We start from the raw sequence: 57671 nt of genomic DNA, 5'->3' as shown, positions 1-57671 counted from the left end.
GGTATGGCAGCACCGGGGTTGCAGGGCAAGACAGCTCGCTGATCGCTGGCTACGGCAGCAGTTTGACCAGTGGCGTTCGCAGCTTTTTGACCGCCGGTTACGGCAGCACGCTGATCAGTGGACTGCACAGTGTCCTGACTGCCGGGTATGGCAGCAGCCTGACCTCCGGAATGCGCAGCAGCTTGACGGCCGGATATGGCAGCAACCAGATTGCCAGCCACAAGAGTTCCCTGATCGCGGGCCATGAAAGCACGCAGATTGCCGGGCATAAAAGCATGTTGATCGCCGGCAAGGGCAGCTCGCAAACAGCGGGTTCTCGCAGCACGTTGATCGCCGGTGCCAACAGCATCCAGATGGCGGGCGATCGCAGCAAGCTGACTGCCGGTGCCGACAGCACCCAGACAGCCGGCGACCGCAGCAAACTCCTCGCCGGCAGCAACAGTTACCTGACGGCTGGCGATCGCAGCAAACTCACCGCCGGTGACGATTGTGTGCTGATGGCAGGAGATCGCAGCAAGCTGACCGCCGGCAAAAACTGCGTGTTGACCGCTGGTGCCGACAGCCGACTCATCGGCAGCCTCGGCTCAACGCTTTCAGGCGGGGAGAATTCAACCCTGGTTTTCCGCTCCTGGGATGGCAAGCGCTACACCAACGTGGTCGTCAAGACCGGGATCGACGGAGTAGAGGCTGACGTTCCGTATCAGATTGACGAGGACAGCAATGTACTGGTCAGGGCTGAGGACAACGATGAAGGCGGGGTCGAGGCTTCGCGGATTCCAACATAAATCCTGCTAGGTTGCGGGCGTGAAGATGTCAGGCCTTTGGGTGATAAAGGGCCCGCTTTAGGCGGGCCATGACTTTTCGTACATATACTGGCTGGCAGCAGGACGTTCAGTGCACCACTGACGGCTGGGTAGCGACCGAGACGGTGAAGATCACCACGAACAGCCCGACGAGTACCCAGAACACCACCACGACTGTCAGCATGACGGCCCTCAAGGTTCGGTAAAGCCAGCGCAACCAATGGCCTTCCGGTTTTGCTTCTGCGCGGGTTCTGAGCACGCCTTTCAAATAGAAGCCGATGAGGGCTAGCAGCGTGCCGTCAATCAACAGCGCAGGTAGGCCGGCTTCTGGGAAAATGCTGTCCCATCGATAGAAAGACGACCGGCTCAAGAACACTACATAACAAGTGAGGCCACCGTAGGGGATGGCTCTCCACCATTTACCGGCCAGTGCTCCAACCATCAGGCACATGACTACCATAAACGGGTTGAGGAGAATATCGACCATCCATTCCATGACGTTGGGGAAGTAGCCCGGTGAATGGATGCTCCGCCAGATGTGTTCCAACATTGTTCAGATTCCTGCCTTCCTTGGAGTAAGTGCTGCTGCCGTGATTCGGTGTCCCTGCACGGTATCGGCATCTTGTCAGTTTACACACGCGACAAATGAAACAGCCCTGAATATTCAGGGCTGTTTTTTAGTTATTCGCTAACGCCTTAGCCGTCCTTGCTGTAGCCGCTGCCGGCCTCTGTCAGATTCGAATAGAAGATGCAGCCGATCAGTCTCGCGAACAGGCCTAACGTGTCCGCCAGATCCGGGTCGTCGAAAATGACGGCCCTCGAGTCCAGTGCACACAACGCGCCCCAAAGTTGTCCGTCAGGAAGAAAAATAGGCGCCCCTGCGTAGCTTTCAATCAAATATTGCTTCACCACAGGACGTGTCGAAAACCTGCCGTCGCGACTTATTTGTGGCACGAAGAGCACTTGCGGGTCTCTGCGAAACTCACTGCAAAGTGTGGTCTCGAGTTCCAAGGTGTCGCCGGTGTTGATCCCAAGCTCGATCGGATCGTAGGCGGAACAGACTATCCAGTCCGTCTCGGTGAATTTTGCGATCGCCGCGAACCGCGTTCCGGTCATGCGTGTGACGAGCTGCAGAATATTGGTTGTAGCTTCAATTTCAGCGATAGAGGAACGTTCCTCTGCGCTTAGCAACGCTCTATGAATGGTCTCACTGAGAGGCATGCATTGTTCTCCGGTAATGAATGATCGAGCTGGCGACTGCTAAACGCGCTTGAAACTGCCCATTTTGATTCTAAACATAACGGAGTCGTTCACTTGAAAGGTTCCTGATGGCTGCCATAGCGAAGGTTCATTGGTGTCAGGCTTGAGGCGCCGTTATCGGCGGCGTAGCCTTGATCACACAATTTGTTGAATCTCGCATTGAATGCAGGGTGAGGAAGTGGAAGGCGTAGTGTTGAACGAAAAGATGCGGCGTGAAGCTGATCGGCTTCTGGCGCAGATTGTCCGGGCAGACTCGATGATCATCGCGGTGAAGGCGGGGGCTCGCGCAGATGGCTTCGTGCTTGGGTTGGAAACCAGTGGGGTTTTGCGTGCCGGCGATGCTGAAAAGCTGTACGTCATTTTTGAAGCGGCGTTGGTAGAGCGTCTGAAAACGCTTTCACGCCCTTGAACGGCCCGTCAGCTTCAGCTTGAAGTGAAGGAGGCAGCGCCCGGATCAACGCACACATTTTAGAGTGCCAGAAACGACAAAGCCCTGAATAATCAGGGCTTTGTCGTACATAAGATGGCGGAGGCGATGGGATTCGAACTCATGGACCTGTTACAGTCGACGGTTTTCAAGACCGTTGCCTTAAACCACTCGGCCACACCTCCGTTGCGTTGCGGGCGCCATAATACCTGAATGAAACACACTGTCAAACTCTGTGCATGGCTTGTTACAGAGCGTCTGTTATGATCTTTGCGACTGAACGTTTCAAACCAACAGGAGTGTCGCCATGCGCGAACAGGATTACGCAGTTCACAACAGCGTGCAGGCTGAGCAGCTAGAGGTTAGCCGCGTCCTGCGCAACACTTACGGCTTACTGGCGCTCACCCTCGCATTCAGCGGTGTGATGGCTTTCGTGGCTCAGCAGATGCGCGTCGGCTACCCGAATATTTTCGTGGTGCTGATCGGCTTTTACGGGCTGTTCTTCCTTACCAACAAACTCCGTGATTCCGCTTGGGGCCTGGTGTCTGCATTTGCGCTGACCGGTTTCATGGGTTTCCTGCTTGGCCCGATCCTCAACCGTTACCTGGGCATGCAGGGCGGCGCTGAAGTGGTCAGCTCGGCATTTGCGATGACTGCGCTGGTGTTTGGTGGTCTGTCGGCCTACGTGCTGATCACCCGCAAGGACATGAGCTTCCTCGGTGGTTTCATCACCGCCGGTTTCTTCGTGTTGCTGGGTGCAACGCTGGCGGGCATGTTCTTCCAGATCAGCGGTTTGCAACTGGCGATCAGCGCCGGCTTCGTGCTGTTCTCGTCGGTCTGCATTCTGTTCCAGACCAGCGCGATCATCCACGGTGGCGAGCGCAACTACATCATGGCGACCATCAGCCTGTATGTATCGATCTACAACCTGTTCATCAGCTTGTTGCAGATCTTCGGCATCATGAGCCGCGACGACTGATCGCTGTTTTTGAATCAACAAAAAACCCGCTTCGGCGGGTTTTTTGTTGTCTGGGGAAAAGCGCAAACCGGATCAGTTGATGACAATGCTGCCATCGGCCTGTTGCTTGTAAATGGTGTAGGGCAGCAGAAATGTATCCAGCACACCCGAAACTGCCGCATCGACCACCAGGCCAAAGGAGGCGTTGTTGTAATTGAACGCGTCGACGTCATCCGGCTTTTCGGCGTGCAGCATGCAGAAGTCGTAGGTCACACCGCTGTAAATGCGCGGTACAGCGCCGCAGTAGCTTTTCTGGGTTTTCAGTTGATCCACGGAAGCCTTGTCACTGAGCGCAACGGTCTGCACCGTTCCGCACCCGGTAAGCATCAATGCCGCCAGCATCACTGCCTGAATTCTCATTACCGCCAATCCTTCGTCGGAAAAACTTCAATCTACGCCGAGCATGCCGAAAAAGCACTCACGCCATCGGTGGCAAGCGGCGTTTGACCGGGGTTTTCTTGACGATCGCGGTATTGGTTTCGGCCAGCGTATTGAGACGGTCGAGCAAAGTGTCCAACTGTTCCATCGAGCGCACGTGCAAGCGGGCGATGAAGCAGTCCTCGCCTGTCACCTTGTCGCACTCGGTGAACTCGGGGATCGCCATGATCTGCCGTTCAACCTCTTGCAATTGGCCTGGGAGTGGCCGCACCCGGACGATGGCCTGGAGTTGATAGCCGAAGCATTTGGGGTCGATCTCGACGGTATAGCCCTTGAGCACGCCGCGTTCCTCGAGGCGGCGCAAGCGTTCGGCCACACTAGGTGACGACAGGCCACTGATCTGCGCCAACGCCTTGAGCGAGCGGCGTGAATCCTCCATCAGGGCACTGATCAGCATCTGGTCGATGTCGTCGGTCATGGTGCAACTCCCACATTAGGCAATTACCGCTATCCACCCGCGATAAAAAAGGCAGAAACCGAGTTTAGCCTGCTTTTTGCGCTGGAGGCACGCGGTGTCGGCTTGGCATACTTTTGCCACGCTTTCGTCAAATGCCAACGGAGATTAATGATGGACACAACAACCCGTCGCGGCTCGTTGGAGATGACCGCCGCGATGCTGATTTCCGGAACCATCGGCTGGTTCGTGCTGGTGTCCGGGCAGCCGGTGCTGGACGTGGTGTTCTGGCGTTGCGTGTTCGGCGCCGGCACCTTGTTGTTGATTTGCGCAGCGTTCGGCTTCTTGCGTCCGGGTATTCTGACCCGCACCACGTTCCTCCTCGCGGTACTCAGCGGTGTGGCGATTGTCGGCAACTGGGTGTTGTTGTTTGGCTCGTATTCCCGGGCCTCGATTGCCATCGGGACGGCGGTCTATAACGTGCAGCCGTTCATGCTGGTCGGCTTGGCGGCGTTGTTTCTCGGCGAGAAAATCACCCTGCAGAAACTGTTCTGGCTGGCGATTTCCTTTCTCGGCATGTTGGCGATCGTCAGCGCCCATGGCGGGCAGGGTGAGGGCGGTGGCGAGTATCTGCTGGGGATTGCGCTGGCATTGGGCGCGGCGTTGCTCTACGCGATAGCGGCGCTGATCATCAAGCGTTTGACCGGCACACCGCCGCATCTGATCGCCCTGATCCAGGTCTGCACCGGGGGGCTGCTGCTCGCGCCGTTCGCGCACTTCAACGGCCTGCCGCAAACCAGCGGAGCATGGGCCAGTCTGGTGACGCTGGGCATTGTCCACACGGGCCTGATGTATGTCCTGCTGTACGGTGCGATCCAGAAACTGCCAACGGCACTGACCGGCGCGCTGTCCTTCATCTACCCGATTGCGGCGATTTTCGTCGACTGGTTCGCCTTCGGCCATCGCCTGGAAACCCTGCAATGGCTCGGTGTAGCGGCAATTCTGCTGGCCGCCGCCGGCATGCAGCAGGGCTGGGGCCTGAAAACCCGGCGTCAGCTCAAATCGGTTTGATCAGATCCTTGAACAGGCCTTTTAGCTGCTGATTGCCGGCATCCACCAGATGATTGTCATCGAAGTACAACGGTACGCCGTCCCTGGACCCCATGCAGTTGCCGTTGGGGCACAGGTACGGCGTCGGGTCGATCACCGTCGCGTTGCAGCGGCTGGCGGCGGCTTCGATCGTCGCGATGGCGACGCGGTTGCGCTTCTCATATGTCTGTAATGGCAGGGAAATATCCGTGGTTTGCCGGAACAATCGCTGGTTCAGATTCAGGCCCTTGTAGACGCTGAAGGGCATTTCCGGGATCGGTTTGACGATATACACCGGATGGTTTTCAGCGATCGAGCACACCGTGTTGACGTACTCTTCGGTATAGGCGTCGGCAAACGAGGCCTGCCGCTCGGGAAAGGAAATCCGGTAGCTGTTTTCCCGACCCGAGTCCGCGTACAGCGCCGCGCGACTGAACAGCACCACAGGGATTCCGGAATATTCAGTTTTCAGTTGTTGCAGCTTTTCCCGATTGAAGCCCCGGCACTGGCTTTCGACGGTCTTGTCGTGCATGGCGAAGTGGGCCAGGGTCGGGCAACCGCCCCTGGCCCAGGACAGCGCCGCCTGCGGGTTTTCCATTTGCACCGCCGCTGCAGTCGATTGCGCATGACTGTCGCCATACAGAATCACCGAAACCTCGCCGGTACCCAGTTTGCAATCCGCCGCCCCGAATTCGTTCGGGTAGCACTCCTGCGGATACAGCTTGCTGGTGTATTCCGGCTGGCCGAGCTCGACCAGCGCCGGGCGCCAGTCGGGGTGGTCCTTGACCAGCGAAGACGTCACCGCCGACACGGCAACCACGCCCACTGTCAGCGACGCGAACTTGATCACCGTTCGTGTGGCGGTCGTACCGCTCTTCACCTTGGATTCAACCAGGTAGTAGGACAGGGCGCCCATTGCGAACGACGCGATCATTGCGCCGATCACGTGCGGCCAACTGTTCAACAGTCCGCACAGGTACAGCAGCACCACCAGCGGCCAATGCCACAGGTACACCGAGTAGGAAATGCTCCCGACAAATTGCAGCGCAGGATGGCTGCTGAACGCGGACCGGGTGTTGCCGTGAATCACCAGCATCGTCCCCAGTACCGGCACCAGTGCAAGGTAGCCCGGCCACACATCAGCTTCAGAGAAAAACAGCACGCTGATGCCAATCGCCAACAGTCCGAGCCCTTCACAAATCGCGCCGCCGCGCTGGCTGAGCCGCAGGGGAAACAGAAAGACCAGCCCGCCAGCGATCATTTCCCACGCACGGGTGGGCAACATGTAGAACGCAAACGTCGGGTTGAGGCGTGTCACAACGACGGACGCCGCGAGTGAAATCAGTGCCAGGGCGACCAGGGCCAAGCGGGTCTTGCCGGTACCGAAGAATCTGTGCAATCCCATGATCAACACGGGATAGAGCATGTAGAACTGCCACTCGACCGACAGCGACCAGGTGTGCAGCAGCCAGTTTTCATGCAGCGGCGCAGCGAAGTAATTGCCGCTTTGGGCGAAGCTGAAGTTCGAACTGAACAGCAGGCTGCTCTTGATCGTGCGGATGGTTTCGCGCAAATCGTCCAGCGGCAGATAGACGTAGCCAAAGACCAGCAACGCGACGCACAGGGTCAGCAAGGCAGGAATGATGCGTCGGGCGCGGGAGGCGTAGAAACCGAGGAGGGAAAAGTTCTGTTGTTGCACGCCATTGACGATGATGCCGGTCATCAGGAACCCGGAAATGACGAAGAACACGTCTACCCCGACGAATCCGCCCTCAAACCCTGGCACCTTGAAATGAAACAGCACGACCGCGAGCACAGCCAGCGCCCTGAGGGCGTTGATACTTTTCCTGAATTGCATTTATGCGTCCATGTCACATCCATTTTGCGGCGCATTGTAATGATGATGTCTGCTTTGTTACATGGATTTTTCCGCTGACTCAGATGTTCCAGCGCGGCGCGGTCATTGCCAGACGCTGACGCAACTCGCCGATGTTCGCCGCCAGTTGTCGGGTCAGCAAGCGGTAACCGTCCAGCGTGCTGTAGACCGGTGTGTCGAGGCTGGCGTCCGGTAGCTCCAGCGGGCGCGCCAGGCGTTGCGCCGCCCCGGACTTCAAGGCCCGGGCCATGCCGATCAGTTGCACGCGGATCACCCGGTGCTCGGCCCGCAGCGCCGATTGCAGGTGCGCCATGGCTTCAGGGTCGTTGGCATCGGGGCGGGTGTTGCCGAGAATTTCCAGGGTACTGACGCACATCCGCAGGTTGCGCTGAATCGCGTCCAGTTCGGTCATGGAAATCTTCACTTCCTTGGACACTGAAGGCATCAGCGAGCGCAGTTGCACCATAACCGTAGTCACCCGGCCCATCAGCTTCAGATGTTCATCGGCGCTGACCGGTTGGCCGCTGATGATTCGTCCGTACAACGTGGCGCAGTCGCGCAAGGCATCGGCCAGGTTGTAGCGCCACGAATACACCGCGTACAGCGGCAGGGCGAAGGAAAACGCCAGGGCCAGGGCGATGCCGATCAGGATGTCGACGCCGCGCCACAAGCCGTCGGTGATCGGGTTGTCGCCATGTCCGGCGACGATGAAGACGGTAATTGCCGAAAGCAGGGCGGTGTAACCGCCTTTGCCGATGGCGTGATAGGAGAAGAATCCGCAGACCACGGCCATCGCAAAGTAGGTCAGCCACGGCATGCCGAGCCATGCCTGTTGGGCCACCAGCAGCAGACCGACGCCGGCACCGATCAGGGTGCCGGTGGCGCGTTCGGCGGCTTTCTTGCCGATGTTGCCGTGGTGTTGCAGACCGCCGATCACCACCAGCATGGTCACCGAAGCCCACTCGCCGTGGGGCAGGTTGATGCCGGTGGTCAGCAGAATGGTCGCCAGCAGCCCCAGTGCTACCCGCACCGCGTGAATCACTCGGGCGTGCTGGTAGCGGCGGTAGGGGTCCAGCAACGGACGCAGGATTCGCCGCAGCAGCGGTGGCAGTCGGTGGGTGCTGAAGGTGCTCAGTGCAAAGTCCTCGTCAGAAGATGTAGTCGGTGGTCAGGAAGCTCGAATCGCGGCCGCGAATGATTTCGCTGATCAGATCCTTGTTGCTGTCCTGGAACTTGGTCGCCACCAGTGTGCGGATTGAAAACACCCGCAGCGCATCGTGTACCGACAGCGTGCCTTCGGCGGAGTTCTTGCGCCCGTTGAACGGGTAGGTGTCCGGGCCGCGCTGGCACTGGGCATTGAGGTTGATTCGCCCGACCTGGTTGGCGAAAGTGTCGACCAGTCGGCCAATTGCCACCGGGTTGGTGCCGAACAGGCTTAGTTGCTGGCCGAAATCCGACTCCAGCACGTAATCGATCACGGTATCGAGATGACGATACGGAACGATTGGCACCACCGGGCCGAATTGTTCTTCGTTGTACACGCGCATCTGCGGCGTCACCGGGTACAGCACGGCTGGGTAAAAGAACGACTCACGACTCTCGCCGCCGTTCGGGTTGACCACTTGTGCACCCTTGCTCTGCGCATCGGCCACCAGACCGTGCAGGTAGTCGACCTTGCCCGACTCCGGCAGCGGCGTCAGTGCCACGCCGCTGTCCCACGGCATGCCCGGCTTGAGCGTGGCGAGTTTGGCGTTGAATTTTTCGATGAAGGCGTCGACCACGTCCTCGTGCACAAACAGGATCTTCAGCGCGGTGCAGCGCTGGCCGTTGAACGACAGCGAACCGGTGACCGCTTCGCTGACTGCGTTGTCCAGATCGACTTCCGGCAAGACGATGCCGGGGTTCTTCGCATCCAGACCCAGCGCGGCGCGCAAACGGTGCGGTTTCGGGTGCAGTTTCTTCAGGTCGCTGGCGGCCTTGTTGGTGCCGATGAAGGCGAAGATGTCGATCTTGCCGCTGGCCATCAGCGCGCTGACCGTCTCGCGGCCGCTGCCGTAGATCACGTTGATCACGCCAGTCGGGAAACTGTCGCGGAACGCCTCGAGCAGGGGGCGGATCAGCAGCACGCCGAGCTTGGCCGGTTTGAACACCACGGTGTTGCCCATGATCAGCGCCGGAATCAGCGTGGTGAAGGTTTCGTTCAGCGGATAGTTGTAAGGGCCCATGCACAGTGCGGCGCCGAGCGGCACGCGGCGGATCTGGCCGAGGGTGTCCTGCTCCAGTTCGAAACGGCTGGAGCGGCGGTCGAGTTCCTTCAGCGCGTTGATGGTGTCGACGATGTAGTCGCAGGTGCGGTCGAACTCTTTTTCCGAGTCCTTGAGGTTCTTGCCGATCTCCCACATCAGCAGCTTGACCACGGCTTCGCGCTGCTGGCGCATACGCCCGAGGAACGCTTCGACGTGCTGGATCCGTTCGGCCACGCGCATGGTCGGCCACTGGCCCTGACCGCGATCGTAGGCGCGCACGGCGGCGTCGAGGGCGGTGAGGGCGGTGTCGGCGTCGAGCAGTGGCGTGCTGCCGAGGATCACTTGTTCATCGCCGCTTTCGCCATGGATATAGACCGGGCTACGCACTTGTGCGAGCGGGCCGTCCCAACGCCGCAGTTCGCCATCGACGAGGTATTCGCGTTGCTCGACCTGACCGTCGAGGCGGTATTTTTCCGGGATGTCGCTGACAGAAGGGAACAGATTGCCAAGGATGTTTGCTGTGGTCATGTCGCTACCCCGTGTTGATGTCCGTATACAGATCAAAAAGTCTTTACAGGTTATACGCCTGAATGCGCCGACATTTAAACCCGCCAATGTCACGCGAATGTCACGCAGAGAGGCGGAACAGAGCTCTGACTGGTTTATGAAATCCAATGTGGGAGCGGGCTTGCTCGCGAATGCGTCCTTTCAACTGACATCCTCATGGCTGACACACCGCATTCGCGAGCAAGCCCGCTCCCACAGTTGAATCGTATGGTTTGAACATTTTCTGCTGGCCCCCGAAGTTCCCCTCACTGTCCCGCAATGCCCTCAACCCGCGGGCGCCGCTGCCTTAAGGTGGGCTCACAACAATAAACGGCATCCCACGCGAGGATCGTTATGCGGGCATTGCGATTGACCTTTTTGCTGGCGCTGGCGATTGCGCTGCCTGGCTGCGGCGATGACGACAAGCCTCCAGCCACCCATCGCGTTGCGAGCAACGCCACCCCCTCCGACCCGGCACTGGCGCAGATCTACGCCAACAGCTGCCAGCTGTGTCACGCCAATCCGGCCGCCAACGCACCATTGACCGGCGACCGTAAAGCCTGGGAACCGCGTATCCAGCAGGGCGCCGACACGCTGCTCGACCACGCCATCAACGGCTACAACGGTATGCCGCCGATGGGCCAGTGCGTCGAGTGTTCGGAAGAACAATTCCTGCAACTGATCGGCTTCATGGCCGACCAGCCCCTCCCACAATAAGGGTGCGCGCATGAGCATGGATCTGACACGCCGGCAGTTGTTGCAGCGGGCAAGCATCGTCGGCGCATTCAGTGCGCTGGCGGCCAATCCCGCGCTGGGGCAATTGATGCGCGCACCGCGACTGATTCCCTGGCGCAACTGGTCGGGCGGGCAGAGTTGCCTGCCGGCGGCGCGATTGGCGCCGAAGAATCTCGATGAACTGAGCGCTGCGATTCGCCAGGCCCAGGGCAAAATCCGCCCGGTCGGTTCGGCGCATTCGTTCAGTGCGCTGGTGCCTACCGACGGCACGCTGCTGTCGCTGAGCTATTTCACCGGGCTGCTCGATCACGACCCGAAAACCCTGCAGGCCGAATTCGCTGCCGGCACGCCGATGTCGCGCATGGGCGTGCCGCTGAAGGACGTCGGCCAGGCGCTGCAAAACATGGCCGACATCGACTATCAGACCCTCGCCGGGGCGATTTCCACCTCGACCCACGGCACCGGCAAAACTTTTCAGTCCTATTCCGCCCACGTCTGCGGCATGCAATTGGTGACGGCCAATGGTGAGGTGCTGGACTGTGACAGCCAGCGCCATCCCGAGGTGTTCAACGCTGCGCGGGTGTCCCTCGGTGCACTGGGCGTGGCGACGAAAATCCGCCTGCAAAATCGCCCGGCCTATCGCCTGCGCGAACGCCAGTGGATCGCCAGGACCGAAGAGCTGCTGGAAGACCTCGACAAAAACACCCGCGAAAATCAGCACTGGGAAATGCTCGTGGTCACCCATTCCGATTACGCCTTGTCTATCGCCCTCAACGAAACCAGCGACCCGGCCACCCCGCCGATCCCGCCCGAAGAGGAGGGCGGCAACGAGTTCGTGACCCTGATCGAGAAGATCGACAAATATGGCAGCGATTTCCCTGAGCTGCGCAGCACGCTGCTCAACAGCCTGCGGCATCTGGCGAATTTCGATGATCGGGTCGGTGACTCGTTCGACATCTACGCCAATGTGCGCACCGTGCGTTTCAACGAGATGGAATACTCGGTGCCTGCCGAACACGGCCCGGCGTGCCTGCGCGATATTCTCAAACTGATTCGCGACAAAGACCTGCGCACCTGGTTTCCCATCGAGTATCGCTACGTGAAAGCCGACGATATTCCGCTGAGCATGTTCGAGGGCCGCGACAGCTGTTCGATTTCGGTGCACCAGCACTATCAGATGGATCACCACAACTTTTTCGCGGCGGTCGAGCCGATTTTCTGGAAGTACAACGGCCGCCCGCACTGGGGCAAGTTGCACACGCTCAACGCCCGCACGTTGCAGCCGCTGTATCCGCGCTGGCGCGAGTTTGTCGAGGTGCGTCAGGCGCTGGATCCGAGCGGACGCTTTCTCAATGCGCATCTGTCGTCAATTCTGGGGGTGAGCTGATGGCGGTCAATCGACGCAATTTCATGCTGGGCACGTTGGGTGTCGGCGCTTTACTGGTGGGCGTGGGCGCCTGGCTGCGACCGGGTGATCGAGGTGCGCCGTACAGTGAATATTTCCGCGCGCTGAATAATGAACTGAAAGACAAAGGCCCGATGCGCCCGGTGCTGTTGATCGATCTGGATCGCCTCGATCACAACATCGACGTGGTGATGCAGTCGGCCAAACGCGGCGGCAAGCAATTGCGTCTGGTGGAAAAGTCCCTGCCGTCGCCGGGGCTGTTGAGCTACATCGCGCAACGGGCCGGGACGCAAAAACTCATGTCGTTTCACCAGCCGTTTCTCAATCACGATGCGGTCAAGTTTCCGCAGTCCGACATTCTGCTCGGCAAGCCGTTGCCGGTGCGTTCAGCCGAGCTGTTTTATCAAAACCACAAAGGCTCGTTCGATCCTTCCAGGCAACTGCAATGGCTGCTCGACGGGCCTGAGCGCTTGCAGCAATACCTCGCGTTGGCGCAGGGGCTGGGCACGCGGATGCGCATCAACATCGAACTGGATGTCGGCCTGCATCGCGGCGGGGTCAGTGATGTGAATGTGTTGGGGCAGATGCTCACGCTGATCAGCGCCAATCCGCAGCATCTGCAGTTCGCCGGGTTCATGGGTTACGACCCGTTCGTGGGCATGGGCGTACCGGGGATTCTCGGTTCGCCCGAGGAACTGTTCGCCAAGGTCATGGTGATTTATCAGCGCTGCGTGGATTTCACCCGCCAGCAGTATCCGACGTTGTGGAATGACAACCTGTGCCTGAACACCGCCGGCAGCCCGAGTTACCGCATCCATGAAAACGAGCGGCTGAGCACCGAGGTTTCGGTGGGCACGGCGATGCTCAAACCGACGCACTACGACCTGCCGTCGCTGGTCGATCACGTGCCGGCGACCTACATCGCCACGCCTGTGTTGAAGAGTACGGGGGCGGTGAACATTCCGGCGCTGGATGACAAGTCGCGGCTGTTCTCCTGGTGGGACACCAACCAGCGCCAGACCTTTTTCATTTACGGCGGCAACTGGATGGCCGAGTTCGAATCGCCGCCGGGGTTACAGAGCAATGGTGTGTACGGACGCAGCTCGAATCAGGAGATGGTCAACGGCTCCAACGCCGTGGGCCTGACCATCGAAGATCAAGTGTTCCTGCGCCCGACCCAGACTGAAGCCGTCCTCCTGCAATTCGGTGATCTGCTGGCGGTGCGTGGCGGCAAGATTGTCGACACCTGGCCGGTCTACACCTGACCCGAAAACACCTCAGATCCCCCTGTGGGAGCGGGCTTGCTCGCGAAGGCGTCCTGTCAGCTGACACCCCCATGGCTGATACACCGCATTCGCGAGCAAGCCCGCTCCCACAGTTTGATTTATGTGCCGCTCACACCCTCTGTAATGAAGCTTTTATGACAAAAGTTCGGTAGCACATAGCCAGTCCGGTCATGCCTATGTAACGCGCTTGAGGGGCCCAACGGGGCGCTTTTCACAAGCCGAGGCGGGACGCCGGGAGTGAGGCAATGGGGACTATGGAACGCTACTCGAAAGTGGGCATGCAGGAACTCGATCAGCGCCTGTCGAAGATCGTCGAAGCGGCGCGCAAGAAGCCGGTTTCGGTGTATCGCTACGGTGCGCCGTGGGTCTGGATCGTGTCGCAGGATGACTGGCAGGGTGCCTTGAAAGAGGTCTCCAGCTACATTCCGCCAGGCCATTCGCTGGTATTGCTGCGCCCGCAGATCGACGACTTGCTCGATGCCCATCAAGACCTGCTGCACGAACTCAATGCCGAGCCCGGCATGCTCATCCCCGCGCAAACCGTCATGCACATTCTGCTCCTGCAACTGCTGTATTCGGTGCCCAGCGAGCAGCAACTGTATGAACAGCTCAACTACAACCTGCTGTTCCGCTGGTTCGTCGGCCTTGGCCTGAACCAGAAAGTCTGGAGCTTCAACGTCCTCAGTCGCGACATCGCCACGCTCCTCAACAACCCGCGTGCGGTGCAGCTCATTCAGAAAATCATCGGCGAAGTGTTCTGCGGTGCCTTGCTGCAAATGCCCGAGTTCTCCTTGAACTTCGCGCTGTTGCATACCTGGCTCGGCAAGCACAGCGGTGCCGCGCACGTCAGCAATTAGCCGCGCCAGCCATTGGATGCAACACACAAGGCGTGCAACAGCGCCAACAGGTCATCGCGAATTCAGGGGGTAGTGTGGATCAGATTTTCACGTCACGGCTGGCGCTGTGGGGCTGGCTGCTGGTGACGGCCGGCGCGCAACCGGCATTCGCCGAAGAGGCTGCCGAAGCCGCTGCGCCGCAACGTCTGGTGGACGTCAACGAATACTTCGTGCGCGGCAACACCGTGCTCGACGCGCGGGCCATCGAAGAGGCGGTGTACCCGTTTCTCGGCCCGCAGAAAGCCATGAGCGACATCGAAGGCGCCCGCGATGCCTTGCAGAAGGCCTATCAGGAGCGCGGCTACCAATCGGTGTTCGTCGAACTGCCGGAGCAAGCGGTGGCGGATGGCATCGTCTATCTGCAAGTCAGCGAAACCAAGGTCGGCCGGGTGCGCGTGGTCGGCGCCAAACACTATTCGCCGCTGGACATCCGCGACAACGTCCCGGCCCTGAAAGAAGGCGAGGTGCCGGACTTCGCCAAGGTTCAGGGCGAACTGGCGCAGCTCAATAAAACCCCGGGCCGTCAGGTCATGCCGCTGGTGCGCGAAGGTCAACGCCCCGGCACCATGGACGTCGATTTGCAGGTCGAAGACCAGAACCCCTGGACCGGCAGCATCGGCCTCAACAACGACTACAGCGCCGACACCGAAAAGCTCCGCGCCGTGACCAGCCTCGGCTACAACAACCTGTGGCAGCTCGGCCACAGCATCAACCTGACATTCTTCACCGCGCCGCAAGACACCGACAACGCCAAGGTCTGGTCGGGCTCCTACACCGCGCCATTGACCGAGCGCTGGAGTGTGCAGTTCTCCGGTTATCAGTCCGACAGCAACGTCGCCACCATCGGCGGCAGCAATGTGCTGGGCAAGGGCCATTCCTACGGGGTGTCGGCGATCTACACGCTGCCGTCCAGTGGCAGTTGGTCGAACTCGCTGTCGGCCGGTATCGACTTCAAAGACTTCGACGAACGCCTGACCCTGTCCGGCGAGAGCGACAAGGTGCCGCTGAAATACGCGCCGTTCACCTTCGCCTACAACGGCTTCCGCTACACCGAAAAAAGTCAGCTTGGACTCGGCCTGAGCCTGGTCGCAGCCACACGTAGCATTTTCGGTTACGGCAGTTCCGACGAAGATTTCGACTACAAACGCTACCGGGCCAACCCGAGTTTCGCCGTGCTCAAGGGCGACAGCAATTTCACCTGGACTTTCGACAACGACTGGCAGAGCGCGAGCAAAGGCGCGTTCCAGCTGGCGTCGGGGCCACTGGTCTCCAACGAACAGTTTTCCGCTGGCGGCGCGACCTCGGTGCGCGGCTATCTGGCGGCCGAGCGCACGGGTGATGACGGCGTGTTGCTCAGTCAGGAACTGCGCACGCCGTCGCTGGCGAAATACGCCGGCAGCTGGATGCAGGAATGGCGCTTCTACGCCTTCGCCGAAGGCGCGCAACTGTACCTGCGCGACGAACTGCCGGACCAGGACGCCAGTTACGCCCTGGCCAGCGTCGGCCTCGGCACCCGCGCCAGCCTCAGCAAATGGCTGTCCGGCAGCCTCGACTGGGGCTACCCGCTACTCGAAGGGCCGAACACCTCGAAGCAGGAGTCGCGCCTGCACTTCAACCTTCAAGCCACTTTCTAAAGGAGCACGTTCATGCAGCGCCTCATTCTTTCGTTGTTGATCTGCCTGGGCTTTGTGCTCCCGGCCACGGCTCAGGCCTGGTGGCAGGACGACTGGCATTACCGCAAACAGATCGCCGTCGACACCACGCCGCAGGGCGCCGGGATCAATCAGGCGCTGGGCCGCACCGCGTTGCTGGTGCGCCTGCACACCGGCAATTTCACCTTCGATGGCGTCAAGGAAGACGGCGCGGATTTGCGCTTCGTCGCCGCCGATGACAAGACCGTGCTCAACCACCAGATCGAAAGCTTCGATGCGCTGATGGGCATGGCGCTGATCTGGGTCGATGTGCCGAATGTCGAGGGCGGCCAGCGTCAGGACATCTGGATGTACTACGGCAACCAGAAGGCCCCGGCGACTGGCAACGGCCAACTGACCTTCGATCCGAATTACACCGCGCTGTATCACTTCGACGGCGCTACCGGCACCCCGGCCAAGGACACCACCGCTTACGGCAACACCGCACAAAGCGCCACTGGCGCGGCGATTGACGGTGTGATCGGGCGCGCCTTGCAGTTCAGCGGTCAGCCGTTGCTGCTGCCGGCCAGTCCATCGTTGCAGCACAGCGCTGGCAGCGCGTTCACCTTCAGCGCCTGGCTGCGACTGGATCAGGCCAATGGCGAGCAACTGATTCTGGCCCGCCGTGAAGGCGCCAACAGTCTGCTGGTCGGGGTCAATCAGGGTGTGCCGTTTGTGGAGATCGACGGCCAGCGCGCCGTGGCCACTCAGCCGCTGAATCCGGGCCAATGGCAGCACGTCGCGCTGACCGCCGAAGGTTCGAAAGTCAGCCTGTACATTAATGGTCGTGAGAGTGCGACCCTCGCTCAGGCGATGCCGGCGTTCAATTCGGTGATGGCGATTGGCGGCGATCTGGCCGCAGGCCCGTACCAGCCATTCGTGGGCGCCATCGACGAACTGCGCCTGTCGAAAGTCGCGCGTCCGGCGCCGTTGCTGCTGGCTGATGCGACCTCCCAAGGTGCCGAGTCGAAACTGGTGGCCTACGGCGTCGATGAAGAACAGTCCGGTTTCGGCTTCGGCAGCCTCGGTTTCCTGCTGAACGCGGTGCCGGTCGACGCCTGGGTGATCATCGCCGTGCTGGTGCTGATGATGTTCCAGTCGTGGATCATCATGCTGCGCAAGAACCGCACCCTCAGCCGCGTGAGCAAGGCCAACGAGGATTTCCGCGAGCAATTCGCCAAGGTCGGCACCCGTCTGGAAATGTTCGCTGACGACGCGCAACTCGCTCAGCGTCTGCAGCATTCGCCGCTGTGGCGCCTGTACTCGGTGGCGGTCAAGGAAATCCGCACCCGCCGCGAGCAGGGCGCCGATACCTCCTCGGTGTCCGCCGCCACCATCGAAGCCATCCGTTGCTCGATGGACGGCGTGCGCACTCGCGAGAACCAGGCGCTCAGTTCGAAACTCTCGACCCTGTCCAACGCCATCGCCGGTGGCCCGTACATCGGCCTGCTCGGCACCGTGCTGGGGATCATGGTGGTGTTCCTCGGCACCGCGATGGCCGGCGACGTCAACATCAACGCCATCGCCCCGGGCATGGCCGCCGCATTGCTCGCCACCGCCATGGGCCTGTTCGTCGCGATCCCGGCGCTGTTTGGCTACAACCGCCTGATCACCCGCAACAAGGAAGTCAGCGCCGACATGCGCGTGTTCGTCGACGAGTTCATCACGCGTCTGGCGGAGATGCACGGCGAGAGCCAGTTCAGTGAGGCGTCGCATCAGCGCGGTCATCACGCCAATCACTCCGTACCGGCCTGAGGAGCACTGCCATGGCGTCTGTAAATGCCTCCCACGACGATGACGAAGATGCAGCGGTGGACAGCATCAACATCACCCCATTGGTCGACGTGCTGATGGTGGTGCTGGTGATGTTCATCCTCACCGCCACCGCGCAGGTCTCCGGGATCCAGATCAACCTGCCCAAGGCCAGCGCCTCGGTGTCGCTGTCGGAGGCCAAGACCAAGGCGATTTCGGTCAACGATGGCGGCCAGGTGTTCCTCGACGCCTACCCGGTGACCTTGGCCGAGCTGGAGGAACGCCTGCGCATCGAGAAGGCGCAGAGCCCGGACTTCCCGGTGATCGTGCGCGGCGACGCGACCGTGCAGTACCAGAAGGTCATCGAAGTGCTGGATCTGTTGCGCCGGCTCGAACTGTCTCAGGTCGGTCTGGTGACCGGCAAACCGACGCAGGGCTGAGTGATGACCGCACAACTTCCGATCGAGCCGCTGCCGGTGAAAAGGTCGCCGATGCGCTTTGTAAAGTGGGGCGCCGGGCTGCTGCTCGGCGCGCTCGCCGCGTGGTTCCTGTGGCAGTGGGCCAATGACATGAGCGGCATGCGCCGTGAAGCGCCGAAGGTGCCGACGATCATTCCGTTGCCGCCACCGCCGCCGCCACCTCCGGAAAAACCGCCGGAGCCGGAAACCCCGGTGGAAGAAAAGGTCGTCGAGCCTGAGCCAACGCCCGAGCCGCAGGAGGTCAAGCCCGAGGAAGAGGCGCCGCCATCACCGGCGGACGATCTGGCCAACCCGATGCAAATGGACGGCGATGCGCAGAGTGGCAATGACGCTTTCAACATCGGCGCCGGCAAGGGTGGCGGCATGGCCGGTGCGGGTGGCGGACGCCTGGGCACCGGCACCTACAGCCAGTTCCTCGCGTTCACGTTTCAGCGCTTGCTGCGCGAGAACCCCGACCTGCGCAACCTGGCGTTTTCGCTGCAGGCCGATGTGTGGCTGAGCAGCGTCGGCGAAATCACCCGGGTCGAGCTGGTCAAGTGCAGCGGCAATCCCGAGATCGACACCCAGGTACTGGCGGCGCTGCGTAACGCGCCGCACCTGAGCGAACGGCCACCGGCCTCCATGACTTTGCCTGTGCGCCTGTCCCTGCAAGGGCGGCGTCCGGGTTAACCCACTTATTCATTGCCAAGCATTCAAGCTTTGCCAAAAGGAGTTGTGTGCAGATGATTTCCAACGTGAATCGATTGTCCCTGGCGGTCGGCATGGTCATCGCGACCCTGGTCGGTCAGGCCGTGGCAGCGCCTGCGCCCTCGGAGAACGCCACGATCAATCTGATCCGCTTGCTGGTCGAGCAGGGCATTTTGAAACAGGACAAGGCCGACGCGCTGATCGCCCAGGCGCAGAACGAAGCCGCCCAGGCCAGGCAGGCAGCGGCATCGACTGCGGTGGCGGCAGGTCCGGTCGCAGCGCCGGGCGATGTGCGCGTGCAGTATGTGCCAGCGGCAGTGCGCGACCAGATCCGCGATCAGGTCAAGGCCGAGGTCATGGCCACCGCCAAGCAGGAAAACTGGGCGGCGCCCAACACCTTCCCGGACTGGGCTTCGCGTATCAGCTTCGATGGCGACATCCGCCTGCGCGACGAATCGCGCTACTACTCGGGCAGCAACAGCAACGAAATCGTCGACTTCGCCAAGCTCAACAACAACGGCCCGTACGACGTGAACCCCAACAGCAGCACCAGCCTGCCGCCGCTGCTCAACACCCGTGAAGACCGCACCAACCTGTTCCGCCTGCGTGCGCGTCTGGGCATGAAAGCGGTGATCTCGCCGGAGTGGACCGCCGGCATCCGTATCGGCACCGGTTCGGACAACAACCCGGTGTCGACCACGCAGAACCTCGGCGGCGGTTTTGCCAAGAAGGACATCTGGCTCGATCAGGGTTACCTGAACTGGAAACCCACCGATGAGCTGACCTTGACCGGCGGGCGCTTCGCCAACCCGTTCATGTCCACCGACATGCTCTATTCCAATGACCTGAACTTCGACGGTGTAGCGGCGATCTTCGACCACAAGCTCAATCGCGACTGGGGCGTGTTCGGCACCGTTGGCGCGTTCCCGGTGGATTACACCAACGACACCACCACCAGCAACGGTTTCGACAAGGAAGAAAGCGACAACAAGTGGCTGTACGGCGCGCAGATCGGCGCCAAGTGGGCGATCAACAGCAACAACCGCCTCAAGGGCGCTTTGGCCTACTACCGTTTCGACGACATTCAAGGGCAACGCTCCAGTCCTTGCGAGCCGTGGGCCGGCGCCCCAGGCTGCGACACCGATGGCACCCGTGCGGCGTTCATGCAGAAGGGCAACAGCGTGTTCCTGCTGCGCGACATCACGCCGAACCCGGCCAACCCGACCACCACGCCGCAGCCGCAATTCGTCGGCCTGGCGTCGGAGTTCAACCTGCTCGACCTCAACCTGGTGTGGGACGCCGACCTGCCGCAAGACTTCAAGTTGCGCAGCCAGGGCAACTACATCCACAACCTCGGTTACGACGAAGGCGACATGCGTAAACGCGCCGAGGGCCAGATTGTCAACAACCTCAACAGCAGCGGCGACATCGAAAGCGGCGCCAATGCGTGGATGGTGCAGTTCACCCTCGGCAATGCGCTGGTTCTGAAGAAGCAGGGCGACTGGAACCTCTTCGCCGGCTACAAGTACATCCAGCCGGATGCCTTGCCCGACGGCTTCAACGATTCCTCGTTCCACCTCGGCGGGACCAACGCCAAGGGCTACTTCCTCGGCGGCAATTACGGTCTGGCGAAGAACGTCTACGCCACTGGCCGCTGGCTGAGCACCGAGGCGGTGTACGGCGCGCCGTTCGACATCGACGTCTTGCAGCTTGAGATCAACACGCGCTTCTAAGGCGCCGGGAGTACGGTCATGCACGCACGAGTTTTACTGTTGGGGCTGAGTTTTTTCATGGCTCAAGGGGCCAGTGCCGAAGGTATGGAAGAGCGCTTGCGCACCCAGTTGCGCAGCACCACCCAGCAGTTGCAGGCCCTGCAGAGCCAACAGGCCCAGGCCAGCGCCGCGCAATTGGCGGCGCAGAACGAGGCCAAGGCTGCGCAGGCGCAGATCAAGCAATTGACCGCCGAACTGGCCAAGGCCAAAGGCGTGGCTGAGCAGTTGGCCGGCCAGCAGCAGAACCTGCACAGCCAGGCGCAGGCGCAAATCGCCGCCAGCAGCGAACAGGTCGGCAAGTTCAAGAAAGCCTACGACGAGTTGTTGGTCATGGCCCGTGCCAAAGAGGCAGAACGGTCTAAGCTTCAGGCGCAATTGGCTGAACGTGACACACAAGTGCAGCAATGTTCAGTCAAGAATCAGCAGATGTATGGCGTCGCCAAGCAGATCCTCAGCGCCTACGAAAACATCGATGTGGCCGAGGTGATGAAGATCCGCCAGCCCTTTGCGGGCAGTGCCCGGGTCAAGTTCGATGAGCTGGCCCAGGGGTTCGGTGACGAGCTGTACAAGACTCAATTCGACGCGCCGCAAGCCGCGCTCGCACACTGATTTACCAACAAGGAAGAAGTCATGACCCAATTGATCAGCCATGTGTCCCCACAATCCCTGACCGAAGTCCTGCAAGCGGCCGGTTATCGCGTCAACCAGACCGAACAGAACGGCATCGTGCAGTTGCTCAGCGCCAGTCAGGGCATCGGCTATGCCGTGCGTTTCGGCAACCCGGCGGTGGAGCAGGGCAGCTACGTCGATTTCACTTTCAGCTGTGCGCTGCGGGTGCAAGGTGAGTTGCCACAGGGCGTGGCCGAACAGTGGAACGCCACCCGGCGTTTTGCGCGGTTGTCGTTGCAGGGCGAGTTTCTGGTGATGGAGATGGACGTGGTGCTGGCGGCCGGTGTGAGCCACGATCACCTGCGCGGCAATCTGGAATTGTGGGATCGCCTGTTGCAGGAGTTCATCGTCTACCTGCGTGATTTCAGCCAGGCCGCACAAGCTTCGACGGCAAAAGTCGCTACCGCTGAGCAAGAGGAAGTCGCGCTGTGAAAAAGCCTGCCATGGTGATCGGCGCCGGGGCAGTGGCGCTGTTGGTGGTAGCCGTGGCGCTGGTGCTGCGACCGGGTGCTGACCCGGTTGCCGCCCAGCAATCGTCGCCGTTGGCGGCGGTTGCTGCGGGGCCGGCGGTGGCGCGGTTGGGTAATCAGCAAGTGACCCCGCAGGAGTTGCAGGCGCTGCTGGCGACCGTCCCGCCGGCGACTCGCGAGCAATTGCGCGGCAACCGTGAAGCGCTGGAGCGCTGGATTCGTGCGCGGTTGGCGGAAAAAGCCGTGCTGGAGCAGGCCGACGCTCAGGGCTGGGCGCAACGTCCGGACGTGGTGCGGCAAACCCGCGCGGCCAGCGAGCAGATCGTCTTTCGCGATTACCTGCGCTCGGTCAGTACAGTCCCGGCGGACTATCCGAGTACGGCCGAGTTGCAGCAGGCGTATGACGCCGGCAAGGCCAACTGGCAGACTCCGGCGCTGTATCGGGTCAGCCAGATTTTCCTCGCGGTGCCGGATGCCCAGAGTCTGGAAAACGTGCGCAAACAGGCGTCTGAGCTGAGCAAGAAAGCCCAAGGCGCCCCGGGGGATTTTGCCGCGCTGGCGACCCAGTATTCGCAGGATCGCCTGACCGCAGAACGGGGCGGCGATAGCGGGCTGCAACCGTTGCAGCAACTGGTGCCGGAGGTGCGGGGTGCGGTGGCGAAGTTGAAGGTTGGTGCGGTGTCCGAGCCGGTGCAGAGCGCGGCGGGTTTCCATGTGATCAAACTCACCGAACAGCAACCGGCACGTACCGCGACCCTCGACGAACTGCGCGATCAACTGACCCAGGCCTTGCGTGCGCAACGTCAGGAGCAGATTGCCCAGGCGTATCTGGACGGGATGCTCAATACCGCGACCTTGAGTATTGATGGGGCTGAGCTGAACAAGGTCCTGGAAGAGAAGCACTGATGGTGATTCACCGCAGATCCCGGGTGGGAGCGGGCTTGCTCGCGAAAGCGGTGGGTCATTCAACAAACAAGTTGGCTGGCATGGCCCCTTCGCGAGCAAGCCCGCTCCCACATTAGAACCGTGGCGTTTTCCAAAATACAAAGATCGACAGGGAGTCATCGATGTCATTCACCGAACCCGCAGGACGACAGGGTAGCCCCGACTATCGCTGGGCACAGGGCGAGCGCGAGCCATGGCTGGCGCAAGCTGCGACCATTGATGCCGACGTCGCGCAATACTTTCTGGTCAGTGCCCGCTGTGGCTGCTTCATGCAGGCGGCGCGCAGTCTCAACGTGCGTTCGACTCTGCTGCGCAAACAACTGGCGCAGCTCGAGCAGGAACTGCAGCACTCGCTATTCAGCTTTCAGGGCAGCGCCCTGAGCCTGACCCGCGAAGGTCAGCAGTTGCAGGCGCAACTGGTCGCGCTGGCTCACGAACGCAAACTGCCGGTGGTCGAGCAACCGTTGATCCGCCTGGCGGTTGCCGAATCGATCCTGCATGACATTCTCGGTCGCGACCTGATCGCGTTGCTGCGCCGCAATGCCAGCGTGCGCCTCGAGATCATTGCGCTGGACAGCGAGTTGGCCTTGCGCGCAGTCAGCGCCGACGTGGTGCTGTGGCTGGCTCACGGCGAGACCCCCAGCCCCGGCCCGACCTTCACCACCAGTCAGCCGCAGGCCCTGGCGCGGCTGGATTACCTGCCGCACATCGCCAAACGCTATTCCCGCGTCACCGCGCGCCCGGAGAGTGCCGAAGACCTCAGCGATTTCATGCTGGTGCAATGGCAACACGACCGGCAGATCGACAGTTTCCGGCCGTGGAATCACCTGGTCGAACAGCGTCTGGCGGGCGTGGTGCAGATGCAGTCTTATGAACTGATGCTGGAAATGATCCGTTGCAGCGCTTGCATTGGTTTGCTGCCGGCGTACATGAGTCGTTTCGACCGGGGGCTGGTGGCGTTGCCGGGGTTGTTTGATGAGCCGATGCAGCTACAGGCGTGGCTGGCGGTGAATGCTGAATCCCTGAACGTCGCCGAGGTGCAAACCCTGGTCGAGCTGATCCAGCACACCTTCGATGAGCGCCAGGAGTGGTTCCAGACCTGAGCCAATCCTTCCAACACCCCCAATCCCCTGTGGGAGCGGGCTTGCTCGCGAAGGCGTCAGCACATTCAATATTCGCGACACCTGGCACACCGCTTTCGCGAGCAAGCCCGCTCCCACAGTTTGAAACCTCGCCAAATTGATAACCGGCAGTTTAGAGTGATCAGCCACACATCGATCCAGGAAGGATCCGCCATGCCCGACCACAACCCCGCCATCACCCTCGAACGCTTCAACGAATCCCACATCGAGGCCGTTACCGCGCTGTACAACGATCCGGCCGTGACCCGGCAGGTGTTGCAGATGCCGTTTCAGTCCACCGATATCTGGCGTCAACGGCTGCTGGCGGAGAACGAGCGGATGGTCAAACTGGTGGCGCTGCACCAGGGCGCGGTGGTCGGTCATCTCGGGCTGGAAAACTATTCGCGGATTCGCCGCGCGCACGCCGGCAGCGTCGGCATGGCCGTCGCTGTGGCGTGGCAGGGCAAGGGTGTCGGGTCGAAACTGCTGGCGGCGGCGCTGGACATCGCCGACAACTGGATGAACCTGCACCGGGTCGAACTCTCGGTGTACGCCGACAACGAGGCGGCCATCGGCCTGTATCGCAAGTTCGGTTTCGAGAACGAAGGCCTGTTCCGTGACTACGCCGTGCGCGACGGGCAATGGGTCGACACCCTGAGCATGGCCCGTCTGCGTCGTCGATAAGCCAGAAAATTCTGTGGGAGCGTGGCTTGCCCGCGAAGAATTCACCGCGGTTTTTCAGGTATTACGCGTTATCGTTCTTCGCGGGCAAGCCACGCTCCCACAGGTTCTGTGGAGTCAATCGTCCAAGACGAACGCCACCGCCGACTGCGCATGCAGTTCGGTGGTGTCGAGCAGGGGCAGGGCGCTGTGTTCGGGTTTGAGCAGCAGGCCGATTTCCGTGCAGCCGAGGATGATCGCCTGGGCGCCGCGCGCGGTCAGCGCTTCGATCACTCGTTGATAGATCTGGCGCGACTCGTCGCTGATCACCCCGACGCACAGTTCGTCATAAATGATCCGGTGTACGTCCTTGCGCTCGTCGTCGTCCGGCACCAGTACCGTCAAACCCTGCGCAATCAGACGCTGCTTGAGAAAGTCCTGCTCCATGGTGAACGCCGTGCCGAGCAGGCCGACCGTGTGCGCGTCAATGTCCAATGCCGCCTGCGCCGCCGGTTCGGCAATGTGCAGGAACGGAATGCTGATCGCCGCCTGAATCTGCTCCGCGACCTTGTGCATGGTGTTGGTACACAGCACCACGCATTCGGCGCCGCCGGCCTCGAGCCTGCGTGCAGCATCCACCAGAATCGCCGCCGCAGCGTCCCAGCGCCCGGCGTGCTGGGCCTGTTCGACCGGGCCGAAGTCGACGCTGTACATCAGGATTTGCGCCGAGCGCAGCGGGCCGAGGCGGTCGCGGACCTGTTGATTGATGAGACGATAATATTCAGCGCTGGATTCCCAGCTCATGCCGCCGATCAGGCCGATGGTGCGCATTGAAATTCCTCGAACGATGGCCCGTAGCGAAAAGTCGGGCCCGGGCCGAGTGTCCATCGGTTCAGGGGCGTATGCCAGTACAAAGCAACTGTACCGTTGATCCTTTTGCCAAGTGTCACGGTGCCGCCGCCCGAGGTTTAACGTACGCCGGCGCCTCGATCTGTCACTATCGACTATCGCAGGCTCTCCCCGAGGAACGTACCGATGAACGACGTACAACAACTGGGCGAAATGCTTCGTCACTATGCCGAGAGTGAAGCACACAAGAAGCAACTGTTCGAAACGCAGTCCCAGGCGTGGGCCAGCCGGATCAGCGGACTGTTCGGCCAGATCCAGCAATGGCTGGAACCGGTGCAGGCACCGAACCTGCTGGAGGTGAGCCGCGAGGCTTACGTCGCGTTCGGGCCGAGCACACCGGTGGAAACCTCGACCTTCAAGACTGAAAAACTCAGCATCGTGATCGCCGGCAAACCGGTGGAATTCGTGCCGGACGTGATGGGCAGTGCCGGGCAGATTTCCCTGGCGGTGATGGGCCTGACGGCGGCGCGCTATGGCAGCATTTCGCTGGTGGGTTTGCCCAGTGGCGAGTGGCAATGGCGCAAGACCAATGGCCTGAAGGATCCGGACACCTTTGTGTTTGATGCGGACTTTCTGGCGCAGCAGCTGCAGAGCCTGATTCCGCGCGATCGCAGCTGATATCCAGGGCTTCAACCATTTTCCTCTGTGGGAGCGGGCTTGCTCGCGAAGGCGGCAGCCCATTCAACATTGATGGCGACTGATAGACCGCTTTCGCGAGCAAGCCCGCTCCCACAGTGGATTGAGGGTGATCCTACATCTCGAGGTTGACCCAGCCCGGTTTCGCCTCTTCCGGCGCCACCGCCTTCACGGTTTTCCCCGTCGCCAGCTCCACTCGCCGTGCCACCTCCGGATCATCGGCAAACGGCACCATGCTCGCATCGTCGAGGCTTTCCGCCGTCTGGTGGCGCAGGCAGTACTCCACCGCCAGCCACAGAAACACCACGCCCAGCACATTCAAGAAAATGTCGAACATCGTCGGCTCCCTGCCTCAGGCGATCTGTGCCTGGCTGCGCGCCAGCGACACGTCGGCGACCCGCACCGTACGCCAGACGTTGTAAGCCATCAGCAGCATGCCGCTGAGGAAGAACACCCCGCCGGCAAAGCGCACGATGAACCCCGGATGACTGGCCTGCAGTGCTTCGACGAAGGAGTAGGTCAGCGTGCCGTCCTCGTTGATCGCCCGCCACATCAGGCCCTGAGTGATGCCGTTGACCCACATCGAGGCGATGTACAACACCGTGCCGATGGTCGCCAGCCAGAAGTGCAGGTTGATCAGCGGCGTGCTGTACATCTGCTCGCGGCCAAAGACTTTCGGCACCATGTGATAAGTCGCGCCAAAGGTGATCATCGCCACCCAGCCCAAGGCCCCGGCGTGAACGTGGCCGATGGTCCAGTCGGTGTAGTGGGACAGGGCGTTGACGGTCTTGATCGCCATCATCGGGCCTTCGAAAGTCGACATGCCGTAAAACGCCAGCGACAGCACCAGAAACCGCAGGATCGGGTCAGTGCGCAACTTATGCCAGGCACCGGACAAGGTCATCATGCCGTTGATCATCCCGCCCCAGCTCGGCGCCAGCAGGATCAGCGACATCGCCATGCCGAGGGACTGCGCCCAGTCCGGCAGGGCGGTGTAGTGCAGATGGTGCGGGCCGGCCCAGATGTACAGGGTGATCAGCGCCCAGAAATGCACGATCGACAACCGGTACGAATACACCGGGCGGTTGACCTGTTTCGGCACGAAGTAATACATCATCCCGAGGAACCCGGTGGTCAGGAAGAAACCCACCGCGTTGTGCCCGTACCACCACTGCACCATGGCGTCGGTGGCCCCGGAATACACCGGATAGGATTTGAACCAGTCCACCGGGATCGACAGGTGATTGACCACGTGCAGCATGGCAATCACCAGAATGAACGCACCGAAGAACCAGTTGCCGACGTAGATGTGTTTGGTCTTGCGCTGCACCACCGTAGTGAAAAACACGATGGCATACGCGACCCAGACCACCGCCATCCACACCGCGCCGGAGAATTCGATCTCGGCGTATTCCTTGGTGGTGGTGTAGCCCATCGGCAGGGTGATCAGCATGATCACGATCACCGATTGCCAGCCCCAGAAAGTGAAGGCCGCGAGCTTGTCCGAATACAGCCGTACTTGGCAGGTGCGCTGCACCGCGTAGTAACTGGCGGCGAATTGCGCGCTGCCGGCAAAACCGAAAATCACCAGGCTGGTGTGCAATGGCCGCAAGCGGCCGAAGGTGGTCCAGGGCAGGTCGAGGTTCATGTCCGGCCACACCAGTTGCGAGGCGATCCATACCCCCATCGCCATGCCCACGACACCCCAGAAAACCGTCGCGATAACGAATTGGCGGACGACCTTGTAGTTATAAGCCTGTCCGATTGTTGCTGTGCTCATGGTCAGTTCTTCCACGGTTGCAAAGTCTTGCCAGGCCACCCGGTCTGGCACGAGCTGCACTGTAGGAACAGCACAGGAAACAAAACAGGCTCAGGAATATTTCATTTGTACGGATCAGATTGAAGTGCTGCCTGCGGCCATCTGCCGCGCCCTGATACGGTTTTTATCGTTTCAGGTGAATCTGTTGCGTGCTGCGCTGCTCGTCCATAGTCAGGGGAAAATCCTGTGGGAGCGGGCTTGCTCGCGAAAGCGGTGTGTCAGTCAACAAGTCAGTTGCCTGACACACCGCTTTCGCGAGCAAGCCCGCTCCCACAGTTTTGAATTTGTGTTCAAACCTGATGAGGTGGCTGCTGCATGTATCAATACGACGATTACGACCGCGCACTGGTGTTCGAGCGCGTTGCGCAGTTTCGCGATCAGGTCGAGCGCTTCATGGCCGGAGAGTTGAGCGAGGAAGAGTTCCTGCCGCTGCGCCTGCAAAACGGCCTGTACCTGCAAAAACACGCGTACATGCTGCGGGTAGCGATTCCCTACGGGACCCTGAGTGCCGAACAGATGCGCACGTTGGCGAGTATCGCCGCCGATTACGACCGCGGCTACGGCCACTTCACCACGCGGCAAAACCTGCAATTCAACTGGATCGAACTGGCGCAGGTACCGGACATCCTCGAGCGCCTGGCGCAGGTCAACATGCATGCGATCCAGACCTCCGGCAACTGCGTGCGCAACATCACCACCGAAGCCTTCGCCGGCGTCGCGGCGGACGAAATGATCGACCCGCGCCCACTGGCAGAAATCCTCCGCCAATGGTCGACGATCAACCCGGAATTCCTGTTTCTGCCACGCAAGTTCAAGATCGCCATCTGCTCGGCGAAGCAGGATCGTGCGGCGATCATGATGCATGACATCGGCCTGTATCTTTATCCGAGGCGCGACGGGCAGATGCTCCTGCGGGTGATCGTCGGTGGCGGGTTGGGGCGCACGCCGATCCTCGGTCTGCAGATCCGCGAAGGTTTGCCGTGGCAGCATCTGCTGTCCTACGTCGAGGCGGTACTGCGGGTCTACAACCGGCATGGCCGGCGCGACAACAAGTACAAGGCGCGGATCAAGATTCTGGTCAAGGCGCTGGGCATCGAGGCGTTCGCCAAAGAGGTCGAAGAAGAATGGCAGCACCTCAAGGACGGCCCTGCGCAGTTGACCGAGGCCGAGTATGAGCGAGTCGCCCGGGCATTCGTGCCGCCGATCTATCACACCCTGGCCGACACCGATCTGGACTTCGGCACGCGTCTGGCCGAAAGCCCGGCGTTCGCCCGCTGGGTTGCGCGCAACGTGCAGCCGCACAAGAAACCCGGTTACACCAGCGTGGTGCTATCGACCAAACCGGGGCTGAGCGCGCCGCCGGGTGATGTCACCGGGTTGCAGATGCTGGCGGTGGCCGACTGGTCGGAGCGTTTCGGTTTTGGCGAGATTCGCATTGCCCACGAGCAGAACATCGTCCTGCCCGATGTACGAAAGTCTGACCTGTATGAACTCTGGCAGCTTGCCTGCGAGCGCAATCTGGGCAGCGCCAACGTTGGCCTGCTGACCGACATCATTGCCTGCCCGGGCGGCGATTTCTGCGCGCTGGCCAACGCCAAGTCGATCCCGATTGCCCAGGCGATTCAGGCGCGTTTCGACAACCTCGATTACCTGCACGATCTGGGCGACATCAGCCTGAACATCTCCGGTTGCATGAACGCCTGCGGCCACCACCACATCGGCAATATCGGCATTCTCGGTGTCGATAAAAACGGAAGCGAGTGGTACCAGGTCACCCTCGGCGGGGCACAGGGCAAGCACAGCGCACTGGGCAAAGTCATCGGCCCGTCGTTCAGCGCGACCGAAGTGCCCCAGGTGATCGAACGGATCATCGGCACTTTTGTGCGTTACCGCGAAAGCGAGGAATTGTTTGTCGACACCGTGGCGCGCATTGGCCTGGAGCCGTTCAAGGAACGGGTCTACCCGAAAGTGCTGGAGGTCTCGGCATGAACAATTTGCTGCGTCTGGAGCAAGGTGTCGCACGCCTGATAGAGGATGATCCGTGGACGCTGGTTCGCGAGCCGGAGCAGGGCAGGCCTGCGGGGTTGCTGATCCTGCCGCTGGCGCACTGGCTGCAATCGCCCTCGACCCACGCGGTGTGGCTGAGCCCGGACGATGAAGTCGAAAGCGTGGTGCCGTGGCTGGCCTCGTTGCCGTTGATTGCCCTGGACTTCCCGAGCTTTCGCGACGGTCGCGCCTACAGTCAGGCGTATCTGCTGCGCAGCCGGTTTGGCTGGGCCGGCGAGTTGCGGGCGATTGGCGATGTGTTGCGCGATCAGCTCAGCCATATGCGTCAGTGCGGGTTCGACAGTTTTGCGGTGCGCGAGGACAAATCGGCTGAAGATGCGCTCAAGGGCTTGGCGGGGATGAGCGTGCTGTATGGCCGCTCGGTCATAGAACCTCGCCCCTTGTTCCGTAGACGCTGAAGACTCTGTGGCGAGGGAGCTTGCTCCCGCTGGAGTGCGCAGTACTCCCAAACAGGCATGATGCGATCCGCCAGATAAATCGCGTTGTCTGGTTGGGGGCGGCTTCGCCACCCAGCGGGAGCAAGCTCCCTCGCCACAGGTGTTTGCGGTGACAAGCAAGGGAAACCCTTACATCCCGCACCATTCCCGGATTTTTCCTTGGGTCGATGCTGGCCTTTTGGTAGAGTCCCCGTCGCCAGCGGGTTTTCGGCTGGACGACGGAACGAAGAAGGGAGTCTGGGTAGTGAGTGCGGGCAAAAAGATTTTGGGCCTCACGGCGTTGCTGTTGATGCTGACGCTGTGGGCCAGTTACTTCTATGTGTTCAAGGAAAACCGCGACGGCCAGTTGGGCGGCGCCGGTGAAAGCACCGCGTGGTGCGGCGCGCCGCCGTCCACCGAAGCGGCGCTGTTGGGCAAGGATCAACTGACCTTGCGCGTCACCAACAACCTGCGCGGCGAGTTCATGCTCAGTGGCTCGCTGGTGGTCTCCGAACGCACCTTCAACCGCTACGATCTGGGCCGCAACGAGCTGCGCCTGCGCCTGGAACCGTTGCAGTGGTCGTACGGTGTGACGCCGATCTTCCTCGAACAGGTCAAGGTTCAGCCACTGAGCCGCAACCTCGCCTCACCGACCAAAAGCGCCTACGCCGAGCTTGAACCTCGCCCGATCGGCGTGCAGGGCCAGGTCACCGACTTTCCGTTCGACACCTATCGCTACGGCTACAAACCGGTGCTGTATTACCTCAAGGGCAGCGAGCGCATTGACCTGCGCTTCAAGAACATCACCACGCTGATGGATATGTCCAACACCTTCACGCCGATCCAGAAGTACAACCGCGTCGAGTACATCAACGAGAAAAACTCGATGATCCGCGACGAGGACTACAAGGCCTACGGCCCGCACGAATGCGCGTTCAGCGTCGAGCGCAAAGGCTCGTTCAAGGTCGTGGTGCTGTTGTTGCTGCTGGTGCTGTGCCTGCCGTTGCTGCACGTGTTCTATCGCGACGAGCCGGGGATCGACTTCCTCGCGACGCTGGTGGCGATTGCCGTGGTGCGGGTGCTGCTGGTGGGGCCGGTGCAGGACTTCCAGCTGTACAACATCGACTTCCTGTTCGGCGCGGCGATTCTGCTGGTGGGCTCGGTATCGCTGATCAAGGCGATGCGCGCCAACAGCCGGCGCGAGATGGCGTTGAAGAGCGGGGCGACGTCTTCCTGGTAACACCCGGAACCTGATCTCGACACAGGAACTGTGGGAGCGAGCCTGCTTGCTCCCGTAAAGCATCAGTGTCTATGCAACCGCGTGGGAATCTTGCGTGTGTGCAAGGTAATTTCCCCGGCATTGGCTATAACTGTATTTCCCGCCAGGCAATATATCTCGGCGTTCTGACAGGAGTTACAGCATGAAGCTTGCAGTAATGATGGGCACCCTCTGCATCGCCACACTCGGCGTGGTGGGTTGCTCCAGCAAAACCGTCGCTCCCGATGAGTATTCCGGCTTTCTCAAGGACTACAGCCAACTCAGGGAGGCCAAATCGCCTTCCGGTGCAGAAGTGATGCGCTGGATTGATCCGAAGGTCGATATCAGCAAGTTCACCAGCGTGTACGTCGAACCGACCCAGCTCTATCCAAAGCCGCAACCGACCGCGAAGATTTCCCAACAGACCCTCAACGGCATCACCGCTTACTACGATCAGGCGCTCAAGCGTGAAATCAGCAAAGACCTGCCGTTGGCCAACGGCCCCGGCCCGGGCGTGATTGTGGTGCGGGCGGCGATCACCGCGGTAAGCAGCAAGACCGAAGGCCTGCACGCGTATGAAGTGATCCCGGTGGCACTGGTGGCGGCAGCGGTCAGCACTGCCAGCGGTATCCGCGATCAGGAAACCACCCTGGCCACCGAAGCAGTGTTCCTCGACGGCGGCAGCAACAAGGTCGTGGCGCAAGTGGTGCGCAAAGGCACCGGTAAACCATTGGAAAATGACACCCAGGCGATGAAGGCCACCGACGTCAAACCGGTGATTGATGGCTGGGCGAATGACATGCATCAGATGTATCTGAAGCTCAAGTCCAAATAACTGGGGGCCGTTTAGGAGCTGCCGCAGGCTGCGATCTTTTGATCTTGTTTGTAAAACCAAAGTCAAAAGATCGTCCGATCGCGGCCCGAGCCTGCGGCAGCTCTTACAGGGGCAGGGGATTACAGGTTTTTCTTGGCCTGCTCGCGAACACGCTCTTCCTGCGCCCGCGCCTCAGGAGTGAACTCGGCGCCGAAGTCCTCGGCGGAGAAAATCTGGCGGATCTCGATATCAGAATCGCCCGGCATTGGATTCGGGCAGCGCTTGACCCATTCGATGGCTTCTTCCTTCGATTTCACTTCCCAGATCCAGTACCCGGCTACCAGCTCCTTGGTTTCGATGAACGGGCCGTCGATGACCGTGCGCTTGTCGCCGGAGAAATGCACGCGCGCGCCTTTGCTGCTCGGGTGCAGGCCATCGGCGTCGATGAGGATGCCGGCCTTGACCAGTTCTTCGTTGAAGTTGCCCATGGCGGTGATCAGTTCTTCACTGGGCATGATGCCGGCTTCGGAGTCGGCGCTGGCTTTGACAAGGATCATGAATCGCATGGTGGTTTCTCCAGGGAATGGGGGGATTCACTACGTAGTCGAACGGTCACCTCACGAATCGACAGACCTTCTAAATAAATGATGCAGATCCGCGAAGATCAGTGTGGGAGCGAGCTTGCTCGCGAAGACGGCGGCACATTCAGCATAGCGTTGCCTGGCAGATTGCTTTCGCGAGCAAGCTCGCTCCCACAGGATTTGCGGTTGTATACAATTTTTTGCGTAGCCCCCTGACAATTTTCATTCAGGGCATAGGTCGTCGGACAATTTCGTGGTTAACTTCGGCCTCTTGCATGCTTTCCAATCAAAACATCAGAAGGACTAAAGTCATGGCTCAAGTCACCCTCAAAGGCAACCCGGTTCAAGTCAACGGCCAGTTGCCACAAGCCGGTTCCAAGGCGCCAGCCTTTTCTCTGGTTGCCGGCAATCTGTCCGACGTCACCCTGGCGAGCTTCGCCGGCAAGCGCAAAGTGCTGAACATCTTCCCAAGCGTCGACACTCCGACCTGCGCGACTTCGGTACGCAAGTTCAACGCTCAGGCCAACGAACTGGCCAACACCGTGGTGCTGTGCATCTCGGCTGACCTGCCATTCGCCCAAGCCCGTTTCTGCGGCGCCGAAGGCCTGGAAAACGTGCAGAACCTGTCGACCCTGCGCGGTGCTGAGTTCATCGAGAACTACGGCGTAGCCATCGCTGACGGCCCGTTGAAAGGCCTGACCGCCCGTGCCGTGGTGGTGCTGGACGAGAACGACAACGTGCTGCACAGCGAGCTGGTCAAGGAAATCGCTGAAGAGCCGAACTACGACGCAGCACTCGCCGTACTGAAATAAGCGCTTTTACAATTGTTAACGGCCTGGCCCTGTCCAGGCCGTTTTCATTTGTGTATCAGTGTCTTGGCTCACACCTTGTAACGTAAGTTGAAAGTAAATAGCCGGTAAAGCTGCTTTGCTTAAGTCCCGTCAGTGCTTATCGTTCAGCCTCCCGTAAAAAAGAAGCCCACGCGCCCAATGGTAAATCACTCCATGCAATCGTCCTCCCGTAACTCTCGTCGCTGGCTGTTGAGCCTGCTTGTGTTGCTGATCATCGCCGCTCTGTGCTGGAAATTCTGGCCCGCCGGTTCAGCCCACAAGGAGGGCGCGCAGAAAGCTGCTGCCGGCCACACCGGGCGTTCGGGGATGATGCGGCCGGGCTTCGGCGGGGCGGCCGGGCCTATTCCGGTGCGTGTGGCGCCGGCGGTCACGGGGGACTTTCCGCTGTATTACAAGGCTCTGGGTACGGTCACCGCGCTCAATACCATTAATGTGCGCAGCCGGGTGGGCGGCGAACTGGTGAAGATCAATTTCGAAGAAGGGCAGATGGTCAAGGCCGGCGACCTGCTGGCAGAGATCGATCCGCGTCCTTATCAGAATGCCTTGCTCCAGGCTGAAGGCACCTTGCTGCAGAATCAGGCGCAGTTGAAAAACGCACAGGTCGACGTCGAGCGTTATCGTGGCCTGTATAAGGAAGACAGTATCGCCAAGCAGACCCTGGACACCGCCGAAGCACTGGTCGGCCAGTATCTGGGCACGGTCAAGACCAATCAGGCGGCGGTCAACGACGCCAAACTCAATCTCGAATTCACCAAGATCCGCGCACCGATTGCCGGTCGCGTCGGCCTGCGTCAGCTCGACGTCGGCAACCTGGTGGCGGCGAACGACACCACGTTCCTCGCCGTCATTACCCAGACTCAGCCAATCAGCGTGGTGTTCACCCTGCCGGAGAACAATCTGGAAACCGTGCTGTCGCGTTACCACAGCGGCGCCAAACTACCCGCTGAGGCATGGGATCGCGGCGACACCAAAATCCAGGCCACCGGCGTCCTGCAAAGCCTCGACAACCAGATCGACGTCGCCACCGGCACCCTGAAATTCAAGGCCCGTTACGATAACCGCGACCAGTCGCTGTTCCCCAATCAGTTCGTCAACGTGCACCTGTTGGCCGACACCCTCAAGGGTGTAGTGCTGGCACCGTCGGCAGCCATCCAGTTCGGCACCAATGGCACCTTCGTCTATGCAATGGACGGCGACAAGAAAGTCACCATCCGCCAACTGAAGATCGGCGCCAGTGACGGCACCAACACCGTGGTCACCGAAGGTCTCGCCGCGGGCGACCGCGTGGTGCTCGAAGGCACCGACCGCTTGAAGGAGGGCAGTGAAGTCGAAGTGGTCAACGACAGCAATGACGTGCCGACAACGCCGACCGAACACCTGCAAGGCAAGCCCGCAGCCAGCGCGCATGACACCGCCTCTACAGACAAGGCCAAGAAGGGCGCATGAACATTTCGCGGCTGTTCATCCTCCGTCCGGTAGCCACCACCCTGAGCATGTTGGCCATTGTTCTGGCCGGCCTGATTGCCTATCGCCTGCTGCCGGTCTCGGCGTTGCCGCAGGTCGATTACCCGACCATTCGCGTCATGACCCTGTACCCCGGCGCCAGTCCGGACGTGATGACCAGTGCCGTGACCGCACCGCTCGAACGTCAGTTCGGGCAAATGCCCGGCCTGACGCAAATGGCCTCGACCAGCTCCGGCGGCGCTTCGGTGCTGACCCTGCGCTTCAGCCTCGACATCAACATGGACGTCGCCGAGCAGCAGGTGCAAGCCGCGATCAACGCCGCGACCAATCTGCTGCCAACCGACCTGCCGGCACCGCCGGTGTACAACAAGGTCAACCCGGCGGACACCCCGGTGCTTACCCTGGCGATCACTTCAAAAACCATGCTCCTGCCCAAGCTCAACGACCTTGTCGATACGCGCATGGCGCAGAAGATCGCCCAGATCAGCGGCGTCGGCATGGTCAGCATTGCCGGCGGTCAGCGTCAGGCAGTGCGGATCAAGGTCAACCCGGAAGCCCTGGCGGCGAACAGCCTGAACCTCGAAGACGTGCGCACCCTGATCGGCGCGTCCAACGTCAACCAACCGAAAGGTAACTTCGACGGTCCGACCCGGGTCTCGATGCTCGACGCCAACGACCAACTGACGTCGCCCAAGGACTACGCCAACCTGATCCTCGCCTACAAGAACGGCGCGCCGCTGCGCCTGAAGGATGTGGCGGAAATCGTCGATGGCGCGGAGAACGAACGTCTCGCCGCGTGGGCCAACCAGAATCAGGCGGTACTGCTGAACATCCAGCGTCAGCCGGGGGCCAACGTGATCGAGGTGGTCGACCGGATCAAGGCCTTGCTGCCGAGCATCACCGATAACCTGCCGGCCGGCCTCGACGTCACCGTGCTCACCGACCGCACCCAGACCATCCGCGCCTCGGTCACTGACGTGCAGCACGAGCTGCTGATCGCCATCGCTCTGGTGGTGATGGTGACCTTCCTCTTTCTACGGCGTGCCAGCGCGACGATCATTCCGTCGGTAGCGGTGCCGCTGTCGCTGATCGGTACGTTTGGCGTGATGTATCTCGCCGGGTTCTCGGTCAACAACCTGACCTTGATGGCGCTGACCATCGCCACTGGTTTTGTGGTCGACGATGCCATTGTGATGCTGGAAAACATCGCGCGCTTCATCGAAGAAGGGGACAGCCCGATGCAGGCCGCGCTCAAGGGCGCGAAGCAGATTGGCTTTACCCTGATCTCCCTGACGCTGTCGCTGATTGCGGTACTGATTCCGCTGCTGTTCATGGCCGACGTGGTCGGGCGGCTGTTTCGCGAGTTCGCCATCACTTTGGCGGTGGCGATCCTGATTTCCCTGGTGGTTTCGCTGACCCTGACGCCGATGATGTGCGCGCGACTGCTCAAGCGTGAACCGCAAGAACACGAGCAGGGCCGTTTCTACCGGGCCAGTGGCGCATTCATCGACTGGATGATCGCTGCTTACGGGCGCAAGTTGCAGTGGGTGCTCAAGCACCAGCCGCTGACCCTGATGGTGGCCATCGGTACTCTGGCGCTGACCGTGTTCCTTTATATGGTTGTACCCAAGGGCTTCTTCCCGGTGCAGGACACCGGGGTGATCCAGGGCATTTCCGAGGCGCCGCAGTCGATTTCCTTCGCGGCCATGGGCGAGCGTCAGCAGGCGCTGGCCAAGGTGATTCTCGAAGATCCGGCGGTTGAAAGCCTGTCGTCCTACATCGGTGTCGACGGCGACAACGCCACGCTCAACAGCGGTCGCCTGCTGATCAATCTCAAGCCGCACGGCCAGCGTGACCTGAGCGCCACGCAGGTGATCGCGCGCCTGCAACCGCAACTCGACAAGCTGGTCGGCATCCGCCTGTTCATGCAGCCGGTGCAGGACCTGACCATCGAGGATCGGGTCAGCCGGACCCAGTACCAGTTCAGCATGTCTTCGCCAGATGCAGAATTGCTCAGTCAGTGGAGCGGGCGTCTGGTCGAGGCCTTGGCCCAGCGTCCGGAGTTGACCGACGTTGCCAGTGACTTGCAGGACAAGGGCCTGCAGGTCTATCTGGTGATCGACCGCGATGCCGCTTCACGCCTCGGCGTTTCGGTGCAGAACATCACCGATGCGCTGTACGACGCCTTCGGCCAGCGGCAGATCTCGACCATTTACACTCAGGCCAGCCAGTACCGTGTGGTGCTGCAAGCGCAAGCCGGGGAGAAGATCGGGCCGGCGGCGCTGGATCAGATCCACGTCAAGACCACTGACGGTGCGCAGGTGCGCCTGTCGAGCCTGGCCCATGTCGAGGAGCGTCAGGCGCAACTGGCGATTACCCACATCGGTCAGTTCCCGGCGGTGATGATGTCGTTCAACCTGGCGCCCGGCGTGGCGCTGGGGCATGCGGTGGACATCATTGATCAGGTGCAGAAGGACATCGGCATGCCGATTGGCGTGCAGACCCAGTTCCAGGGCGCGGCCGAAGCGTTCCAGGCGTCGTTGTCGAGCACCTTGCTGCTGATTCTGGCAGCGGTGGTGACCATGTACATCGTGCTCGGCGTGCTTTACGAAAGTTACATCCACCCGATCACCATTCTCTCGACCCTGCCGTCGGCGGCGGTCGGCGCCTTGCTGGCGTTGCTGCTCAGCGGCAATGACCTGGGCATGATCGCGATCATCGGCATCATCCTGCTGATCGGTATCGTCAAGAAGAACGCGATCATGATGATCGACTTCGCCCTCGACGCCGAACGCACGCAGGGCATGGCGCCGGAGCAGGCGATCTATCAGGCGGCGCTGCTGCGTTTCCGGCCGATTCTGATGACCACTTTGGCCGCGCTGTTCGGCGCGGTGCCACTGATGCTCGCCACCGGTTCCGGGGCGGAACTGCGTCAGCCACTGGGTCTGGTGATGGTCGGCGGTTTGCTGGTGAGCCAGGTGCTGACCCTGTTCACTACGCCGGTGATCTACCTGTACTTCGACCGCCTCGGTCGGCGCTTCGGCAAGACCAATGCCGAAGAGGTACCGGTATGACTGTCCGTACACATTCCCCCTGTGGGAGCGGGCTTGCTCGCGAAAGCGCTGTATCAGGCGACATGAATGTTGAATGTCAGACCGTATTCGCGAGCAAGCCCGCTCCCACAAGGGACTGGTGTGATGTTGGGGATTGCGGTCAATGAACTTGTCCGGTCCTTTCATCAAGCGCCCGGTCGCGACCATGCTCCTGAGCCTGGCGATCATGCTGCTGGGCGGTGTCAGTTTCGGTCTGTTGCCGGTGTCGCCGCTGCCGCAAATGGATTTCCCGGTGATTGTGGTCCAGGCCAGTCTGCCCGGCGCCAGTCCCGAGGTGATGGCGTCCACGGTGGCGACGCCACTGGAGCGCTCGTTCGGCGCGATTGCCGGTGTCAACACCATGAGCAGCCGTTCCAGCCAGGGTTCGACCCGGGTCATTCTGCAATTCGACCTCGACCGCGACATCAACGGCGCGGCACGGGAAGTGCAGGCGGCGATCAACGCTTCGCGCAACCTGTTGCCGAGCGGGATGCGCAGCATGCCGACCTACAAGAAGGTCAACCCGTCGCAGGCGCCGATCATGGTGCTGTCGCTGACTTCGGATGTGCTGGAAAAAGGCCAGCTCTATGACCTGGCCTCGACCATCCTCTCGCAGAGCCTGTCCCAGGTGCAGGGCGTGGGTGAAGTGCAGATCGGCGGCAGTTCGCTGCCGGCGGTGCGCATCGAACTCGAACCGCAGGCGTTGAACCAGTACGGCGTGGCGCTCGACGATGTGCGCAAGACCATCGCCGGGGCCAACGTGCGTCGGCCCAAGGGCTCGGTCGAAGACAGCGAGCGCCTGTGGCAGATCCAGGCCAACGACCAGTTGGAGAAAGCCAAGGATTACGAATCACTGATCATCCACTACAACAACGGCGCAGCCCTGCGTCTGAAGGACGTGGCCAAGGTCAGCGACGGCGTCGAAGACCGTTACAACAGCGGTTTCTTCAACGATGACGCGGCGGTGCTATTGGTGATCAACCGCCAGGCCGGCGCCAACATCATCGAGACGGTCAACGAGATCAAGGCGCAGTTGCCGGCCCTGCAAGCGGTACTGCCGGCCAGCGTCAAACTGAACCTGGCAATGGATCGCTCGCCAGTGATCAAGGCCACGTTGCACGAAGCGGAAATGACCCTGCTGATTGCCGTGGCACTGGTGATTCTGGTGGTGTTCCTGTTTCTCGGTAACTTCCGCGCCTCGCTGATTCCGACATTGGCGGTGCCGGTCTCGCTGGTCGGCACCTTCGCGGTGATGTACCTGTATGGCTTCTCGCTGAACAACCTGTCGCTGATGGCGCTGATTCTGGCGACCGGGCTGGTGGTGGACGATGCGATCGTGGTGCTGGAAAACATCTCCCGGCACATCGACGAAGGCGTCAAACCGATGAAAGCCGCGTACCTCGGGGCCAAGGAAGTCGGGTTTACCTTGCTGTCGATGAACGTCTCGCTGGTGGCGGTGTTTCTGTCGATCCTGTTCATGGGCGGGATTATCGAGAGTCTGTTCCGCGAGTTCTCGATCACACTGGCGGCGGCGATCGTGGTGTCGCTGGTGGTGTCCCTGACGCTTACGCCGATGCTCTGCGCGCGCTGGCTCAAACCGCACACCCCGGGTGAAGAAAACCGTTTGCAACGCTGGAGCCGGCGGACCAACGACTGGATGGTCGGCAAATACGCCACCAGCCTCGACTGGGTGTTGCGTCATCGTCGTCTGACATTGCTCAGTCTGTTGATCACGGTCGGGGTGAACGTCGCGCTGTATGTCGTGGTGCCGAAAACCTTCATGCCGCAACAGGACACCGGTCAGTTGATTGGTTTCGTGCGCGGTGATGACGGCCTCTCGTTCAGTGTCATGCAGCCGAAAATGGAAACCTTCCGCCGCGCCGTGCTCAAAGATGACGCGGTGGAAAGCGTCGCCGGGTTCATCGGCGGCACCAACGGCACCAACAACGCCTTTATGCTGGTGCGGTTGAAACCGATCAAGGAGCGTCAGCTCTCGGCGCAGAAAGTCATCGAACGTCTGCGCAAGGAAATGCCCAAGGTTCCCGGCGCCCAGTTGATGCTGATGGCGGATCAGGACCTGCAGTTCGGCGGTGGCCGCGAGCAGACCACTTCGCAATACAGCTACATCCTGCAAAGCGGCGATCTGGGTTCGTTGCGCGAGTGGTATCCGAAAGTCGTCGCCGCGTTACGGGCACTGCCCGAGCTCACGGCCATCGACGCCCGCGAGGGGCGCGGCGCGCAGCAGGTCACGCTGATTGTCGACCGCGATCAGGCCAAACGCCTCGGCGTCGACATGAACATGGTCACGGCGGTGTTGAACAACGCCTACAGCCAGCGGCAGATCTCCACGATCTACGACAGCCTCAATCAGTATCAGGTGGTGATGGAGGTTAATCCGAAATACGCGCAGGATCCGGTGACGCTCAATCAGGTGCACGTGATTACCGCTGACGGTGCGCGGATTCCGCTGTCGACCATCGCCCATTACGAAAACAGCCTGGAAGACGACCGCGTCAGCCACGAAGGCCAGTTCGCCTCTGAAGACATTTCCTTCGATATGGCCGAAGGCGTGACGGTGGAGCAGGGCAGTGCCGCGATCGAACGGGCGATTGCCAAAGTCGGTCTGCCGGAAGACGTGATCGCAAAAATGGCCGGCACCGCCGACGCCTTTGCCGCGACCCAGAAAAGCCAGCCGTTCATGATCCTCGGTGCGCTGCTGGCGGTGTATCTGGTACTCGGCGTGCTGTATGAAAGCTACATTCATCCGCTGACGATTCTCTCGACCTTGCCCTCGGCCGGCGTCGGCGCGTTGCTGTCGATCTATGCGCTGGGCGGCGAGTTCAGCCTGATCTCGCTGCTCGGGTTGTTCCTGTTGATCGGGGTGGTGAAGAAAAACGCGATTCTGATGATCGACCTGGCGCTGCAACTGGAGCGCCATCAGGGCCTGTCGCCGCTGGAGTCGATCCGCAGCGCGTGCCTGCAACGGCTGCGGCCGATTCTGATGACCACCCTGGCGGCGATCCTCGGCGCCTTGCCGTTGCTGCTCGGCCGTGCAGAAGGCGCGGAAATGCGCCAGCCATTGGGCCTGACCATCATCGGAGGCCTGATCTTCAGCCAGGTGCTTACCCTTTACACCACGCCTGTGGTTTACCTCTATCTCGACAAGCTGCGCCACCGCTTCAACAAGTGGCGTGGCGTGCGTACTGACGCCGCTCTGGAAACTCCGCTATGACTGACCGTTCGCTTCTCAATCTGGCCACTGCGCGCGGCTCGCGCCTGTTGAGTCTGTCGCTGTGCGTGGCGATGCTCAGTGCCTGCGCCGTCGGCCCGGACTATCAGCGCCCGCAGACCGCCGAGGTCGCGCAATACAAAGAGGCCGAAGGCTGGCGCCAGGCCAATCCGAGCGACTCGCTGGCCCGTGGCGCCTGGTGGGAGTTGTATGGCGATCAGCAGCTCAATGGCCTGATCGAGAAACTCAACAGCTCCAACCAGACCGTTGCGCAATCCGAAGCCCAGTACCGTCAGGCCCAGGCTTTGGTGCGCAGTGCCCGCGGGGCGTTTTACCCGAACGTCGACCTGAGTCTGGGCAAAACCCGCTCCAGTCAGGGCACCGGCAGCAGCAGTTCGAGCCTGAGCAGTTCTGCCAGCGGCATTCGCGACACCTACAACGCGCAGTTGGGCGTGAGTTGGGAAGCGGATATCTGGGGCAAGTTGCGCCGTGGCCTGGAAGCCAACGAAGCCAGCGCCCAGGCCAGCTTCGCCGATCTGGCGGCGATGCGCCTGAGCCAGCAGTCGGAGCTGGTGCAGAATTACCTGCAACTGCGGGTGATCGATCAGCAGAAGAGGCTGCTCGAAGCCACCGTCACGGCTTACGAGAAATCGCTGCAAATGACCCAGAACCAGTACCGCGCGGGCATTTCCGGGCGCGATGCGGTGGCGCAGGCACAGACTCAGCTGAAAAGCACGCAGGCCGATCTGGTGGACCTGATCTGGCAACGGGCGCAGTTTGAGAATGCTATCGCCGTCCTCACCGGGCAGGCGCCGGCCGAGTTCAGCATTGCTGAAACCCAGAGCATTCCGAACCTGCCGCAGATTCCGCTGAGTCTGCCGTCGCAGTTGCTGGAGCGCCGCCCGGACATCGCCTCGGCGGAGCGCTCGGTGATCGCCGCCAACGCCAACATCGGTGTGGCAAAAGCCGCGTATTACCCGGATCTGACCTTGAGCATGAGCGGTGGTTACAGCAGCAGTACCTCGAAAAATCTGTTAACGCTACCGAACCGTTTCTGGTCGGTCGGGCCGAAACTGGATTTGCCGATCTTTGACGGCGGGATCCGTTCGGCCGAGGTTGACCGTACCGAGGCGGTCTATGACCAGACCGTCGCCAAGTACCGCCAGACCGTACTCGATGGTTTCCGCGAAGTGGAAAACTATCTAGTGCAACTGAAGGTGTATGAAGACGAAGCCGCTGTGCGTCAGGAAGCACTGGAGGCGGCGCGCGACTCGCTGCGTCTGACCCAGAATCAGTACAAGGCCGGTTTGATTGCCTACATCGATGTCGTGGTGGTGCAGGCGACTGCGTTGAACAACGAACGGACTGTCCTCAACATCTTGCAGAGCCGCCTGATTGCCAGCGTGCAATTGATTGCGGCGCTGGGCGGTGGCTGGGACGGACAACTCGATGTCAGCGACAATCGCTGATCCGTGGGAGCGAGCCTGCTCGCGAAGGCGTCAGTTCGGTCGACATCGGCGATGAACGTGCTGGCTTTTTCGCGAGCAGGCTCGCTCCCACATTGATCGCGCTGATTGCAGGAATCCTGGGAACGAGGCCCGGGCCAGAGCCTCGCAAAACCATCAAACAAGCGTTTCATCGGGTTGATGGCAAAATGATTACTTTGTCAGTGCGTTCTTCTGCGCAATCAGTACAATCGCCGCATTTGCCCGGCCGAGAATGGATGCAGTACGGCGCGGGTGGTTGCGAGAATCCCCATGCTCATCGGTAATTATTCCTTCACTCTGGTTTTCATTTCGTTGTGTGTGGCGATTCTCGCGTCCTACACCGCGCTCGACCTGACCGGGCGCATCGCGAGCGCCCGTGGGCGCGCAGTGCATCTCTGGACGGCGGGCGGTGCACTGGCGATGGGGGTTGGCGTGTGGTCGATGCATTTCATCGGCATGCTGGCTTTCAAGCTGCCGATCGATCTGGGCTACGACATGGCGATTACCGCGCTATCGCTATTGATCGCGGTACTGTCCTGCGGGTTTGCCCTGTGGCTGGTCAGTCAGCCGAAACTGCCTGTGTTGCAACTGGCCTTTGGTGCCTTGGTCATGGGCGCCGGCATCAGTGCGATGCATTACACCGGCATGGCCGCGCTGCGCATGACCCCGGGGATCGATTACGACCCGACGCTGTTCGGCGCGTCATTGCTGATCGCGGTGGGTGCTTCGGCAGCGGCGTTGTGGATCGCCTTCCGCTTGCGCCAGCAATCGCCGTATGTGCGCCTGATCCGCGGCGGCGCGGCGGTGATCATGGGCATTGCCATTGTCGGCATGCACTACACCGGGATGGCCGCCGCGCAGTTTCCCGCTGGCAGTTTCTGCGGTGCGACGCTTGACGGGCTCAAGGGCAATGGCCTCGACAATCTGGTGCTGATCACCACCCTGGCGGTGCTGTCGATCGCCTTGCTCACTTCGATTCTCGATGCTCGCCTCGAAGCGCGTACCGCCGATCTGGCGCATTCGCTGACCCTGGCCAACCGTGAACTGACGCAACTGGCGTTGCATGACACCCTGACCGGCCTGCCGAACCGCATGTTGCTGGACGACCGGATCAATCAGGCGATGAAAAAGGTTGAGGAACAGGGCGGCTGTTTTGCGCTGATGTTCATCGATCTGGACGGTTTCAAACCGGTCAACGATGCCTTTGGCCACCACATGGGTGACCAGTTGCTGCGCGAAGTCGGGGTGCGCCTGCGCGAAGACCTGCGCAGCCAGGACACGCTGGCGCGGATCGGCGGCGACGAATTCGTGCTGCTGGTGCGCCTGACCGAACCCGACGATGCCCTGAGCCTTGCCGCGCGCCAGGTCGGGTTGATCGCCCAGGCCTTCCGCGTGGCCGAGCACGACTTGCAGATATCCGCCAGCGTCGGCATCGCCTTGTACCCGGGCAATGGCCAGAGCGCTCAGGAACTGCTGATGAACGCTGACGCGGCGATGTATCACGCCAAGGGCGGCGGCAAAAACGGCTACAGCTTCTTTGACGCCTCGATGAATAACAACGCGCGCAAGCAACTGCAACTGTTGCAGGATCTGCGCGCAGCGCTGGAGCACGGTCAGTTCAGCCTGTATTTCCAACCCAAATTCGACGCCGCCAGCGGTCGTCCGGTCGGCGCCGAAGCACTGCTGCGCTGGCAGCATCCGACCCAGGGCATGTTGCTGCCGGACAAGTTCATCGATCTGGCGGAGAAAACCGGTCTGATCATCGCCATCGGCGAATGGGTGCTCAACGAAGCTTGCCGGCAGATGCGCGAGTGGTACGTGCTCGGTTACACCGACTGGCGAATCGCGGTGAACCTCTCGGCGTTGCAGTTCTGCCACGCAGGACTGGTGCGCAGCGTGGCCAAGGCGCTGGCGACGCATCATCTGCCGGCCAACAGCCTGACTCTGGAAATCACCGAAACCACGGCCATGAGCGATGCCGATGCGAGCATGACGGTGTTGCAGGAGTTGTCGGACATGGGCGTCGACTTGTCGATCGACGACTTCGGCACCGGCTACTCGAGCTTGATGTACCTCAAGCGCTTGCCGGCCAACGAGCTGAAGATCGACCGCGGATTTGTCCGTGATCTGGAACACGACAGCGACGACGCGGCCATCGTCTCGGCCATCGTGGCGTTGGGGCAGGCGTTGGGTCTGCGGATCGTCGCCGAGGGTGTGGAGACCGGAATGCAGCAGGACTTCCTCACGCAGTTGGGGTGTGATTCGTTGCAGGGTTATTTGTTGGGGCATCCGATGCCGGCGGATGTGTTCCTGCAGAACATTGCCCGTGGAGAGGCTATGGCGGCTGTCTGACTGCAGTCTGTGGCGAGGGAGCTTGCTCCCTCGCCACAAAAAACATCTCAGTCTCATACATGGTTTTGTCTTTGACAGAGCCCATGCAAAACCGCCCAATGGCGGTTATTCTTCCACCCGACTGTTACGTGTGCATTGGGGGGAAGGGCCAGCATGGATAAAGTCATTGTGATCACCGGTGGCGGGCGCGGAATTGGCGCCGCTACGGCGTTGTTGGCTGCCGAGCAGGGCTATCGGATCTGCATCAACTATCAGTCGGATGAACAGGCCGCGCAAAGCGTGCTGGAGCAAGTGCGGGCGCTGGGGGCCCAAGCCATTGCAGTGCGCGCCGATGTCAGTATCGAAGACGAAGTGATCGCGCTGTTTCAGCGGGTCGACACCGAACTGGGGCGGGTCACCGCGCTGGTGAACAACGCCGGCACCGTCGGGCACAAATCGCGGGTCGATGAAATGTCCGAGTTCCGCATTCTCAAAATCATGAAAACCAACGTGCTGGCACCGATCCTCTGCGCCAAACACGCGATCCTGCGCATGTCGCCCAAACACGGCGGGCAGGGCGGCAGCATCGTCAACGTCTCGTCGGTCGCGGCACGCCTGGGTTCGCCCAACGAGTACGTCGACTACGCCGCGTCCAAAGGTGCGCTCGACACCTTCACCATCGGTCTGTCCAAGGAAGTGGCGGGCGAGGGGATTCGCGTCAACGCGGTGCGTCCGGGTTATATCTATACCGATTTCCACGCGTTGAGCGGTGATCCGGACCGGGTCAGCAAGCTTGAGTCGGCGATCCCGATGGCCCGGGGCGGGCGGCCGGATGAGGTGGCGGAGGCGATTGTGTGGTTGCTGTCGGACAAGGCTTCCTATGCCACCGGGACGTTTGTTGATTTGGGGGGCGGGCGTTGATCTTTGAGATTTGTATTGGCTGATCCGGCCTCTTCGCGAGCAAGCCCGCTCCCACAGGGTAAACGCATTCCAAAGGTGGGAGCGGGCTTGCTCGCGAAGGCGTCATTGGCAGCAACATCAATCTATCAGAACGACCGCACAATCCGCCCCAACGTCTCCATGGCTTTCTCCGAGTCCTCGGTCCACGGGCTGCCGTAATTCAACCGGATACAGTTCCGAAAACGCTGGGTCGGCGAGAATATCGGCCCCGGCGCGATGCTGATGCCCTGCGCCAATGCCATCTGAAACAACTTCAAGGAATCCATCTGCGGTGGCAGTTCCAGCCACAGGAAGTAGCCGCCCGCTGGCTGACTAACGCGGGTCTGCGCCGGGAAGTAGCGGGCAATCGCCGCGAGCATCGCGCTTTGCTGTTCTTCCAGGGCGTAGCGCAGTTTGCGCAGGTGGCGGTCGTAGCCGCCGTGTTGCAGGTAGTCTGCAATGGCCGCTTGTGCCGGCATCGAGGCGCACAGCGAGGTCATCAGTTTCAGCCGTTCGATTTTCTGTGCGTAGCGCCCGGCGGCGACCCAGCCGATGCGGTAGCCGGGGGCCAGGCTTTTGGCGAACGAACCGCAGTGCATCACCAGTCCTTCCGTGTCGAACGCCTTGGCCGGTTTCGGCGCTTGCTGGCCGTAATAGAGTTCGGCGTAGACGTCATCTTCGATCAGCGGCACCTGATGTCGGCGCAGCAGTTCCACCAGTTCCTGTTTCTTCGCCTCGGGCATGGTCGCGCCCATCGGGTTCTGGAAACTGGTCATGCACCAGCAGGCCTTGATCGGATGGCGCTCCAGGGTCTGGGCGAGCACGCCGAGGTCGATACCGTCGCGCGGGTGCACGGGGATTTCCACGGCTTTGAGTTTCAAGCGCTCCAGCACTTGCAGGCTGGCGTAGAACGCCGGGGCTTCGATGGCCACCAGATCGCCCGGCTCGGTCACCGCTTGCAGGCACAGGTTCAGCGCTTCGAGGGCGCCGTTGGTGATCAGCAGTTCTTCCATCGGCAGCATCAAGCCGCCAACCATGTAGCGCAGGGCGATCTGCCGACGCAGTTGCGGGTTGCCCGGCGACATGTCGGTGACCACCATGCGCGGGTCCATCTCCCGCGCGGCACTGGCCAGCGAGCGCGACAGACGCTGCAACGGGAACAGGGTGGGGCTGGGGAATGCCGAGCCGAAGGGCACGGTGCTCGGGTCTTTGATCGATTCGAGGACCGAGAACACCAGTTCGCTGACGTCGACTTCGGTGGAATCGTTGACGTGGCTGCTGATCACCGGCTCGGAAAACGGGCTCGGTGCGTGGGTGTTGACGAAGTAGCCGGAGCGCGGCCGCGCGCGGATCAGACCGCGACGTTCGAGCAGGTAATAGGCCTGGAACACTGTGGACGGGCTGACCCCGTAGGTCTGGCTGGCGTAGCGCACCGAGGGCACCCGTTGCCCGGGGCCGAGGACGCCGGAGCGGATCAGTTCAGCGATGTCGTCGGCGAATTTTTCGTAGCGTTTCATCGGTATCCCGCGATGGACTGAATTCGGATTGCTTTTTGTGGCGAGGGAGCTTGCTCCCGCTGGGCTGCGTAGCGGCCCCAAAAGCTTGTGAGTGCTACGCACTCAAGCGGGAGCAAGCTCCCTCGCCACAGGTATCGCAGTGTCAAAAGAGGACAGCATCTTAAAGGCTCAGCGATTCATCGGCGCCACAAACCTGCTTTTCGCCACGCTATAAATCTCGGGCTCGTCGCTGTCGGCGATCTTGAAGCTCAAGGTCTGCGAGCTGCTGGCCGGGCGCTCCGTGGTCATCGCCACCGACACCGGCACATCGACGATCTCACCCGGCGCCAGGCTCAGTTCGGTCTTGCCCTGCAACTGGAAGCCGTCGCCATCCACCAGGCTCAGGTTGTAGTCCTGACGCTGCTGGGTCTTGTTGATGACCTTGAGGGTGTAGATGTTCTCGATCTGGCCCTGACCGTTTTCGCGGAACAGCCCACGGTCCTTGGTCACGTCGAGCGAGACCATCGGCCGTTCGACCAAGGCCAGCGCCAGAGCGCCGATCATCACCAGCAGCACCGTGACGTAGCCGATCAGCCGTAGCCGCAGCAGATGGGTCTTGCCGCCCTGCAATTCACGCTCGGAACTGTAGCGAATCAAACCGCGCGGGTAGTTCATTTTGTCCATGATCGAATCACAGGCGTCGATGCATGCCGCGCAGCCGATGCATTCCATCTGCAAGCCATCGCGGATGTCGATGCCGGTCGGGCACACCTGCACGCACAACTGGCAGTCGATGCAATCGCCGAGGCCGGCCTCGGCGGGCTTCACATCGCGTTTGCGCGGGCCACGGTTTTCGCCACGGGCGACGTCGTAGGAAATCGCCAAAGTGTCTTTGTCGAACATCACGCTCTGGAACCGCGCATACGGGCACATGTGCATGCACACCGCTTCGCGCAGCCAACCGGCGTTGATGTAAGTGGCGGCGGTGAAGAACAGCACCCAGAACAGGCTGACCCCGCCGATTTGCAGGGTAAACAGCTCTTCAGCCAATGGACGAATCGGCGTGAAGTAGCCGACGAAGGTCAGCCCGGTCAGCACGCTGATCGCCAGCCACAGGGTGTGCTTGGCCGCGCGCCGGGCCAGTTTGTTCAGGCCCCAGGGCGCGGCTTGCAGTTTGATCCGCTGGTTGCGTTCGCCCTCGGTGACTTTCTCACACCACATGAAAATCCATGTCCAGGAACTCTGTGGGCAGGTGTAGCCGCACCAGACCCGGCCGGCGAACACGGTGATGGCGAACAGGCCGAACGCGGCAATGATCAGCAGCGCCGAGAGCAGGATGAAATCCTGCGGCCAGAAGGTCGCGCCGAAGATGTGAAATTTGCTTTCGGCCAAGTCCCACAGCACGGCCTGACGACCGCCCCAGTTCAGCCACACGGTGCCGAAGAACAGCAAAAACAGAAATCCCGCGCCGCTCATGCGCAAGGTGCGGAACAGGCCGGTGAAACTGCGGGTGTGGATGTGATTATCGGTGGAGCCGGCCTTCGCCTTCATCGGGCGACCAGGCACATTTTTTATGGTGGGGCTTGCTTCTACGGTTCGGACGGGGATTTGTTCGCTCATGGTCGTTCGCTCATCAGCCTCCATCAGGCGGATGAACTATGAGCGCCGAACTGTTTGCATAACAGGCTCAGCTATTTGAATAAAAAGCGTATCAGATGGCTTCTGACCCACGCCCTGCGACAACTTGAAGCAGCCCGCAGACGCAGGCGCAAACGCCTATCGCAGGCGTCTGCACCGGGTGTTGATCAGGGTCAGTCAAATCACCGAATCACTCTCGTCGGCCTTCAGATGCTTGCGACCATCCTTTGCGCCGGCGACGGTCAAGGCATCAGCTTCCGCTTCGGTGATGTAAACGCGCCGACTTTCAATTTCCACAAACGACATGGCTTTTTCACTATCTGTTTTGACTTCCAGCGTGTCGCAAATGCGAATTTCCTCGCCATTTTCGACGGTGAAAAAACACACTTTCGCTTCGGGATTGGATTCATCGATTCGAACGGGCATGGGGCTGTCCTTTTTTCTCGGGTGTCTGAAAGGTTAGGGCGCGCGCTTTGCCGATCGTTCTGCGCAACTGATTAATGGTCGCCGCTGTCCATCCACTGACGACATATAAAAAAGGACGGAGCGATGAACGCTTGGTGGGATGAAGTGTGGGAAACGCTGCAAGCAGAATTCGCTGACGTCGGCGATGCCTCGCAATTGACACGCATCACCGTGCGCCTGTTGATGGCAGCGGTGCTGGGCGGGATTCTCGGTTTTGAACGTGAGCACAAGGGCAAGGCCGCCGGGGTGCGCACGCACATGCTGGTGGCGCTCGGCGCGGCGTTGTTTGTGCTGGTGCCGCAGACTTCAGGGGCTGAATCCGATGCCATGAGCCGTGTGTTGCAGGGGGTGATCGCCGGGATCGGCTTTCTCGGTGCCGGGACGATTCTGAAGAATCAGGCAGGCGATGAAGGCCATGTCAGAGGGCTGACCACGGCGGCCGGGTTGTGGATGACAGCGGCGATCGGGGTGGCGGCCGGCCTGGGCAGGGAGGCGACTGCGTTGCTCAGCACGTTGTTGGCGTTGGGGGTTTTCAGCGTGATGCCACGAGTGGTCAGGTTGTTCGAGAAGAATGACGAGAAAAACCAACACCTTTAACCGATCGTTCCCATGATAGATGGGAACGATCGATCGGGTCCTTAGACGATCACCGGCGGCATCGTCGTCGGCGGCTCTTCCTTCGGCGGTGGCGTGGTGCCCGGTGGTTCCTGTTCGGGGATCGGCTGCGGCTCGGTCTCGGGCAGCGTGGGTTTGTCGATGTTCGGATCAGGCGTTTCGGCCGGGATCGGGATGTTCATCTGTAGACCTCCGTGTGGCACATGGCGTGAGAAGTGCTTAAGTGGATTGACCACCGTGTGATGAATTCGATCCGCTTTTTTGTCCAGGCAAATCCCTGTGAACTTTTCCCCGCGCCGGTCGCTCGGAACCTAAGTCAGTTCAAGTCGGGGCCGGTGCCTCGTTGTGACCACCGATCCGGCACAAGAGCGTCCTTGGGGCGTTAAGGAGAGATGCTCGATGTCTGCTGAAAAACCTTCAGAGCAGAGCTATAACCCGCATATGCCGCTGTCGCAGGCGTTGCTGCTGCCGCGCATCGTGATCGAGAACACCATGCCGACTCTTGATGGTGGCCAGTTTGCGGTCAAGTCGATTGCCGGTCGCGACGTCGTCGTCACCAGCAAAGTGTTTGCCGACGGCCACGACAAGCTCGCGGTGCGCATCCGCTGGCACGAGGAGGGCGCAGAGGCCTGGCAGAGCGAGGTGATGAACGACCTCGGCAACAACAGTTGGGAAGGGCGCTTTCGCCCTGAGCATCAAGGACGCTTTGTGTTTTGCGTCGAGGCCTGGATCGATCACTTCACCAGTTTCCAGTACGAACTGGAGAAAAAGCACAACGCTGCCGTCCCGGTTTCATTGGAGCTGCAGGAAGGCCGCAGCATGGTGCAGCAGGCTGCCGAGCGCAGCGAAGGTCAACTCAGCGAACAACTCGCCGCCTTGCATCATGAATTGTCCGGCCTGCTCGAAACCGAGCAGGTGGCGCTGTTTCTGCACCCGCGCAGTGCGCAATTGATGGCCCAGGCCGATCACCGCGCGTATCTGAGCCTGAGTGCCGAATTCCCGATGGACGTCGAACGTGAACTGGCCGAGTTTGCCAGTTGGTACGAGCTGTTTCCACGCTCGATCACCGACGATCCTAACCGTCACGGCACCTTCAACGATGTGCACGCGCGTCTGCCGATGATTCAGGACATGGGCTTTGACGTGCTGTACTTCACGCCGATCCACCCGATCGGTCGCGCCCATCGCAAGGGCCGCAACAATTCACTGACGGCAGGCCCGGATGATCCGGGTAGCCCGTACGCGATCGGCAGCGAGGAGGGTGGCCATGAGGCGATTCACTCGCAGCTCGGTACCCGCGAAGACTTCCGTCGGTTGGTCGCCGCTGCCGCTGAGCATGGTCTGGAAATCGCCCTCGACTTCGCCATCCAGTGTTCCCAGGATCACCCGTGGCTCAAGCAGCATCCGGGCTGGTTCAACTGGCGCCCGGACGGCACGATCAAATATGCGGAAAACCCGCCGAAGAAATATCAGGACATCGTCAACGTCGACTTCTATGCGCCGGAAGCGATTCCCAGTCTGTGGGTCGAGCTGCGCGATATCGTCATTGGCTGGGTCAACGAAGGCGTGAAGATCTTCCGCGTCGACAATCCGCACACCAAGCCGCTGCCGTTCTGGCAATGGCTGATCGCCGATGTGCGGGCGCTGCACCCGGAGGTGATCTTCCTCGCCGAGGCATTTACCACTCCAGCGATGATGGCGCGTCTGGGCAAGGTCGGTTACAGCCAGAGCTACACCTATTTCACCTGGCGCAACAGCAAGTCCGAGCTGGCGGCCTACTTCACCGAACTCAACGAGTCGCCGTGGCGCGAATGCTACCGGCCGAACTTTTTCGTCAATACCCCGGACATCAACCCGGCGTTCCTGCATGAGTCGGGGCGGCCGGGGTTTCTCATCCGCGCGGCGCTGGCGACCATGGGCTCGGGCCTGTGGGGCATGTACTCCGGTTATGAACTGTGTGAAGCGGCGCCGGTACCGGGCAAAGAGGAATACCTCGATTCGGAGAAGTACGAGATCCGCGTCCGCGACTTCAATGCGCCGGGCAACATCATTGCCGAAATCGCCCAGCTCAACCGCATCCGCCGGCAGAACCCGGCGCTGCACACGCACTTGGGCCTGAAAATCTATAACGCGTGGAACGACAACATTCTGTACTTCGGCAAGCGCAGCTTCGACGGCAGCAACTTCATTCTGGTGGCGGTGAGCCTCGACCCGCACAACGTGCAGGAAGCCAGTTTCGAACTGCCGCTGTGGGAGATGGGCCTGCCCGATGACGCGACGACCCACGGTGAGGACTTGATGAACGGGCATCGCTGGGACTGGCATGGCAAGTACCAGTTCATGCGGATTGACCCGGCGTATCAGCCGTTCGGGATTTGGCGGATTACTGCCGCGTAAGACCTTGCTCAAAAACTTGTGGTGAGGGGATTCATCCCCGACTGGCTGCGCAGCAGCCACAAAGAACAACCGGGTAAAACTGAATAAAAGCAGGGCCGCTTCGCAGCCCATCGGGGATGAATCCCCTCACCACAGAGTCCCTCATCACAGGGCATCCGTGTGGTCTCAGTGAATTGAACAGGAGTTTCACATGGCGAAGAAACCCAAGGCAGCCACCTTTATCAAAGACCCGCTCTGGTACAAGGATGCGGTGATTTATCAGGTTCACGTCAAATCGTTTTTCGACTCCAACAATGACGGGATCGGTGACTTTCCCGGCCTGATCGCCAAACTCGATTACATCGCCGATCTCGGCGTCAACACTATCTGGCTCTTGCCGTTCTATCCCTCGCCCCGTCGCGACGACGGTTACGACATTGCCGAATACCGCGGCGTGCACAGCGACTACGGAACCATGGCCGACGCCAAGCGCTTCATCGCCGAGGCGCACAAGCGGGGTTTGCGGGTGATCACCGAGCTGGTCATCAACCACACTTCGGATCAGCACCCGTGGTTCCAGCGGGCGCGCAAGGCCAAGCCCGGTTCGGCGGCGCGCGACTTCTACGTCTGGTCGGATGACGACCAGAAATACGACGGCACGCGGATCATCTTCCTCGATACCGAGAAGTCCAACTGGACCTGGGATCCGGTCGCCGGTCAGTACTTCTGGCACCGTTTCTATTCGCACCAGCCCGACCTGAATTTCGACAACCCGCAAGTGATGAAAGCCGTGCTGTCGGTGATGCGCTACTGGTTGGACATGGGCATCGACGGCCTGCGCCTCGACGCGATTCCGTACCTGATCGAACGCGACGGCACCAACAACGAAAACCTGCCGGAGACCCACGACGTCCTCAAGCAGATCCGTGCCGAGATCGATGCCAATTACCCCGACCGCATGCTGCTGGCCGAGGCCAACCAATGGCCGGAAGACACCCAGCTGTACTTCGGCGACACCGATGCCGAGGGCGTCAACGGTGACGAATGCCACATGGCGTTTCACTTCCCGCTGATGCCGCGCATGTACATGGCGCTGGCCCAGGAAGATCGCTTCCCGATCACCGATATTCTTCGTCAGACTCCGGAGATTCCGGCCAACTGTCAGTGGGCGATCTTCCTGCGTAACCACGATGAGCTGACGCTGGAGATGGTCACCGACAAGGAGCGCGACTACCTGTGGAATTACTACGCCGCTGACCGTCGCGCGCGGATCAACCTCGGTATTCGCCGGCGTCTGGCGCCGTTGATGGAGCGTGACCGCCGCCGCGTTGAACTGCTCAACAGCCTGCTGCTGTCGATGCCCGGCACGCCGACCCTGTATTACGGCGACGAAATCGGCATGGGCGATAACATCTACCTCGGTGACCGCGACGGCGTGCGCACGCCGATGCAATGGTCGATCGACCGCAACGGCGGTTTCTCCCGCGCCGATCCGGCCAGTCTGGTGTTGCCGCCGATCATGGACCCGCAATACGGTTATCTGTCGGTCAACGTCGAAACCCAGGCCGGCGACCCGCATTCGCTGCTCAACTGGACCCGGCGCATGCTCGCCGTGCGCAAGCAGTCCAAGGCCTTCGGGCGCGGCACGCTGAAAATGCTCTCGCCGAGCAACCGACGGATTTTGGCCTACACCCGGGAATTCACCGACGCCGACGGCAAGCACGAAATCATCCTCTGCGTGGCCAACGTCTCGCGCAGCGCGCAGGCGGCGGAACTCGATCTGTCGGCCTACGTCGGCATGGTCCCGGTGGAGATGCTCGGCGGTAACGCGTTCCCGCCGATCGGCCAGTTGAATTTCCTCCTGACCCTGGCGCCTTACGGTTTCTACTGGTTCGCCCTGGCTGCGGAAAACCAGATGCCGAGCTGGCACGTGGAACCGGCGCAGAGCCTGCCGGACTTCACCACGCTGGTGCTGAAAAAGCGCATGGAAGAATTGCTCGAAGCGCCGACCCGCAACACGCTGGAGCAGGGCATTCTGCCGAGCTGGCTGCAGAACCGCCGCTGGTTTGCTGGCAAGGACGCAGCCATCGAGCAGGTCAATCTGGCCTACGGCGTGCGCTTCGGCGATGCGCAGCACCCGGTGCTGCTCAGCGAGATCGAAGTCACCAGCGCCGGGCAGACCAGCCGCTATCAACTGCCATTCGGTTTCATCGCCGAAGATCAGGTCGGGCCGGCGTTGCCGCAGCAACTGGCATTGTCCCGTGTGCGTCGCGGGCGTCAGGTCGGTCTGATTACCGATGCGTTCAGCCTCGAAACGTTTGTGCACGCGGTGTTGCAAGGCATGCAGAGCGCCACCGTGCTCCACTCCGAACAGGGCGAGATTCGTTTTGCGCCGACCGCGAAGCTGGAAAAACTCGGCCTCGGCGCCGAGTCGGAAGTGCGCTATCTGTCGGCCGAGCAGTCGAACAGTTCGGTGGTGATCGGCAACAGCCTGGTGCTGAAGCTGATCCGCAAGGTCGCCTCAGGTGTGCACCCGGAACTGGAAATGAGTGCGTACCTGACCGAGGCCGGCTTCGAGAACATCTCGCCGCTGCTCGGCTCGGTGATCCGTCGCGATGGCGCTGGCGAAGACAATCTGCTGATGATCGCCCAAGGCTATCTGAGCAATCAGGGCGATGCCTGGGAATGGACGCAGAACAACCTTGAACGAGCGCTGCGTGATGAGCTGGCCGACTCGATGTCCGAGCAGGAGCAGCACTACAACGCCCTCGGCGAACTGAAGGACTTTGCCGGCATGCTCGGCCAGCGTCTGGGTGAAATGCACCAAGTGCTGGCGGCGCCAACCGACAACCCCGACTTCGCCCCGCAAACCACCAGTGCCAAGGATGCTCAAGCCGCCGGCAAGGACGTTGCGGCGCAGGTCGAGCATGCCTTGAAGCTGCTCAAACAGCACCAGAGTCATCTGAGTGCGGCGGATCAGAAAATGGTCGCTCGGCTCTTGGACAACAAAAAGGTCATCCTCGGCCATGTGCAGGAACTCGCGCAAAAAGCCGTGGGCGGCTTGCGTATCCGTGTCCACGGCGACTTGCACCTGGGTCAGGTGCTGGTGATCAAGGGCGATGCCTACCTGATCGACTTCGAGGGTGAACCGGCGCGGCCGCTGCACGAGCGGCGCGGCAAACACAGTCCGTACAAAGACGTCAGCGGCGTGCTGCGTTCCTTCGATTACGCAGCGGCGATGACCATCAACGTGCACAACGTCGATCACAGTCCAGAGTCCGAAGCGGCCCGGCATCGGGTTGCCGAGCGCTATCTGCGTGAGGCGCGCGAGGCATTTGTTCAGGCATATCGCCAAGCGGCAGCTAGTCTTGATCATGCCTGGCAGGATCCTGCAGGTGCCGACGCTGCGCTTGCGCTGTTCGGCCTGGAGAAGGCGGCCTATGAAGTGGCCTATGAAGCCGAAAATCGCCCCACGTGGCTGCCCGTGCCGTTGCACGGTTTGTATGGGTTATTGACAGGGCTTAAACCCTTTTCCGATCTTGGTGGAGAGTAGTCATGAGTTTCTCGAACAAGGAACAGGGTCACGCTAAAGAAGCGTTACTGCCGGCGGCGCAGGACATCGACGCGCTGGTGCGCGCCGAACATCACGACCCGTTTTCCATTCTCGGTCCGCACGGCGATGGTGCCGGCGGGCAATTCATCCGCGCTTATCTGCCGGGTGCATTGAAAGTAGAAGTGCTGGACAAGGACAGCGGCGAAGAACGCGGCGAACTGAGCGCCACCGAAACCCCGGGGCTGTTTGTCGGCCACTTCGCGCAGGCGCGGCCGTATCTGCTGCGCACCCGCTGGGCCGGCGGCGAACAGGTGGCGGAAGATCCCTACAGCTTCGGTCAGTTGCTCGGCGAAATGGATTTGTATCTGTTTGCTGAAGGTAATCACCGTGATCTGAGCAGCTGCCTCGGCGCGCAATTGACTACGGTCGATGGCGTCGACGGCGTGCGTTTTGCGGTGTGGGCGCCGAATGCCCGGCGGGTGTCGGTGGTCGGTGACTTCAACGTGTGGGACGGTCGCCGCCATCCGATGCGCCTGCGCCATCCATCCGGGGTCTGGGAGTTGTTCATTCCGCGCCTGCAGGCGGGGGAGTTGTACAAGTACGAGATCCTTGGCGCCCACGGCATCCTGCCGTTGAAGGCCGACCCGATGGCCCTGGCCACCAGCCTGCCGCCGGACACCGCCTCGAAAGTCGCCGCACCGTTGCAGATCAATTGGCAGGATCAGGACTGGATGAACGGCCGCCGCGAGCGGCAGAAGCATTCCGCGCCGCTGTCGATCTACGAATTGCATGCCGGATCGTGGCAATGCGAGCTGGACGATCTGGGCGAAGTCGCCCGCCAGTACACTTGGCCGGAACTGGCCGAGCGGCTGATTCCTTACGTCAAGGAACTGGGTTTCACCCACATCGAATTGATGCCGATCATGGAGCACCCGTTTGGCGGCTCATGGGGTTATCAATTGCTCTCGCA

At 60.9% G+C, this 57671-nt stretch carries 49 protein-coding genes and 1 tRNA gene (2 of these 50 running past the window's edge); 34 read left to right on the top strand and 16 right to left on the bottom strand.

Annotation, left to right across the window (positions count from 1 at the left end):
• Positions 1–785, top strand: partial view of an Ice nucleation protein gene (locus tag JFU48_RS23325; RefSeq protein ID WP_446739785.1) — the final stretch only. 2617 nt of this gene lie to the left of the window's left edge; only the last 785 of its 3402 coding nucleotides appear in the window; its start codon lies off the left edge, out of view; it ends in the stop codon at positions 783–785.
• Positions 786–891: 106 nt separating this feature from the next.
• On the opposite strand, the gene JFU48_RS23320 is transcribed toward JFU48_RS23325, so the two are convergent.
• The gene (locus tag JFU48_RS23320) at positions 892–1353 is read right to left on the bottom strand and encodes a hypothetical protein (protein ID WP_003224420.1); all 462 of its coding nucleotides are present in this window, start codon (positions 1351–1353) and stop codon (positions 892–894) included.
• Between the two features lie 146 nt (positions 1354–1499).
• Positions 1500–2024, bottom strand: a complete 525-nt coding sequence (locus JFU48_RS23315) for a GAF domain-containing protein (protein ID WP_003224422.1) — start codon at positions 2022–2024, stop codon at positions 1500–1502.
• Between the two features lie 217 nt (positions 2025–2241).
• Between JFU48_RS23315 and JFU48_RS23310 the strand changes: the two genes are divergently transcribed.
• Complete coding sequence (locus JFU48_RS23310; protein WP_003224423.1) at positions 2242–2472, top strand: hypothetical protein; 231 nt, start codon at positions 2242–2244, stop codon at positions 2470–2472.
• A 115-nt stretch (positions 2473–2587) separates the two neighbouring features.
• Here the strand turns inward: JFU48_RS23310 and JFU48_RS23305 are convergent.
• Positions 2588–2675: transfer RNA gene (locus JFU48_RS23305), tRNA-Ser, on the bottom strand.
• Positions 2676–2797: 122 nt separating this feature from the next.
• Here JFU48_RS23305 and JFU48_RS23300 point away from each other — a divergent pair.
• The gene (locus tag JFU48_RS23300; protein ID WP_003224442.1) at positions 2798–3469 is read left to right on the top strand and encodes a Bax inhibitor-1/YccA family protein; all 672 of its coding nucleotides are present in this window, start codon (positions 2798–2800) and stop codon (positions 3467–3469) included.
• Between the two features lie 72 nt (positions 3470–3541).
• Here the strand turns inward: JFU48_RS23300 and JFU48_RS23295 are convergent, their stop codons facing one another.
• A complete protein-coding gene (locus JFU48_RS23295) occupies positions 3542–3868 on the bottom strand; it encodes a YceK/YidQ family lipoprotein (protein WP_201137807.1) in 327 nt (108 codons plus the stop codon).
• A gap of 58 nt (positions 3869–3926) precedes the next feature.
• Entirely contained in the window at positions 3927–4364 is a 438-nt protein-coding gene (locus tag JFU48_RS23290) for an Lrp/AsnC family transcriptional regulator (RefSeq protein WP_201137806.1), read from the bottom strand.
• Between the two features lie 150 nt (positions 4365–4514).
• Between JFU48_RS23290 and JFU48_RS23285 the strand changes: the two genes are divergently transcribed.
• Complete coding sequence (locus JFU48_RS23285; RefSeq protein WP_201137805.1) at positions 4515–5411, top strand: DMT family transporter; 897 nt, start codon at positions 4515–4517, stop codon at positions 5409–5411.
• On the opposite strand, the gene JFU48_RS23280 is transcribed toward JFU48_RS23285, so the two are convergent.
• The 3 genes from JFU48_RS23280 to JFU48_RS23270 all read right to left on the bottom strand — a co-directional run bounded on the left by JFU48_RS23280 (position 5398) and on the right by JFU48_RS23270 (position 10079).
• Positions 5398–7287: an acyltransferase family protein gene (locus tag JFU48_RS23280; protein WP_201137804.1), complete on the bottom strand. Its 1890-nt coding sequence runs from the start codon at positions 7285–7287 to the stop codon at positions 5398–5400. The two genes, JFU48_RS23285 and JFU48_RS23280, sit on opposite strands and share 14 nt — an antisense overlap.
• A 79-nt stretch (positions 7288–7366) precedes the next feature.
• Complete coding sequence (locus tag JFU48_RS23275; protein WP_177434786.1) at positions 7367–8407, bottom strand: FUSC family protein; 1041 nt, start codon at positions 8405–8407, stop codon at positions 7367–7369.
• Positions 8408–8453: 46 nt separating this feature from the next.
• A complete protein-coding gene (locus tag JFU48_RS23270) occupies positions 8454–10079 on the bottom strand; it encodes an NADP-dependent glyceraldehyde-3-phosphate dehydrogenase (protein ID WP_201137803.1) in 1626 nt (541 codons plus the stop codon).
• 372 nt (positions 10080–10451) lie between these two features.
• Between JFU48_RS23270 and JFU48_RS23265 the strand changes: the two genes are divergently transcribed.
• The 14 genes from JFU48_RS23265 (at position 10452) to JFU48_RS23200 (ending at position 24689) form a co-directional block, all read left to right on the top strand.
• On the top strand, positions 10452–10814 hold the full coding sequence (locus tag JFU48_RS23265) for a c-type cytochrome (protein ID WP_003224454.1): 363 nt from the start codon (positions 10452–10454) through the stop codon (positions 10812–10814).
• Positions 10815–10890: 76 nt separating this feature from the next.
• Entirely contained in the window at positions 10891–12219 is a 1329-nt protein-coding gene (locus JFU48_RS23260; protein WP_201138523.1) for a D-arabinono-1,4-lactone oxidase, read from the top strand.
• Between the two features lie 74 nt (positions 12220–12293).
• Positions 12294–13502, top strand: a complete 1209-nt coding sequence (locus JFU48_RS23255; protein WP_201138522.1) for a DSD1 family PLP-dependent enzyme — start codon at positions 12294–12296, stop codon at positions 13500–13502.
• Positions 13503–13768: 266 nt separating this feature from the next.
• Complete coding sequence (locus JFU48_RS23250) at positions 13769–14380, top strand: transposase (protein WP_080593238.1); 612 nt, start codon at positions 13769–13771, stop codon at positions 14378–14380.
• A 74-nt stretch (positions 14381–14454) separates the two neighbouring features.
• The gene (locus JFU48_RS23245) at positions 14455–16053 is read left to right on the top strand and encodes a ShlB/FhaC/HecB family hemolysin secretion/activation protein (protein ID WP_003224459.1); all 1599 of its coding nucleotides are present in this window, start codon (positions 14455–14457) and stop codon (positions 16051–16053) included.
• Between the two features lie 12 nt (positions 16054–16065).
• On the top strand, positions 16066–17865 hold the full coding sequence (locus JFU48_RS23240; protein ID WP_201137802.1) for a DUF2341 domain-containing protein: 1800 nt from the start codon (positions 16066–16068) through the stop codon (positions 17863–17865).
• An 11-nt stretch (positions 17866–17876) separates the two neighbouring features.
• On the top strand, positions 17877–18302 hold the full coding sequence (locus JFU48_RS23235) for an ExbD/TolR family protein (RefSeq protein WP_003224462.1): 426 nt from the start codon (positions 17877–17879) through the stop codon (positions 18300–18302).
• A 3-nt stretch (positions 18303–18305) separates the two neighbouring features.
• Complete coding sequence (locus tag JFU48_RS23230) at positions 18306–19010, top strand: energy transducer TonB family protein (protein WP_201137801.1); 705 nt, start codon at positions 18306–18308, stop codon at positions 19008–19010.
• A 53-nt stretch (positions 19011–19063) separates the two neighbouring features.
• Positions 19064–20761 (top strand): putative porin, encoded by a 1698-nt coding sequence (locus tag JFU48_RS23225; RefSeq protein WP_201137800.1) that lies wholly within the window; start codon positions 19064–19066, stop codon positions 20759–20761.
• Between the two features lie 18 nt (positions 20762–20779).
• Positions 20780–21409, top strand: a complete 630-nt coding sequence (locus tag JFU48_RS23220; protein WP_201137799.1) for a DNA repair protein — start codon at positions 20780–20782, stop codon at positions 21407–21409.
• 21 nt (positions 21410–21430) lie between these two features.
• Positions 21431–21901 (top strand): YbjN domain-containing protein, encoded by a 471-nt coding sequence (locus JFU48_RS23215; RefSeq protein ID WP_003224470.1) that lies wholly within the window; start codon positions 21431–21433, stop codon positions 21899–21901.
• Entirely contained in the window at positions 21898–22845 is a 948-nt protein-coding gene (locus JFU48_RS23210) for a peptidylprolyl isomerase (protein WP_201137798.1), read from the top strand. The genes JFU48_RS23215 and JFU48_RS23210 overlap by 4 nt, the downstream gene beginning before the upstream one ends.
• 161 nt (positions 22846–23006) lie before the next feature.
• Positions 23007–23987, top strand: coding sequence for a LysR family transcriptional regulator (locus JFU48_RS23205; RefSeq protein ID WP_201137797.1), 981 nt, complete (start codon positions 23007–23009; stop codon positions 23985–23987).
• 192 nt (positions 23988–24179) lie between these two features.
• On the top strand, positions 24180–24689 hold the full coding sequence (locus tag JFU48_RS23200) for a GNAT family N-acetyltransferase (RefSeq protein WP_003224473.1): 510 nt from the start codon (positions 24180–24182) through the stop codon (positions 24687–24689).
• Between the two features lie 114 nt (positions 24690–24803).
• Here JFU48_RS23200 and JFU48_RS23195 read toward each other — a convergent pair whose 3' ends face one another.
• Positions 24804–25496, bottom strand: a complete 693-nt coding sequence (locus tag JFU48_RS23195) for an aspartate/glutamate racemase family protein (protein WP_201137796.1) — start codon at positions 25494–25496, stop codon at positions 24804–24806.
• A 204-nt stretch (positions 25497–25700) separates the two neighbouring features.
• On the opposite strand from JFU48_RS23195, the gene JFU48_RS23190 reads away from it, so the two are divergent.
• Positions 25701–26192 carry a hypothetical protein gene (locus JFU48_RS23190; protein ID WP_201137795.1) on the top strand — a complete coding sequence of 164 codons (492 nt, stop codon included), beginning with the start codon at positions 25701–25703 and terminating at the stop codon, positions 26190–26192.
• A gap of 133 nt (positions 26193–26325) precedes the next feature.
• On the opposite strand, the gene JFU48_RS23185 is transcribed toward JFU48_RS23190, so the two are convergent.
• Both JFU48_RS23185 and ccoN read right to left on the bottom strand, forming a co-directional pair.
• Positions 26326–26547, bottom strand: a complete 222-nt coding sequence (locus tag JFU48_RS23185) for a CcoQ/FixQ family Cbb3-type cytochrome c oxidase assembly chaperone (protein WP_103485598.1) — start codon at positions 26545–26547, stop codon at positions 26326–26328.
• A gap of 15 nt (positions 26548–26562) precedes the next feature.
• Positions 26563–27990 (bottom strand): cytochrome-c oxidase, cbb3-type subunit I, encoded by a 1428-nt coding sequence (gene ccoN, locus JFU48_RS23180; RefSeq protein ID WP_003224481.1) that lies wholly within the window; start codon positions 27988–27990, stop codon positions 26563–26565.
• A 354-nt stretch (positions 27991–28344) separates the two neighbouring features.
• On the opposite strand from ccoN, the gene JFU48_RS23175 reads away from it, so the two are divergent.
• The 4 genes from JFU48_RS23175 to JFU48_RS23160 all read left to right on the top strand — a co-directional run bounded on the left by JFU48_RS23175 (position 28345) and on the right by JFU48_RS23160 (position 32605).
• Entirely contained in the window at positions 28345–30018 is a 1674-nt protein-coding gene (locus JFU48_RS23175) for a nitrite/sulfite reductase (protein WP_201137794.1), read from the top strand.
• Positions 30015–30494 (top strand): DUF934 domain-containing protein, encoded by a 480-nt coding sequence (locus JFU48_RS23170; protein ID WP_201137793.1) that lies wholly within the window; start codon positions 30015–30017, stop codon positions 30492–30494. The genes JFU48_RS23175 and JFU48_RS23170 overlap by 4 nt, the downstream gene beginning before the upstream one ends.
• A gap of 283 nt (positions 30495–30777) precedes the next feature.
• Positions 30778–31752: a hypothetical protein gene (locus JFU48_RS23165; RefSeq protein WP_003224487.1), complete on the top strand. Its 975-nt coding sequence runs from the start codon at positions 30778–30780 to the stop codon at positions 31750–31752.
• Positions 31753–31933: 181 nt separating this feature from the next.
• Positions 31934–32605 carry a DUF3313 domain-containing protein gene (locus tag JFU48_RS23160; RefSeq protein WP_201137792.1) on the top strand — a complete coding sequence of 224 codons (672 nt, stop codon included), beginning with the start codon at positions 31934–31936 and terminating at the stop codon, positions 32603–32605.
• 119 nt (positions 32606–32724) lie between these two features.
• Here the strand turns inward: JFU48_RS23160 and JFU48_RS23155 are convergent, their stop codons facing one another.
• Positions 32725–33150: a YciI family protein gene (locus JFU48_RS23155; RefSeq protein ID WP_098963912.1), complete on the bottom strand. Its 426-nt coding sequence runs from the start codon at positions 33148–33150 to the stop codon at positions 32725–32727.
• Between the two features lie 326 nt (positions 33151–33476).
• Between JFU48_RS23155 and tpx the strand changes: the two genes are divergently transcribed.
• The 7 genes from tpx to JFU48_RS23120 all read left to right on the top strand — a co-directional run bounded on the left by tpx (position 33477) and on the right by JFU48_RS23120 (position 46540).
• Positions 33477–33977: a thiol peroxidase gene (gene tpx / locus JFU48_RS23150; RefSeq protein ID WP_003224497.1), complete on the top strand. Its 501-nt coding sequence runs from the start codon at positions 33477–33479 to the stop codon at positions 33975–33977.
• A gap of 177 nt (positions 33978–34154) precedes the next feature.
• On the top strand, positions 34155–35462 hold the full coding sequence (locus JFU48_RS23145) for an MdtA/MuxA family multidrug efflux RND transporter periplasmic adaptor subunit (RefSeq protein ID WP_201137791.1): 1308 nt from the start codon (positions 34155–34157) through the stop codon (positions 35460–35462).
• Positions 35459–38554: an MdtB/MuxB family multidrug efflux RND transporter permease subunit gene (locus JFU48_RS23140; protein ID WP_103520132.1), complete on the top strand. Its 3096-nt coding sequence runs from the start codon at positions 35459–35461 to the stop codon at positions 38552–38554. Before JFU48_RS23145 ends, JFU48_RS23140 begins: the two co-directional genes overlap by 4 nt.
• Before the next feature lie 142 nt (positions 38555–38696).
• Positions 38697–41804 carry an efflux RND transporter permease subunit gene (locus JFU48_RS23135; protein WP_201137790.1) on the top strand — a complete coding sequence of 1036 codons (3108 nt, stop codon included), beginning with the start codon at positions 38697–38699 and terminating at the stop codon, positions 41802–41804.
• Positions 41801–43270 carry an efflux transporter outer membrane subunit gene (locus tag JFU48_RS23130; protein WP_201137789.1) on the top strand — a complete coding sequence of 490 codons (1470 nt, stop codon included), beginning with the start codon at positions 41801–41803 and terminating at the stop codon, positions 43268–43270. Before JFU48_RS23135 ends, JFU48_RS23130 begins: the two co-directional genes overlap by 4 nt.
• Positions 43271–43558: 288 nt before the next feature.
• Complete coding sequence (locus JFU48_RS23125; RefSeq protein WP_201137788.1) at positions 43559–45640, top strand: putative bifunctional diguanylate cyclase/phosphodiesterase; 2082 nt, start codon at positions 43559–43561, stop codon at positions 45638–45640.
• 153 nt (positions 45641–45793) lie between these two features.
• A complete protein-coding gene (locus JFU48_RS23120) occupies positions 45794–46540 on the top strand; it encodes an SDR family oxidoreductase (RefSeq protein WP_003224509.1) in 747 nt (248 codons plus the stop codon).
• Positions 46541–46665: 125 nt separating this feature from the next.
• Here the strand turns inward: JFU48_RS23120 and mapR are convergent, their stop codons facing one another.
• The 3 genes from mapR to JFU48_RS23105 form a co-directional block, all read right to left on the bottom strand.
• On the bottom strand, positions 46666–48075 hold the full coding sequence (gene mapR, locus JFU48_RS23115; RefSeq protein WP_008087199.1) for a GntR family transcriptional regulator MpaR: 1410 nt from the start codon (positions 48073–48075) through the stop codon (positions 46666–46668).
• A 168-nt stretch (positions 48076–48243) separates the two neighbouring features.
• Complete coding sequence (gene ccoG / locus JFU48_RS23110; protein WP_201137787.1) at positions 48244–49674, bottom strand: cytochrome c oxidase accessory protein CcoG; 1431 nt, start codon at positions 49672–49674, stop codon at positions 48244–48246.
• Positions 49675–49869: 195 nt separating this feature from the next.
• Entirely contained in the window at positions 49870–50118 is a 249-nt protein-coding gene (locus JFU48_RS23105) for a DUF3203 family protein (protein ID WP_103484499.1), read from the bottom strand.
• A 123-nt stretch (positions 50119–50241) separates the two neighbouring features.
• On the opposite strand from JFU48_RS23105, the gene JFU48_RS23100 reads away from it, so the two are divergent.
• A complete protein-coding gene (locus tag JFU48_RS23100; RefSeq protein ID WP_201137786.1) occupies positions 50242–50754 on the top strand; it encodes an MgtC/SapB family protein in 513 nt (170 codons plus the stop codon).
• 41 nt (positions 50755–50795) lie between these two features.
• Here the strand turns inward: JFU48_RS23100 and JFU48_RS23095 are convergent, their stop codons facing one another.
• A complete protein-coding gene (locus tag JFU48_RS23095; RefSeq protein WP_003224520.1) occupies positions 50796–50954 on the bottom strand; it encodes a hypothetical protein in 159 nt (52 codons plus the stop codon).
• A gap of 217 nt (positions 50955–51171) precedes the next feature.
• Here JFU48_RS23095 and JFU48_RS23090 point away from each other — a divergent pair, with 217 nt between their 5' ends.
• From JFU48_RS23090 to glgB, 3 genes are all read left to right on the top strand, one after another.
• Positions 51172–53169, top strand: coding sequence for an alpha-1,4-glucan--maltose-1-phosphate maltosyltransferase (locus tag JFU48_RS23090; RefSeq protein ID WP_201137785.1), 1998 nt, complete (start codon positions 51172–51174; stop codon positions 53167–53169).
• Between the two features lie 190 nt (positions 53170–53359).
• On the top strand, positions 53360–56701 hold the full coding sequence (gene treS, locus JFU48_RS23085; protein ID WP_003224524.1) for a maltose alpha-D-glucosyltransferase: 3342 nt from the start codon (positions 53360–53362) through the stop codon (positions 56699–56701).
• A gap of 2 nt (positions 56702–56703) precedes the next feature.
• On the top strand, positions 56704–57671 hold the beginning of the coding sequence (glgB, locus tag JFU48_RS23080; protein WP_201137784.1) for a 1,4-alpha-glucan branching protein GlgB. It continues 1264 nt past the right edge of the window; the window shows 968 of its 2232 coding nt (coding positions 1–968); its start codon is at positions 56704–56706; its stop codon lies off the right edge, out of view.

The sequence above is a fragment of the Pseudomonas sp. TH49 genome (assembly GCF_016650625.1).
Classification (GTDB): Bacteria; Pseudomonadota; Gammaproteobacteria; order Pseudomonadales; family Pseudomonadaceae; genus Aquipseudomonas; species Aquipseudomonas fluorescens_H.
Note: the sequence above shows the minus strand (reverse complement) of the source record. Positions and strands in the feature narration are given on the sequence as shown.

Excerpts from the sequence above, each read along its gene's own strand:
- JFU48_RS23320 (WP_003224420.1), bottom strand. The coding sequence starts at position 1,353 with ATGTTGGAACACATCTGGCGGAGCATCCATTCACCGGGCTACTTCCCC.
- JFU48_RS23315 (WP_003224422.1), bottom strand. The coding sequence starts at position 2,024 with ATGCCTCTCAGTGAGACCATTCATAGAGCGTTGCTAAGCGCAGAGGAA.
- JFU48_RS23300 (WP_003224442.1), top strand. The coding sequence starts at position 2,798 with ATGCGCGAACAGGATTACGCAGTTCACAACAGCGTGCAGGCTGAGCAG.
- JFU48_RS23295 (WP_201137807.1), bottom strand. The coding sequence starts at position 3,868 with ATGAGAATTCAGGCAGTGATGCTGGCGGCATTGATGCTTACCGGGTGC.
- JFU48_RS23290 (WP_201137806.1), bottom strand. The coding sequence starts at position 4,364 with ATGACCGACGACATCGACCAGATGCTGATCAGTGCCCTGATGGAGGAT.
- JFU48_RS23285 (WP_201137805.1), top strand. The coding sequence starts at position 4,515 with ATGGACACAACAACCCGTCGCGGCTCGTTGGAGATGACCGCCGCGATG.
- JFU48_RS23280 (WP_201137804.1), bottom strand. The coding sequence starts at position 7,287 with ATGCAATTCAGGAAAAGTATCAACGCCCTCAGGGCGCTGGCTGTGCTC.
- JFU48_RS23270 (WP_201137803.1), bottom strand. The coding sequence starts at position 10,079 with ATGACCACAGCAAACATCCTTGGCAATCTGTTCCCTTCTGTCAGCGAC.
- JFU48_RS23265 (WP_003224454.1), top strand. The coding sequence starts at position 10,452 with ATGCGGGCATTGCGATTGACCTTTTTGCTGGCGCTGGCGATTGCGCTG.
- JFU48_RS23250 (WP_080593238.1), top strand. The coding sequence starts at position 13,769 with ATGGGGACTATGGAACGCTACTCGAAAGTGGGCATGCAGGAACTCGAT.
- JFU48_RS23240 (WP_201137802.1), top strand. The coding sequence starts at position 16,066 with ATGCAGCGCCTCATTCTTTCGTTGTTGATCTGCCTGGGCTTTGTGCTC.
- JFU48_RS23235 (WP_003224462.1), top strand. The coding sequence starts at position 17,877 with ATGGCGTCTGTAAATGCCTCCCACGACGATGACGAAGATGCAGCGGTG.
- JFU48_RS23230 (WP_201137801.1), top strand. The coding sequence starts at position 18,306 with ATGACCGCACAACTTCCGATCGAGCCGCTGCCGGTGAAAAGGTCGCCG.
- JFU48_RS23225 (WP_201137800.1), top strand. The coding sequence starts at position 19,064 with ATGATTTCCAACGTGAATCGATTGTCCCTGGCGGTCGGCATGGTCATC.
- JFU48_RS23220 (WP_201137799.1), top strand. The coding sequence starts at position 20,780 with ATGCACGCACGAGTTTTACTGTTGGGGCTGAGTTTTTTCATGGCTCAA.
- JFU48_RS23215 (WP_003224470.1), top strand. The coding sequence starts at position 21,431 with ATGACCCAATTGATCAGCCATGTGTCCCCACAATCCCTGACCGAAGTC.
- JFU48_RS23205 (WP_201137797.1), top strand. The coding sequence starts at position 23,007 with ATGTCATTCACCGAACCCGCAGGACGACAGGGTAGCCCCGACTATCGC.
- JFU48_RS23200 (WP_003224473.1), top strand. The coding sequence starts at position 24,180 with ATGCCCGACCACAACCCCGCCATCACCCTCGAACGCTTCAACGAATCC.
- JFU48_RS23195 (WP_201137796.1), bottom strand. The coding sequence starts at position 25,496 with ATGCGCACCATCGGCCTGATCGGCGGCATGAGCTGGGAATCCAGCGCT.
- JFU48_RS23190 (WP_201137795.1), top strand. The coding sequence starts at position 25,701 with ATGAACGACGTACAACAACTGGGCGAAATGCTTCGTCACTATGCCGAG.
- JFU48_RS23185 (WP_103485598.1), bottom strand. The coding sequence starts at position 26,547 with ATGTTCGACATTTTCTTGAATGTGCTGGGCGTGGTGTTTCTGTGGCTG.
- ccoN (WP_003224481.1), bottom strand. The coding sequence starts at position 27,990 with ATGAGCACAGCAACAATCGGACAGGCTTATAACTACAAGGTCGTCCGC.
- JFU48_RS23175 (WP_201137794.1), top strand. The coding sequence starts at position 28,345 with ATGTATCAATACGACGATTACGACCGCGCACTGGTGTTCGAGCGCGTT.
- JFU48_RS23170 (WP_201137793.1), top strand. The coding sequence starts at position 30,015 with ATGAACAATTTGCTGCGTCTGGAGCAAGGTGTCGCACGCCTGATAGAG.
- JFU48_RS23160 (WP_201137792.1), top strand. The coding sequence starts at position 31,934 with ATGAAGCTTGCAGTAATGATGGGCACCCTCTGCATCGCCACACTCGGC.
- JFU48_RS23155 (WP_098963912.1), bottom strand. The coding sequence starts at position 33,150 with ATGCGATTCATGATCCTTGTCAAAGCCAGCGCCGACTCCGAAGCCGGC.
- tpx (WP_003224497.1), top strand. The coding sequence starts at position 33,477 with ATGGCTCAAGTCACCCTCAAAGGCAACCCGGTTCAAGTCAACGGCCAG.
- JFU48_RS23145 (WP_201137791.1), top strand. The coding sequence starts at position 34,155 with ATGGTAAATCACTCCATGCAATCGTCCTCCCGTAACTCTCGTCGCTGG.
- JFU48_RS23140 (WP_103520132.1), top strand. The coding sequence starts at position 35,459 with ATGAACATTTCGCGGCTGTTCATCCTCCGTCCGGTAGCCACCACCCTG.
- JFU48_RS23135 (WP_201137790.1), top strand. The coding sequence starts at position 38,697 with ATGAACTTGTCCGGTCCTTTCATCAAGCGCCCGGTCGCGACCATGCTC.
- JFU48_RS23130 (WP_201137789.1), top strand. The coding sequence starts at position 41,801 with ATGACTGACCGTTCGCTTCTCAATCTGGCCACTGCGCGCGGCTCGCGC.
- JFU48_RS23125 (WP_201137788.1), top strand. The coding sequence starts at position 43,559 with ATGCTCATCGGTAATTATTCCTTCACTCTGGTTTTCATTTCGTTGTGT.
- JFU48_RS23120 (WP_003224509.1), top strand. The coding sequence starts at position 45,794 with ATGGATAAAGTCATTGTGATCACCGGTGGCGGGCGCGGAATTGGCGCC.
- mapR (WP_008087199.1), bottom strand. The coding sequence starts at position 48,075 with ATGAAACGCTACGAAAAATTCGCCGACGACATCGCTGAACTGATCCGC.
- ccoG (WP_201137787.1), bottom strand. The coding sequence starts at position 49,674 with ATGAGCGAACAAATCCCCGTCCGAACCGTAGAAGCAAGCCCCACCATA.
- JFU48_RS23105 (WP_103484499.1), bottom strand. The coding sequence starts at position 50,118 with ATGCCCGTTCGAATCGATGAATCCAATCCCGAAGCGAAAGTGTGTTTT.
- JFU48_RS23100 (WP_201137786.1), top strand. The coding sequence starts at position 50,242 with ATGAACGCTTGGTGGGATGAAGTGTGGGAAACGCTGCAAGCAGAATTC.
- JFU48_RS23095 (WP_003224520.1), bottom strand. The coding sequence starts at position 50,954 with ATGAACATCCCGATCCCGGCCGAAACGCCTGATCCGAACATCGACAAA.
- JFU48_RS23090 (WP_201137785.1), top strand. The coding sequence starts at position 51,172 with ATGTCTGCTGAAAAACCTTCAGAGCAGAGCTATAACCCGCATATGCCG.
- treS (WP_003224524.1), top strand. The coding sequence starts at position 53,360 with ATGGCGAAGAAACCCAAGGCAGCCACCTTTATCAAAGACCCGCTCTGG.